Genomic DNA, 57,671 nt, shown 5'->3' with positions numbered 1-57,671 from the left:
CTGGATTACGACCGAGCGTTATATTATACGCACAGATCCGAATGGGACAATTTATTAATTTTAATGGTTCGGACAAAGGACCAATTCTTATCGAAAAAGATTGAACAATTCCTGCACGCATATAATTTTGAACGTGACTACACCGTGATTGAGACAAAATTATATAATCTTCTCCGTTACATTGACCATGCAAATGAATCACTTGATCCTGATGAAAATGGCTTACCGATGTATAGTCTTTCCTGAAAAATAAAGTGGATACCAAATTGTTGAGAAAAATTTTCTACCGGGAAAATAGAATTCCACCAAAAAAAAAAACGGCTTCCTAAAAGGAGGCCGTTTTATTCTTGATAAAATCAGCACCGATAAATTAAATAGTTTGAACCATTTTTACTTTCTTATCTACTAACTCCATAAAGTCATTTTCAATGGTCTGCAGCTTTTGTTTGCTTTCTGCAAGACTTGCGCTATTGACACCAAAATAAAATTTAACTTTTGGCTCTGTTCCAGACGGACGTAAGCATACCCATGATCCATCTTCAAAGATATATTTCAAAACATTAGATTTAGGTAATTGAATGGATTCTTCGCCATCTTTTGTTGCTCTAATACGAGTCAAATAATCCTCGCTAGCAAGAGTCTTAAGTGAACCCAAACTTGTTAATGGCTCATTACGGAAAGATGCTAACAGGCGTTGAATCATCTCTGCCCCTTCTTTTCCTTTCAGTGTTAAAGAACGAAGTCCTTCTTGATAGAAACCGTATTTTTCGAATACGCGGAGCATTCCTTCATAAAGGGTTAATCCTTGTTTTTTATAATGGGCACAAACCTCTGTAGCGAGCAGCGCTGCTTGAACAGCATCCTTATCACGTGCAAAGTCCCCAATTAAATAGCCGTAAGACTCTTCGTAGCCAAATAAGAAGGTATGCTCTCCTGTTGTTTCATATTCCTTGATTTTTTCTGCAATGAATTTAAATCCTGTTAAAACATCAACTGTTTCTAAATTGAATGCAGCAGCAATTCTCCGGCCTAACTCAGATGTAACAATGGTTTTTAATACAACCCCATTTTGCGGCAATTTTCCTTTTTCTTGTTTCTGAGAAAGAAGATAGTCCACTAATAAAGCACCGGTCTGATTACCTGTTAATACAATATATTCTCCCTCTTCATTAGGAACCGCAATTCCAAGTCGGTCTGCATCAGGGTCAGTTGCAATTAAAATATCCGCTCCGACCTTCTTTCCATCGCGAATCGCTAATTCAAATGCAGCGTGCTCTTCAGGATTAGGGCTTTTTACAGTTGAAAATTCAGGATCAGGCAATTCCTGTTCTTTTACAACCGATACATTACGATAGCCTAATGCCGCAAGGCCAGCTCGGACTAATTTATTGGCTGTCCCATGTAATGGAGTAAATACAATCTTAATATCGGTCTCTTCAGCAAGAGTTGGATTTTCAGATATGGTTTTTAACTTTTCAATATAGACTTGGTCAATTTCAGAACCGATTGTTTTGATTAAACCAGCATTACGTAATTCTTCCTCACTGCTAACTTCAATTAATAATTCATTTTCAATTTCATTAACCTTGGCAATTACGATATCGGCCGCTTCAGGTGGCAGCTGGCCGCCATCTGAGCCATAAACTTTATAACCATTATATTCAGGTGGATTATGGCTCGCTGTAACCACAATCCCAGAAAAAGCATTCAAATGTCTTAACGCAAATGAAAGTTCTGGTGTAGGTCGTAACTCATCAAATACATATGTTTGAATTCCTTTAGAAGCAAGAGTTTTAGCAGCTTCCAACGCAAAATCTGGCGATTTATGACGTGAATCATAGGCAATCACTACTCCGCGTTTTTTCGCCTCTTCACCATGCTCTTCTATGTATGCTGCTAATCCTGCAGAAGCTTTACGGACTGTATATGTGTTCATGCGATTTGTTCCTGCACCAATTTCTCCGCGCATTCCACCCGTACCGAACTCAAGATTTTTATAAAATATTTCTTCGAGTTGTTTTTCATTTCCCTTTAATGTTTCTAATTCATTTTTTAACTCATTGTCTAGCCCTTCAAAATCGAGCCAACTTTTCGCAATCGCTTTCCATTCCATAGATGTAATCCCTCCTATTTTTGTCCATACAATAATTCGAAGTTTAACTTCCGTTTTCCTCTAAAAATGACAGGATAAAAACCGACATTTTTCGCAAAGTACAGGAAAAGCCACTTATACTATAATCTCAAAAATATCACAATAAGAGCAAGAAATAAATAAAGCCTGTAAAAAATTACAGGCTTTTGCTTTACTACTTTTATATAATCAGTTCATTGTCTGCTTTGCTATAAATACTCAGCATTGAACTTTTTAGGCATTTTCCTTCCATAAACTGCTCAAAATCGAAAGGGAAAAACAGTCCAAATTCTTTAAGTGTAGCAACATTTTTGTTAAACACCATTTCGTATTGTTCATCCAGCGGTGACGACTCTAAAATTGAAATAACTGTTTGTATGCTTGTCATAACTTGAAATGCATCTTTTAATGTATTAAAATCCAAAGACGTATCCAAGACCTTTAATTCCTCAAATTGACTAATTTCTTCATCACTAAAATAATGAGGAAAAATATTAGAGTAAACGTACCTCACCAGTTCATTAATCTCTTCTTCTTGACTTGGTGTCGAGGCAAAAACTATTTTCACTTATCTAACCCACCTTTGCCATCGCTTATTTCTGTCGTAATATATATCATAAGAATAACATAATTCGTAGTGAATTTTGGGTGGTAATTATCACCACAGTTTAAGAAAAGCGGAAAGCGACTTGAACAGTGGCTTATGACCCCGAGCCACAAATCGCTGGACCTAGACAATTGATAAAAGGAGAAAATAATGTACATAACCAAACGAACTGGCGAATGGCTGCAAATCATTATTCCAAAGGAGTGGGAAGGTATTACCGTTGAACACCTTTTCCGACAAGTTTGGGAGGCTCCAAAAAAATTAACGCATCAATTCCGATCTGAAAATAAGGTCCTTATGGAAGGAAATCGAGTTAACTGGAACTTACCATTTACAGCAGGTGCAAAACTTCAACTCCATCTTTTTGAAGAGGACGATCCTCATGTGACCCCGAACTATCATGAGTTAAATATATTGTTTGAAGATGACCATGTTTTAATTGTCAATAAACCGCCTTTTATGAATACACACCCAAATGACCCGGTTAAAGAAACGGATTCATTAATGAATGCTGTAGCTTTTTATTTGCTATCAAAAGGTGAATCCGGTAATGTTCGCCAAATCCATCGATTAGACCGGGATACATCGGGGGCAATTCTTTTTGCAAAACACGCACTAGCAGGTGCGATCTTAGATAAAATGCTCGAAAAACGCCACATCAAAAGAACTTACATTGCCGCTGTGCACGGTCAAATTAAACAGAGGAAAGGCACCTTAAACATGCCGATTGGGCGGGACCGTCATCATGCGACTAGACGCAGAGTCTCACCTAATGGACAGGCTGCGATTACACATTATCAGGTCTTAGATATTAATAAACAAAAGAATTTTACTTTCCTAAAATGTTGGCTGGAAACGGGGAGAACTCATCAAATTAGAGTTCATTTTAGTCATTTGGGTCATCCCTTGATTGGTGATACTTTATATGGAGGTGAACCGATCACGAACAGGCAGGCTCTCCATGCCGTAAAGCTTGAATTCACAAATCCATTTACCCAAGAATCCATTATATGTCATGCCCCATTTACCGATTTGTCTGAAGTATTTCATGCAATTGATATAAATAAAATATAGAAAAAGGATGCCTCGAATAGGGAGACATCCTTTTCCTTTGTTAATTTTGTTTTAGTCTGCTTTTCTAAAGGCACGCATAATGAAGCTTAAAAGAAGCACTAAAACTGCGGCGCCAATGATAGCAGGTATTATGGCGAAATCAGCCACATTTGGTCCCCAGTCACCTAATATTGCCGTTCCTAACCATGCACCAACAAAACCTGCGATGATATTACCAATAATGCCCCCCGGAATATTTCTTCCGACTATTAAACCTGCTAACCAGCCGATTATACCACCAACAATTAATGACCAAATGAAACTCATTTAGAACACTCCTTTTTAGTATTCTTCATTTCACTTTTTTGTTTATTCCTCAGACAGTTTTGTTTAATTCATTTAACCATTGTTTTCTGCCTGTACCTATAAAGTACCCTTTTTTGTTATTTATACTCATAAAAAAATAAATAATGGATTAAAAAAAAATACAGATCCTCAGGACATAAATTTATAATACAAGGCAAAAGTAATAAAGGACTTCTTAGGTATATAGTCAGCAAGAAAAATTCAGAAAATTCTAATGTTAAGTTTTTGTAAATTTAACGTAAATTCTTTCTCATTCCGACATATTTCAGATAAAATGATTTGGGTGCGAAAGAAAACATACATTGTTTAAATTATTGGAGGTATAATCTTATGGCTAAAAAGGTAGATAAATTCTCGGCATTACTAAGTAATATTTCATCCAATCTTGATGAAAGTGTAGATTTTTTTACTGAATATAAATTAAAAAATATCAGTGATTTAAAAATCTTTTCTGAGAAAATGAAAGAGTATGAATCCAAAGGTGATACCTTCGTTCATGAAGTCATTAAAGAACTAAACGATGCCTTCATAACTCCAATTGAACGTGAGGACATTCTCCAGCTTGCGATGAGCATGGACGATGTACTAGACGGACTTGAAGCATGTGCGGCCCTTTTTGAAATGTACTCCATTACAGAAGCCGATGAATTTATGTTACAGTTTGTTGATGCGATTCAAGGCAGTGTTCACGAAATTCAGAAGGCTGTTGAATTACTATCCAACAAGAAGCTAGCTCAAATACGAGAACATGCCATTAAAATTAAGGATTTTGAATCAAAATGCGATAATATTTTAAGACAGTCAATTAAACATCTATTCACTGTGGAAAAAGATCCAATCCGTATTATTCAATATAAGGAAATTTACGAAGATCTCGAGGATATCGCAGACTTCTGTCAGACTGTAGCTAATACCCTTGAATCCATTATTATGAAAAATGCATAAGGAGCAAAAAGATGAGTCTTGTCCTAATTTTAACAATCTTAATTGTCATTGGTGCCCTTGCATTTGATTTTATTAATGGTTTTCACGATACAGCAAATGCAATCGCCACATCCGTTTCCACTAAAGCGTTAAAACCGCGTCAAGCCATACTATTAGCAGCGGTAATGAATTTTGTTGGAGCGTTAACGTTTACAGGGGTTGCTAAAACTGTATCTAAGGATATAGTTGATCCATTTACATTGCACAATGGGTCAGTGGTAATTTTAGCAGCATTACTTTCAGCTATCTTTTGGAACTTACTCACTTGGTATTTTGGAATTCCAAGCAGTTCTTCCCACGCAATTATTGGTTCTATTGCTGGCGCCGCAATTGCAGCAGAAGGATTTAATGCCTTAAACTACACTGGTTTTATCAAAATCATTGAAGCGCTAATTTTATCACCAATTTTAGCTTTTATTGTGGGATATATTGTTTATAGTATCTTTAAAGTGGCATTTAGAAATTTTAATTTAGCAAAAACGAACAAAAGATTCCGTTATATCCAAATCGCAACCGCTGCATTACAATCTTATTCACACGGAACAAATGATGCCCAAAAATCAATGGGGATCATCACCTTAGCACTTGTATCTAGTAAATATCTTTCACCCGATGCAGGAATCCCTTTCTGGGTACAAGCTTCCTGTGCAGTTGCGATGGGATTAGGAACCTCAATTGGCGGCTGGAAGATTATCAAAACTGTTGGCGGAAAAATTATGAAAATACGTCCAATTAATGGAGTAGCTGCAGATTTAACTGGTGCTGCTATTATCTTTGGTGCTACGTATATCCATTTACCAGTTAGTACAACTCATGTAATTTCTTCTGGTATCCTAGGAGTAGGTTCTGCTCATCGTTTAAAGGGCGTTAAATGGGATACAGCTCAACGGATGTTAATTACTTGGGTCATCACCCTTCCAATTACGGCATTGATTGCAGCCATTGTTTACTTTATTTTGAATTTGTTCTTTTAACTTTAAACCAGAGAACCTTCTCTGGTTTTTTTGTTGCGATTTTACAATTTAGAAGAGACCTTTAACACCTTAAAACCACCGAAGCTAAGCACCGGTGGTTTTAAGGTTGTTTATTTAGTTTGATTAATTTCCATGGTACCAAATGTTTTTTGAATGATTTCATAAGATGTTTTCAACCGTTCATAGAATGCAGGCTGGTCCCATGGTTTCCAATTATAAAATAGTGAACCCTTTTGTTTGAGCTGCCCATTCAGCGTCTTAGGAATGGTTTGTTGTACACTGCCTTTCGCTGTTGTTACAACCGCAGCCCTAATTCCACTAGTCTCCACAGAGCTTGATAATCCCTGTTTCCAAATATCCCCCATTACTTCTTTTAAGCTGGGATCTTTAACATTTAATAGCTGCCAAGCAATTCTTCCTTCTATCACCTTTTTATCCTTGCTCATACTTATATCTGTTAAAGAATCAAAATCTTTGCTGGCTGGATTAGCATTACCGTATTGTAAAACCCCTGTTTCATAATCCTGAAACGGAATGACTTTCTTTGTTGAAGGGATTGTTTGTTGTTTATTTAATGCCAGCCGAATAGGATTAAACACCCCATTATCCTTCCTTTGAGCATATGGCTCTTCAGGAATCATTTTCAAACGTTTTCCATACTGATAATAGAAGGTATCATAATAGCTATCAACCAAGATTCGTGAATCTTTTGGACCCTGGAGCTTGATAAGGAAGTCAATTCCGTAATCTGTTTTAATCTTTGCCCGCTGGTTAATCGAAATCGTTGTTTGCCCTTGATTTCCAATGGTATCAAGCAATAGATATGTGCCACCGCTATTAAAATCTATAGGTTGATTATATTTTAGTAAGAAATACAAGTAACCGCTGTCAGATGCGAAACGCACCTCTTTTACCCGTTGATTCCCCTTAGATTGGTAACCTAATTTTGTACCGGCGATTTCCCAATCTTCTGAAGTACCATCGACAACTATAGATGTTTCCTTCTTCCCTGGTTCGAATCCAAGCAAACCAAAATGCTGTTCATTTGTTTGCTGATTATTCCAATAAGGGCGGCGGTCCGGATTATCAAAGTCCATTGTGTTCCATGTCCGCTTAAACCATTCATCCTGCCAAGTAAATACAAGTCCGCCCGCATATTTCTCTGATACAATCGATTGATATAAATGCTGATCAATCTGTCCTTGTTCTTCTTCTGAATGAAATCCCTGATTCATACCGTAAGGATTTCTATGAGTTAATCCTCTTGAAGAAGGTACACCAAATTCCGCCACCAAAATTGGCATATGATGTGCTGAACGCAGATCATTCAGATACCCAGCGTAATTATTTTTCTTTCCAGCAGCATCCGTATAATCCAGATACTTCTTTTCGTAATTAAGAAAATCCGGGTAGTATGGATAGATATGATAAGAAGCAAAAAGCCCGGCTTTAAAAGACCCTGATGCCTTTACATGATTGGGATCAACAGAAACCATATCTTCTGTTTCTAGTGGTTCTGACGGGTGTTTGAGCAAATCCGTTGTAACCCAATTCGTAAAGCTCATCGAATGCTGCCAGTTATATTGCTTTGACTCATACTCTGCTGCATAATCCATCAATTCGGCCAGCCAAATTTCAAACGGACTGGCATGGACTGTTTCAAAATAGTCCCCTTTAAATTGAGCCATTCCAGAATGCTTGGTATTGGTGTTCTCTACCATTGCCGGGTCCCATTCTGTTCCTATAATCGTGCCGATGACAAACTTTGAGATATCATGTTTATAAACACCTGATGCATGACCTGGCCGTTTGGCAAGATTAGCATTTCCATGAATAATATCAACCATATTCTTTATCTCCAGCTTGGCATCATCCACATTTACCTTAGCAAATGCATCCTGTGTCTTGATCAGATTTTCTTCATTAACCCACGTTCCATGAAATAGATATAACGGTCTTTTCGCAATTTGGTTGTATTCGTAAAAAGCCTCATAAAACTGAGGAGGATGCAGAGTATAAACCCTAATGGCATTGGCATTCATTGCTCCAATTTCTTGAAACCATCGAAAATATTCTTCTTTTGTAATGCCCGCTTCTCCAGGAAAGTAGCCAGGTCTGCCAATCCCCATATTCACTCCCTTAATTAAGAAGTTCTCCCATTTTCCATTCTTTTGAATTTGGATATAGGAAGCATTGGTTTTACTATTAGTCTTTACTCCATTCTCTTCAACCAGTTCGATTTTCTCTTGCTTCTCAACGTGTTTTAACCCATTTTTGAGTATATCTTTCATCATCGGAACATAGGCTGTCCAATAAAAAGAATGATTTGACCCGAATGTCTTTTTCCACTTATCCAAACCTTGTGTTTGATAAATCCCCGGCACATCTGCATCATCAGCATAGTCGCCGGAAAAATAATAGGAGGAGTATCTCGCATTTTTGTGATATATGACAGCAGGAAACTGATTGGGTATTCCGTACCCCTTCAATTTCTCACTGGCCTTTTTCGAAACAGGCAGCTGATAATTCGCTAAGATCTCATTATTATTTTTCGCATCAATAATATCGAACCAATACTGATACGTCCCGTCTATTTGTTGCGAAAAGTGTTTTTGTCCTAGACTGGTTAATTTAAAGTTGAGTCCTGAATGGTGGACGTCATCTTCCCCTATTACAACCACATAATTATTTTTACTTACAAATACAAATCCCTCTCCATTGAAAGCCCATTTTTCTCTTTGTTTTTGATAATTCTGTTTTACCCATTGAGGTACTTCATTACTATTCAAATCAGAAAAATATCTGCCAATCCATCCAGACCACTCCACATTAAGCAAATTTGAAATTTCCGCCCTGGCCGGTTCGGATGTTGGACTAGCAAATGTATTGAATTCTGCAATTAAAGTTTTTGATTTTGATTGAATAAGTGCCTTTTTCATTTGGTTAACTTCACTTAGTGTCAGACCTCCATAAATCTTGCCTGACCTGCGACCAGTGGGATTCTGTCCATAAAATTCGTTTTTATAGACACCGTACTGATCTGTCAAATAGAAAACATCATATTTTTTTAAATCCTTGGGTAAAGGGACAATGGTATATTGCTGATTCTTTTTCGGCGCAAAGCCTTTATAATCATTTTTTGCTGAATAGGGTTCTTGCCCATTCTTAAAATACTTGGCATTGTTTAAAACCCACACCAATCCCTTATGTTCCCGGTATGTCGTATTAGGTACGGTTTTATCTACAATTAGCACATTCAATTTTTTTTCTGGCTGTAATTTCCATAACCAAAAAGGGCTTGTTAGAACTACCAAAAAAATCATAGTATAGACAAATAGGTGGATTGATTTTTTCATTTTGATACACCTTTTCTTTTCATTTCTCCCCAGCTTGTATCTCCTTTTATGATTTGCAAGATCCCCTCACAGCGCCATAAAACGGTCATAGGCCGATACCAGATCGTTTCTGTTAATGAATATAGAAAAAGCTTAAGGATATCTGTTACCTTTGGATATTTGGTTAAGCTCCACTCCTCTAAAAGGACGGCAGCCATTGAAAAAATCGACCCATACAAGCAAGAAAGTAAAAACAGCAAAATGGAAAATTCGATGTAGGTTCCCCCGAGAAGCAAGCATAATATCATAAAAATATAGCCAGATAGCTCAATAATCGGGCCGAAAAACTCTACAATCCAAAAATAAGGAAATGCAAGAAGACCAATTGATCCATATTTAGGATTAAAGGTTAATTTACGATGGGTCCATAAACTTTCAAATAGCCCTCTATGCCATCTTCTTCGCTGTCTCCGCAAAAATGTCATGTCCTCAGGCACTTCTGTCCAACAAACGGGATCTGGGACGTATACAATCTTCTTTTTCAGGCCCTTTTCTTTTAATAAACGATGTATTCGCACCACAAGTTCCATATCTTCACCAACCGTATCGGTTCGATAGCCTCCTGCGGCAATTACCCAATGCTTAGAAAAAACACCAAAGGCACCAGAGATAATAAGGAGGAGATTGTGTCTGCTGAGACCAATTCTCCCCATTAAGAATGCTCGTAAGTATTCAATTATCTGCATCACTACCAATGGCTTATTGGATAGGCCAACACTCTGAAGATGACCATGTTGAATTTCACAGCCATTGGCAATCCTCACACTGCCTCCGGAAGCAATTACTTCTTCAGCCGAGTCCACAATTGGTTTCATTACCTTCAAAAAAGCATCTTCTTCAAGAACCGAATCACCATCCAAAGAGCAAAAATAAGGATAATGAGAGAAGTTAAGTCCGACATTAAGGGCATCTGCTTTTCCTCCGTTTTCCTTGTCAATCAGGAAAAGGTTGGATAGAATCGATGATTGATATATCTTTTTGATAGGTTTAGTATTGACTTGAATTCTAACCACTTTTTTGATTTCCTTCATATCATAGAATTCAATCATCTTTTCCAAGGTGTGATCCTTGGAACCATCATTTACTACAATTATTTCAAAGCTTGGATAGTTTACACTTAATAGTGAGCGAACACTTTGAATAATACCAGCTTCTTCATTGTAAGCAGGAACAATAATTGAAACAGGTTTGGTATAAATTTCGTCTAAATAATCTTCGTAAGCCTGTATTCGATCAAGCTGGTATTCTTTTCGAAGTTGAAAACAGGAGATAATAAGAATTACCGAATAAAAAATAATGACTATTACCATATAAACTGCAATAAACCAGGCAAAAGCCGTTACAATATTTCCCCAATGAATAAATGGCATCCGTTTATACCCCTTTATGCAGCCATTCCCAGGCCATATCTTTTGCAAATGTATCTTTTGACGAATCTAAAACAGTTCGAAGGATCTCTTTACCGTGGCTAAATTGACTGATGGCCTGTCCAGCCTGTGACCGAACCCACCAAGTCCTGTCATGCATTAGCTCAATCAACCTCGGTATTGCTTTTTCTTCTTTCAATGAACCAATTAATTTGATTGCAACCATTCGTTCTTCCCATTTATCTGAATAGAGAAGTTCTAAGTATGGATCACTATTCTTTACATATCCAATTTCGGCCAATGCCTTTAAGGCCCTTAACCTTATTTCTCCAGAATAGCTCGAGAAAGTTTTCTCTAAGAAATGGTTATAGCTGACCTCTCGCTTACTTGCAATCACATCCATTATTGCTTTTTGAAGCGGCAAGCCTGCTTGATGAAAATGGAGTACATATTGGTCAAATTTCTTCTGTTCTAATGGCATTAGGATATGGCGATAATCAAATTCGGTTAGGTCTTGATATTTAGTGGTCAACAGGTCAAATAGCTTAGAAAATTGAAATAAAGCCAATATTCTCAAGATATGAATCTTCTCTTGGTGTGTAAGTTGTTTCCTGTTTAATAACCTGAAAACATCTTCCATAAGGTTTATCATATTAAAATCCTCAATATGATAAAGAGTATTCATTCTAGTACTCCATTTGTGGCTTTGAAGCCGCTTTTGATAATAATCCGATAAGTACATCGATGCTAGTTTTGATAAACGATTCTTTTCCTCATCCCCTTCGATTACCTTTGTGTACCTGCTTAGCAATTGTTCAAGGGCCTTTTGTTGTATAACCGTTTCTGGAGTTAGTTTCCTTGAAAAACTACCCTCAATTAAGATCGAAGAAATAAGAGGATTATAGATTTCACGATAATGTTCAATCTTTTTCCTTTTCTGAATCTCAATTATTTTTCTGATTGTTAAGTACCCAAGCAAAAACACAAGAATCCCTACTAAGGATAGGGTTAAAACGGAAAGGAACAGCAACTCATCTGTAAACAAATTAATTCATCCTTTTAATTAACCTTTGTATTCTAGCCTGCAGCTCCTTAATGCTAAAGGGTTTAGTGACATAATCATCAGCGCCAAGCGCTAAGGCCTTTTCAATATCTGCTTCGCTTTTTCTCCCGGTCAGCATAAGGACATGAACTTTATGACTACTTTTTATCTTTTGGACCTTTTGTAAAACTTCAATCCCATCCATTATTGGCATCACACCGTCAATTATTAAAAAATGGTCTCCTTTTTCCTCTAATCTATTTGATTTGAAAAACTGTACCCCATCTCCAAATTCCGCTAAACTTACATCAAAATTAGAAAAATCCATTACATTAAGAATTCGCATCAGCATGGTCCTAATAATAGGATCATCATCAATGATAGAAACAAATAATTTTCTTTTGGTTATGTCGTCCGTCCAGTCATTTACGATTTCCTCATGTGGATCGCTGTCTGCTTTTGCTGCTGATAGGGCTTGATTAAATAATTCTTTTCTTTTTAAATGACGGACAATCCGAACAGTCAATTCTTCTACATCAATCGGTTTTTCAATAAAATCATCGGCACCAAGTTTGAATGCCTTGATTCTTGTTTCCCGGTCATTCATCAAACTAATCATAATTTTCGATACAAAGTGTTGATGTGTATGATGCTCAATCTCCTCCAGTAACTTGAGTCCACTGATTCCATGTAAATTTATATCGATAATTACACAGTCAGGATTTAAATCGTAGTATTGCGAAATTGCCTTAGCAGGGTCTGTATTTACAACTACTATCCAACCCTTTTCCTCCAAGGCAGCTTTGAGAAGAATGAGCATCGAAATATCATCATCGATGATTTGAATGAGTGGAACATTTTCGTCATGGCGGCGCACAATATGTTTCACCGCTTCCTTATTAGAGAGAATTTCATATTCATTTGTCAGATTAAATAATCCATCTAAAAACGTTCGTAATTCTTCTTTTTCCCAAAGTCTTTCCTCTTCTGCTTTGATTTGCTCTAATAAAAATCCAATTAGCTGGTGGAGACCGACTAACTGTAACGTCCCTGCACTGCTGTAAAGGGAATGTAGAAATCGATAAACTTCTAAATTGCTGATTTCGGACTTGGTGTAAAACCACATAGACAACTGACTGTTTACCTTTAGAACAAGTGAATACTTATATTTATTTAAGTCCATTAACTGCCTGCACCTCAATTTAATTAGGGGAAACTGATCACTTTGGTACTACTCTTTAGTGATAAGTCTGTGTTTATCTTGAGTGTATTATGAATTGATAAGAAATACTACGGAAAGGGTCGAAAAAGGTCGAATTTTTTAAAAAAATATAAAAAAAGGATTCCTATTATGGAATCCAAGATAATATCATGCTAAATTTTTCACCTTACTGGTACAGCTCTCCATTGCTGCAATGATTGCTCCCCGAAATTGTTTACTTTCAAGAGTTGCAACTGCTTCAATTGTTGCTCCCCCGGGTGTACAAACTTGATCTTTCAACTCTCCGGGGTGTCTGCCTGTTTCCAGAACCATCTTGGCAGCCCCAAGTACAGCTTGTGCCGCCAGCCGATAGGCCTTATCTCGTGGAATTCCTTGTCGTACTCCCCCATCCGCCATTGCTTCTATTAACATATAGACATAGGCCGGTGATGAACCACTGATAGACGGTACCGCATCCATTAGGTTCTCCTCCAAACGCTCCGTTTGACCAAAGGATTGAAACAATTGTTCTACCGCCATTAGCTCTTCCTCAGTGATATATTTATTTGGACAAAGGGCACTCATTCCTTCCCCCACTAACGAAGGGGTATTAGGCATAGTCCGTACGGATTTAACCTGTAAACCAAATAAACGTTCAATGTCTCCTAAAGTAATCCCCGCTGCGATCGTAACAATAATAGTATCTTGATTTATTTCATTCTTAATTTCATTGATAATTCCTGCGTGCTGGTCAGGTTTCACTGCTAGAATGAGAATGTCAGCAAACCTTGCCACATCCTTATTGTTTAATGATCCAAGAATACCATATTTTTCAGAAACGGCCTTTAGTGTCCTTTCAGTTGCAGCACTAGCCATTATATTGTCTTTAGTAACCCCATTTGCTTTTACTATTCCCTCTATCATAGCTTGAGCCATTTTTCCTGCCCCGATGAAACCGATCCTTTTTAACATAATTCTCATTCCTTAATTTTTATATTTACTCTTCTTCCGATAAATAAAAAAAAGAGAAGTTATTCAATAAAAATAGCTTCTCTTTTTTTATTTGGCCATTCAGCTAAAAATTAATGACGTACTAACTTCATTATCCAATCTAGAACAACACCGCCAAAATAAACACCAAATACACCTATTACGGCAGAAAATACAGGCGGTGCTGGTAAAGGTAATTTTAAGAACCTAAATAACATTCCTACAATTAATCCAGCAATTAAGGCCAATATAACTTCTTTCATAAATGTTACCCTCACATTTAATTAATAGTTGTTATTAGAAAGTTCCCCCTTAGCAATGGAAACACCTGAACTAGCACCAATGCGGGTAGCTCCAGCTTCCACCATCGCCAACGCATCTTCACGGCTTCTAACACCGCCTGAAGCCTTGACTCCAACGTTAGCCCCTACTGTTTGACGCATTAAACGGATATCCGGGGCAGTTGCTCCGCCTGTCGAGAATCCAGTTGAAGTTTTAACAAAGTCAGCCCCTGCTTTAACAGCAAGTTCACAAGCCCTAATCTTTTCTGCGTCTGTCAGTAAGCATGTTTCAATAATTACCTTAACTAGTGCTTTACCCTTTGCCGCCTCAACGACAGCACGAATATCTTTTTCAACTATTTCATCCTGTTGGTCCTTTAGCGCAGAAATGTTGATGACCATATCCACCTCATCCGCACCGTTTTCGATCGCATTTTTCGTTTCAAATGCCTTTGTTTCTGTTGTTGATGCTCCTAATGGAAATCCAATCACTGTACATACCTTTACTTCAGGAGTATCAGCAAGCAGTTCAGCTGCTGTTTTAACCCATGTTGGATTAACACATACAGATGCAAATAAATACTCTTTCGCCTCATTGATAATTTTAAGGATTTCTTCTTTCGTTGCATCTGCTTTTAATAATGTATGATCTATCATTTTGACAATATTTTGAGTCATCTTAATTTCCCCCTGATATTTTTTTGTTATACAGATTCTATATCCATTTTTATAACAACATAACTATAACAAACGACATGAACATTTGTAAACATCTATATGAACAAATGTAAAATCAACATCTTCATATATAACAATAAATGTATTACTATTTATCAATCAGGAATTTTGCCGTAAATTGATCGGTAATGAGAACATTTGCATATTTTCCGATTAAGGCACCATAAATTCCATCTATTTTGTTGGGTCCCCCAGCTACAACAATGGAATATTCTTTCTTACTTAGCTCATCAAGATTCACACCCAAGGTCCTTTCATTTAAGCTCTCATTACAAATTTGTCCATCCTTATCAAAGAATCGCGAACAAATATCACCAACTGCCTTGCCAGAAAGTGATTCCAAATCACTGTCAGTAAAATATCCTAATTGAAACAATAAAGAGTCTGTCTTAATCGATCCTATTGTAAACAGAGCAATATTAGCCTGTTTTCCCATTTCTAAAATTCTTCGGATATGGCGGTCTGCCTCCATTGCTTGTTTTACAACTACATGATCGACTATGGCAGGCAAGGGAAGATTTAGTGGTGTCGTATTGAATGCCTTACCAAATAGATATAGAATCTCTGATGCATATGTATTGGTTTCCGCATGACTTACACCGCCTTTTAATTGGACAACTTTGACGTTTTTTACAAATTTCTGTCTTAGTTCAATTGCAATATGATAGAGAGTCGTCCCCCATGTAACTCCGATAATGTCCTCATCTTTAACAATGCCCTCCAAGTAATTCGCAGCCATTTCACCAAGATAATTTTTAATTATATGTTCTTCATATTGTGGTATAGAAGCGACAATCGCTTTTTTTAAATGGAACTTTTTTTCTAATTGGGAAGCTAAATTTTCAACATTCTCAGTCGGGTCCATTATAGAAATTTTGACTATGCCCTCACTCTTTGCCTGCTGTAACAAACGTGATACAGTTGGACGGGAAACACCCAAAATCTTAGCAATGTCATTTTGGTTATAATCCAATAAATAATATAACTTCGCCGCTTCAATAACTTTGTTCAATTTATCTTGTTCCATTTTATCACCTATACAGTTTTTGATTTTCTTTATTGTAACAAATAACTGGGATGTAATTCACTGATCTTTTACATTTGTGATACTTACTTTGAACATTTTTTCATATTAATTATCTAGTGAATTTTCAAATTGAATTAGGGAAAAAATTACGAAAAGCGGAAGCACCTTTTTCAAATCCTGATTTAGAACAAAAAGGGATGATTCTTTAAAGGAGGCCAACACATTGGATAAATTAGGAAGTTTTATCTACAGGAATCGCAAATGGGTACTGCTCATTTGGATAGCAGTTATTCTTTTTTTCGGCCTTTTTGCCCTTAAATTACCTACTGTTTTAAGCGGGAATGGCTTTGAATACAAGGGAGAATATAATCAAACAAGAAAAATCCTCGAAAAAGACTTTGGGCATCCTAAATCCTCCATTATCCTGATTTTCGAGAGAGAAAAAACAATCAAAGATAAGGAATTTCATCAGTTTATCCAAAATACATTTAGTAGGCTTTCTAACTTTGACTCTGCCAGAGATATCACCTCTCCCTTTGATAGTGATGGAATGATTAAAGACAATTATGCCTATGGGCTGCTTACTTTTGACAAAAAGGCCGAGAATCTTGGAGAGGAAATCGCAAAATTAAAAAGGATTCTTAAAAACCAACATGGTTTAAAGGTTACGATGACTGGAGAACCAATAATCGTTCAGGACTTAAATGTTGCCAGCCAAGAAGATTTACGAAAGGCAGAGATGATTGGTCTGCCGATCGCATTAGTAGTGCTTATCTTTGCATTTGGAGGCCTTGTCGCTGCCGCCCTTCCAATTGTTATTGGAGTGGTTTCCATCTTAATCACGATGGGCACCGTCTACTTCTTTAGTTATCAATTTGATTTAACGATCTTTATTCTTAACATTGTTCCTATGATTGGTCTTGCCTTAAGTATTGATTTTGCCTTATTGTTCATTAACCGCTACAAGGAGGAATTGCAAACCAAATCCATTCATGAAGCAATTGAAGTAACTGTTAGAACAGCTGGACGATCGATTATCTTCTCGGGACTTTGTGTTTTTATAGGCCTTTCTGGGCTCTGGTTTATTAAAATCGACATCTTTCAAAATGTTGCCCTAGGGGGGATGCTGGTAGTCCTAATTTCTGCGTTTTCAGCCTTAACCTTTCTACCAGCATTACTTTCACTGTTAGGGAAAAGTATAAATAAATTTAGTGTGCTTCGAGTTATGGAACAGGAAAATAGCATTTGGTACCGATTTGCCCAAATGGTGATGAATCATCCGATTATCATGGTTGTTCTCTCACTCGCCATTCTCTTAGCTGGACTAGCACCAGTAAAGCAATTGGTTTTGGCCATTCCTGGTACGGATTCTCTGCCAGCCAATTACCCTTCTCGGTTAGCACTTGAAACATTCCAGGAGCATTTTATTGCAAGTGAGAAACGAGACGAAAAAAAAGTAACGATTGTGCTTAAAACAAATGGGCCGGTTACAAAAAGGAATAATTTTAAAAAAATAAGTACAATTATCCGCTCAATTGAAAAGGATAAGCTCGTTAATACCGTGAATTCCCCTTATTCTGCAACAGGAATAAGGGATGAAGAAAAGCTATATCAGTTTTTCCAACATGGGGACACAGCGCAGCTTGCTCCATTAAAAGAATACTTTATCAGAAACAATGAAATACTTTTGGAAGTTTATTTAAACACTGAAGAGCATTCTGCAAAAGCTAGGGATTGGGTAAAGGATTGGTCACAAAGAAAACTTGGCGTCCAAGCCTTTTTTGGTGGTCCTATCAAATTTGAACAAGAGATTTTTGCCGAGATCTATCAAAAGGCACCCTATGGATTACTGTTAATTGTGTTATCAACCATTGTAATATTAATGGCTGCGTTTCGTTCCATTTTGATTCCTCTTAAGGCGATCTTTATGAATGTATTGAGCTTGAGCTGTACTTTCGGGATTGTAGTTTGGATCTTCCAACAGGGTCATTTTGGAATGAGACCTGTTGATATTGCCTTAATTCTACCTGTATTTGTATTCACTCTCGTCTTCGGACTTTCTATGGACTATGAGGTCTTTCTTATCTCTAGGATTCAGGAATTTTACCTTCAAACAGGTAACAATACCTTAGCCACTATTTCCGGGCTAACCTTTACTAGTAAAATCATCACCTCTGCGGCTGCTATCATGATTGTCGTAACTGGGGCGTTTGCTTTTACAGGGGTTATGCCGGTAAAGCAGCTTGGGGTGGGTATAGCAATTGCCATTTTTATTGATGCAACCATTATCAGAATGGTCTTAGTTCCAGCTTTAATGAGGCTTTTGGGTGATTGGAATTGGTGGTTCTTTGGCCATCATTTAAAACGTCAGCAGAATCGGAGTAAAAAGCCAGCCAATTAGTTGGCTGGCTTTTGTTTGGATTTAAATATTTTTAGCGAAATCACTTTCTAGAGTTTCATGCATGCATATGCAACTGACGTGGATAAATTGAAAAGAAAAACCAATACTAAGATTACTCTACACCAAGACATGTAGGAGGTAATTATTATGAAAAGAAGAATAATAATTTTACTTTCTCTTCCGATTATTTTCTTTACTTATACATCTAATACTTTTGCAGCCGAGACAGGAATAACTAGTCAGACATTGGTCGATTTGCGGATTTTAGAAACGACTGATATACATGCGGATTTGATAAATTATGATTACTATCAAACAAAAGTAGACAATCGAATAGGTCTGGTTAAAACGTCAACACTTATCAGGGAAGCACGTAAGGAAAGTAAAAACACTTTGTTATTTGATGATGGAGACCATTTAAAGGGAAATCCACTAGGCGAGTATTTGGCCAGAATCAGAGGAATGCATAAAGGAAAAACACATCCCGTTTACCGGGCATTTAATTATTTAAAATATGATGCAATTGCGATTGGAAATCATGAATTTAACTACGGATTAGGCTTTTTAAAGACTGCTTTAAAGGGGGCAAAGATGCCTGTCCTTAATGCAAATGTGTTTTCGGTAAAAACAAATAAACCCTACTTTAAACCATATACCATTTTAAAAAGAAAAATAGTTGATCAGAGCGGTAAACCACATGAACTGAAAATTGGCGTTATCGCCTTGATGCCTACCCATATAATGAAGTGGGACAAGGCAAATCTTGAAGGAAAAGTGTTTGCGAAACCAATGGTTGAAACAGCTAAGGAGTTTGTACCAATTATAAAGGCTCAAGGTGCTGATATTATTATCGCACTAGCCCATACAGGGATTAGTAGTGAACCATATCAAGATGATACGGAAAACGCCGTTTACTACTTAACTCAAATCCCTGAAATCGATGTTGTTTTAGCAGGTCATTCACATAGCGTATTCCCAGGTCCTGTCTATAAAAATCTGCCAAATACTAATTTGGAGACAGGAGAAATCAACGGTAAACCTGTCGTAATGGCTGCTGCCTTTGGTAGCAGACTTGGAATCATTGATCTTAAATTAAGCCACCGAAACGGAAAATGGCAGATAGTTGCCCAAAAATCATACACAAAATCAATTGCCGACGAAAATGGAAAATCTCTAGTCAAAACAGATAAAGGATTATATAGACTAGTAAAAGAGGAGCATGAGGAGATGGTTGATTTTATTAAGAAATTAGGTTTGTAAATACCTTAGAACTTTAGGAATAGACCCTTTACATCCTATGTATAGTTTAATACAATAAAACATATAATACATATGTTGATTTGTGGTGGAGTCTGTCAAAACAGGCTCCTTTTTGCATTTTTCAATGAATGTAAAAATACAAAGGGAGAAGTGATTCATACGTGTCAACACAAGCAATCATTGCAATAGGAGTATTTTTATTTACCTACGCCTTTATTGTCACTGAAAGGATTCACCGGACAATTATCGCCATGGCTAGTGGAATTATAATGGTCCTGTTAGGGATTGTTGGTCAAGAAAAGGCCTTACATCACATTGATTTTAATACACTCGGATTGTTGACGGGGATGATGATTATTGTCGCCATTACATCTGAGACAGGCTTGTTCAAGTATATCGCCATATGGGCAGCTAAAAAGGTTAAAGGCGATCCGTTGAAGATATTACTAGCCCTTGGGATTATTACAGCATTAGGCTCAGCTTTTTTAGATAATGTCACTACCGTCCTGCTAATGGTTCCCGTGACATTTAGTATCACAAGGCAATTACGGGTAAATCCGATTCCGTTTTTAATTACCGAGATTATCGCTTCCAACATTGGCGGAACCTCTACCTTAATTGGCGACCCGCCAAATATCATGCTTGGAAGCGCAGTGAAAGAATTAACGTTTATGGCATTTATCAACAACCTTACTGCTATTTCTTTTTTCATTTTATTTGTAAATGTAGGTATTCTAGCCTTTATCTATCGTAAACAGCTCCGAACATCACCAGAATTGAAAGCTAGTTTAATGGACTTAGACGAAAAGGAAGAAATTACGGATAAAACACTATTAATCAAGTCATTAACAGCATTACTTTTAACAATTTTTGGGTTTTTCCTGCATCAACTGCTTCATATTGAATCGGCGACCGTTGCGTTAGCAGGTGCCTTTCTTTTACTTCTATTAACAGGGGAAGAATACTTGGATAAGTCTTTTTTAAAAGTAGAGTGGACAACCATTTTCTTCTTTATCGGGTTGTTCGTTCTTGTCTCAGGATTGATCGAGACAGGAGTTATTTCTCTACTAGCTGATTACTCCGTTCATTTGACGGGCGGAGATGTGGCATCCACCTCGATTCTAATTCTTTGGGTTAGTGCGATTGCCTCCGCCTTTATCGATAACATTCCATTCGTAGCCACGATGATTCCGATGATCAAGGATATGGGAGAATTGGGCATTCAAAATTTGGAACCACTCTGGTGGAGCCTGTCTCTAGGAGCATGTCTTGGGGGAAATGGTACATTGATCGGTGCAAGCGCCAACGTTATAGTAGCCGGTCTTGCCGCAAAGGAAGGATACCCGATTACGTTTGGAAAGTTTCTGCTAATTGCTTTTCCATTAATGATCCTTTCTATTGTGATTTGTACAATTTACATTTATTTAAGATACTTAATATAGGAGGATTTTGATGAAAGTCGAGTATACGTATGACAAAAAGCTTATTGAACTAAATGAAACGACAAATGGTAATGATATTGAGTTTTTTATTACGCTATTTGATAGTGAGTTAAAGAAAAAACTTATGAAAGTACGTCAATATTTTGATGATAATCGAGTTTTAACCGATATCCATTATTACATACATCCGAATAACAACTATCAGGTAATTGTGAGAAATGATTTTTACAATGAATTTATCATTCAATTATTTAGGCAGCAACTATTAAAAGAGATCAAATGGGCTTAAAGAAAGCTGCCAAAAATATGGCAGCTTTTATTTTAATTACCGATAATTATTCGAAGTACGTTGGGATGCTGTTTAAAGGTTTTTGTTCCTGCCCCATAGCCAATTGAAGAAATTTTCATTGAAGGGATGGGCCCGAATTCCTCAGCGAGTACAGCAATAATGGCCGCTCCAGTTGGCGTGGTTAACTCTGCCCTTATGTCTGACTGCTCAATTGGAACTCCTTTTAGAATTTCTAGTGTTGCAGGAGCCGGAACAGGATAAACTCCATGGTCAATATGGATTCTTCCCGTTCCCACTGGGATAGGGGATGACTTTATTGAATCAACGTTTAATTGATGGATTAATATCGCTGCGCCTATTATATCGATAATGGAATCAATAGCACCAACTTCATGGAAATGAACCTTTTCTAAAGGAATCCCGTGGATATGTCCTTCCGCTTCTCCGATTCTTTTAAATATCTTTAGAGCCGTTTCTTTTACTGGAATAGAGAAATCAGCTGCTTCAATTAACTCTACAATATCTTTATATGCACGATGTGTATGGTGATGGTGATCATGGTGTTCATGAGCATGGGTATGTTTATGTTCGTGATCATGGGTATGCTCATGTTGGTGATCATGACTGTGCTCATGTACGTGATCATGACTGTGCTCATGTTGGTGATCATGACTGTGCTCATGTTCGTGATCATGACTGTGCTCATGTTCGTGTTCATGGCTGTGCTCGTGGTGATTATGAGCCTGATTAGAGCTATTTAGTAAGATCACATCAAACTTCGTACTGGTGATTCCATTCTTAACAATTCTTTTCCATTTCAAATCATATTCATCTTCTATTTGCAGCTTCTTCAATTCTGACACTAAAAGATTCGGGTCTGCTCCTGCATCGATTAGCGCACCGAGGACCATATCCCCGCTTATTCCTGAAAAACAATCAAAGTATAGTGTCTTCATTTTTTACGGTTTCCCCTTTTTGTGCAAGTTGGTGAATTAAGACTGCATTGTAGCCGCCGCCAAATCCATTATCAATATTGACAACACTTATTCCTGAAGCACATGAGTTTAGCATTGTTAGCAGGGCCGATAACCCATGAAAATTTGCTCCGTAACCAATGCTTGTTGGTACTGCAATTACTGGATGTGAGACAAGACCGCCAACTACACTTGGAAGGGCTCCTTCCATTCCCGCAACCACAACGGATACAGTTGCTTGTTGAATTTCCTCAGCATGGTTCAATAGACGATGTATTCCTGCAACTCCTACATCATAAATGCGATGAACATGACTGCCTAAAACTTCTGCAGTAACCGCTGCTTCCTCAGCCACCCTTAAATCCGAGGTACCTGCGGCTATTACAGCAATGTATCCTTCTTTATTTTTTATTGGCCCCGTTTCATCTTTCCAAAAAAGAATATTTGCTGTTTCATTATAAGTAAGTTCCGGACAAGTCTGCAGGATAACTTCTGCCTTTTCTTTAGAAACTCTTGTGACAAGGATTTCGTTATTCCGTGCCCTTAAAGCTTGAACAATCGAGATGATCTGATCAACTGTTTTTCCTTCGCCATAAATGACCTCAGCAAAGCCTTGACGTTTCTTACGATGATGGTCCACTTTAGCAAAGCCTAAATTTTCAAAGGTCGCTAATCTTTCTTTAGCCTCTGTAATACTAAGGGTTCCTGTTTGAACTTGTTTTAATATCTCATCAAGCATAAGCTTCCCCCTAAATTTCCTATCTAAAATACTTTTTCATATCTTTAGCCAATTCGATGTAATTCTGATAAATCCTCTTGTAGATTTCACTAGTATCCTTATTTGGTAAGGTCGCTTTCCCCATCGGTATATTCTTTTTAATATCTTCAAAAGATTCTACTTTATGAATCGCGACAAGGGCTGTCCATGCAGCGCCCCAGGCAGCACTGTGGTGGCTTTCCGAAACATAAATCTCTGCTTCAAAAATATCCGCCATCATTTGCAGCCACAATGGAGATCTGGCTAAACCGCCATTAACATAAATCTTTTGCGGCTCCCCTGCTAAACTTTCCAAGGTTTTTCCTATTTGATAGAGATTAAAAGTAATCCCTTCTAGCACGGCTCGAATAAAATGTTCTTTTTTATGAGTTATGGAAACTCCATAGAAATTCCCTTTTGCTCGTTGATTCCAGATAGGAGCTCGTTCACCATTTAGATAAGGAAGAAAGAGAATTCCATCTGCCCCCGGCGCAGCCTTTTTTGCATCGGCTAAAAAATCTGTAAAACTTCGATCGTCTTCTAAAAGGTCCTTTAGCCATTGCAGGACTACTCCGCCATTGTTAGTTGGACCGCCAATAATAGAGGTATCCTCTGTAAAGGAATAACAGAAAGTTTCTTGATTTTCACTAATCCTTACTCCTTTTGTAAGCTGCCTGATTGCACCACTCGTACCTACAGATACAGCCACTTCTCCAGGTAGAATGGCTCCTATGCCGAGATTTGCTAATTGGCCGTCTGCAGCGCCAACAACAAAGGGCATTTGCGGGTTTATTCCCATTTCTTCAGCCTTCGCTTGATTAATGCCTGTTAGGGTTTTCGTCGGAGGAACAATTTCTGAAAGCTGCTTTTCTTTTATACCAGCAAGTTCTAATAATTCTTGTTCCCATTTATGTGTTTCCGGGTTGAATAATCCTGTTGCTGATGCCATGGAATAGTCAATCACCCTTTTACCAAACCAGCATTGCAGTAAGTATTCCTTAATGGACATAAAGTATTGGGCTCTTTTGTAAGGTTCATATTCTGTTTCTTTCATCCAGACTAGCTTTACAAAAGGTGTCATCGGGTGAATCGGAGTTCCGGTCCGGGAATAAACCTTATCTCCCCTTGTTTTTATTATCTTTTCAGCTTGTTCATAACTCCTGCCATCCGCCCAAATAAGTGCTGGAGAAATAGGTGTTCCCTCTTCACCGATACAAACTAATGAGTGCATAGCAGCAGAAAAACCTATTGTAACTAAATCATTTCTGTCGATGGCTGCTTTTTCTATGACTTCTCTAATTGCTAGGATTGCAGATTGTTCAATTTCAATAGGGTCTTGCTCCACCCAGCCTTGATGAGGATAAAAGGATGTGTTCATTTTCTCTACATCGGCTACTAATTTTCCGTATAAAGTAAACACACACGCTTTTACACTTGTTGTTCCAATATCAAGCCCCATAACAAATTCACTTGACATAAATTTCATCTTCCTTTATTTATAATTATCCATTTTTTAAAAGAAAAGGCTTTGGATTCTTCCAAAGCCTTTTCTCTTTTACTCTTATCACAACCCGAGGCAAATACTATTTAGATAGAACTTTGTTCATACTTCCGCTCTGATAACCAACTAAGTCTAGGGTAATGTATTTGTATCCAAAGTCTTGAAGTTGTTTAACTATTTGTTCATGCTGATTTAAAACAATAGCCATATCGCTTGGTTCTACCTCTATCCTTGCAATATCCTGGTGTGTTCTTACCCGTACTTGGCGAATTTGAAGTGATCTTAGATAATCCTCAGCCTTTTCAACCTTGGTTAATTTCTCTTTTGTAATAAACTCACCATAGGCTATTCTCGATGAAAGACAGGCTAAAGATGGTTTATTCCATGTTGGCAAATTAAATGCTTTGGAAAGTTCTCTAATTTCTTTTTTATAGAGGTCCGCTTCTTGCAGCGGACCCCGAATCCCCTTTTCTTTAGCTGCCTTCATGCCAGGGCGAAATTCATTCATATCGTCAGCGATGACACCATAAATCACATTTTGAAACCCCTTTTCATCCATCACAGGGATTAAGTGATCGAATAAACTGCTCTTACAAAAATAGCATCGATTTTTATTATTCTCTGCATATCCTGGGATTGCTAGTTCTGATGTTTCGATAACTTGGTGTTTAGCACCAATTTTTTCTGCTAGTTTCTTTGCCTCTTCCAATTCACTTGAGGGATAGCTTTCAGAGTCTGCTGTAACAGCAAGTACCTGCTCAGTACCTAATGTTTCAACCGCAGCTTTTAACAAAAACGTACTATCTACCCCTCCTGAAAATGCAACAACAACTGATTTCATCTCACGGAGAATGGATTGTAATTTTTTATACTTCTCTGTCAGCATTTCCCCAACTCCCCCAATTTTCTATTGATGACCATTATCTTTAACATATTTAGAAAAAAGCGATTTTATGTGAACTCTAAACTAAATGGTCATGCTTCCAAATCCGCCATCTACTCTTATCAAAGCACCGGTCACAAAGCTCGAAGCTTTTTCTGATGCAAGCCAAACTGTTGCACCTTGAAGTTCCTCCGCTTCCCCAAAACGGTTCATTGGTGTATGTCTCATAATATTTTCAATTCTTTCTGCATCTAATATTTTTCGATTTTGCTCGGCAGGGAAAAACCCAGGAATAATGGCATTTACGCGAATCCCATTTGGTGCAAACTCACGAGCTAAATATTGGGTCACACTATTAAGGCCTGCTTTTGATACAGAATACGTAAATACCCGAGAAAGCGGTGTGGTTGAAGATACAGAGGAAATATTAATAATACTTCCCTTTCTATCCTGTTCAATCATCCTTTTCGCAAAGATTTGACAAGCTAACACAATTCCTTTAAGGTTAATTTCCATAATTTTATCATACTCATCCATTTCAAGTTCAAGAAATGGTGTTGAACTATTCGTTCCCGGTGCATTTAAGAGAATATCACAACCGCCTGACCATTGGTCAATTTCATCTGCTACTTTCATTAAGGAGTCACGAGAACTAACATCTGCTTGAAACGCCTTTGCTTCTCCGCCATTTGCGGTAATTTCCTTAACAACAGCTTCAGCCTTTTCTAAATTACGGCCGACAATGGCTACTCTTGCTCCATGTTCCGCTAATCCTTTTGCCATCGCTGATCCTAATACACCATTTCCCCCGATTGCAACTGCTGTTTTCCCTGTTAAATCAAATAAATTTGACATATCTATCTCTCCTCTTGTTTAAAATAAATTTCCTTTATCATCAAATTGGAATTCATATACATCTGAGATTTGCTCCATATTCGGATGCTCGGCAATGTATGGAAGTAAAGGCTCAGAGACTTCAATCTGACTAAGCTCTAATGTATTTTTGATCCTTACTAATTTAACTTTTGTAAAATCTAAGATATTGCAGGTTTTAACAGCTGCCTGAATCGCCATTTTATCATTTGGCAAGGTGGTAGCAATTTTTGTAGGTGCACAAACGGTTGAAGTCAAACCATTCGCATAAGTGCCCTCTTTATCCATCTTATCTACCAGCCGCTGGGTAGTAAAATCCGCCGTCCCTACTCCATTCGCATTTCCCTCTGATTGAACGGTTACGTCAAGCACGACCATTTTGTTTACATCAGGTCCGCCAGATGCATACGGGGTTGGATAGCGCCCAGTAATGTTTGGATCCATGCCATCTCCGCTAATATTTTTACCAATCTCATCAATCAAAAGGACATCCAGCTGATCAAAGAAAAGCTTCGGTAATAACGCCTTGGCTTGCTTTTGCAACGCAGGTTCTTTTTCCACAATTTCCTCGGGAGTAAGTACTTCGAGCACTGCCACTTTATCAAAGGCATTTTCGATTGTGGCTACTCCAAACAGGAATGGGGTTTTTTCCATAATCACCTTTGCCATTGCCGGCACATTTTCAGCCATATATTTAAAGCCCATTTGGTGACATGCTTCCGCGCCTTTTTGCTTCCCTAGACCAATACTAATCATCTTCATGATGCCACTTTCGACCGGTCCCCGGAAGGCTGTATGTGGTTTTACCCGATTAATGACCACAATGCCATCTGCTTTTGACGCAAACTTATCAACATAGATAGGTAATCCATTAGGCAATTCCCCAACTTTCACCACTTCCATCGATGAGCGGATTTCACAACCAACAGTAGCTTCTGTTACGCCAAGGTGGGCTAATACCTCACGTTGTCCCTCGGCAGTTGCACCGCCGTGGCTACCCATACTAGGAACGATGAATGGTTTAGCACCCAGCTCCTTTAGGAATTGCACCGTTACCGCTGTTAATTCTACGAGCCGGTCAAGCCCCCTGCTCCCAACAGCAATCGCAATTTCCATCCCAGGCTGAATTTTTTCTTGAATATGTACCCGGTTTAATTTCAACTTTAATTCTTGCCCAAGGTCGTCAATCTTATTGTTTTCAAACTTTACTTTCACTTTAGCCATTTTGGGTACCGGAATATCCTTTAATAGTTCTTGAAGAATTCCCATAGTTTATATCCTCCTTTGTTTAATTTAAGTTTACCTCTTTGTAATCTATTCAATGTATGAACAGGGAGCATGAATGCTTAACTGTAATCCCTTTCAAATTGACATTTTTAAAATAATCTAAAATCTCTCAATTAATTTGTTTACCAAACAAACTAATTACCTGTATAATATATCATTATGGCTTGCTTACGTCAATAAATAAATGTGTGATATTTTCTTTTAAAAAGACAAGGAGGTTTTTTATGCTCACTGGTGATGCATCACTAATCAAAAAAATGAATAGATCGTTAATCTTAAGTACAATTATTGAGCATAAATCAATTTCAAGGGCAGAGATCGCTAAAGTTACCGGACTTAATAAAGCAACTATTTCTGTGCAGGTTTCAGAGCTATTGGATCATGCATTTATAGTCGAATCACAATTAGAACACAAAAGTCTAGGCAGAAGACCGATTATGTTATCAATTAACGAAAAAGCCGGTTTCGCCTTGGGAATTGATCTTGATAAGACTACGATTACCTTTACTCTGGCTGATCTGGGTGGTTGTCCCGTTCACACGGATGTTATCAACCTGCCAGTCTCTAATTACGAAGTCATTTTTGATATACTAAGCCAGCAGATTAAAGATTACCAATCCAAATGTGAACAAACTCATTACGGCCTTATTGGAGTCGTCATTGGAATTCATGGAATTGTGGATACCAATGAAATAATTTATTTTGTTCCTCAACATGGATGGAAAAACAAAAACTTAAAAAAAGACCTAGAAAATGAACTTGGAATCTATATTTACATTGAAAATAATGCAAATTTATGTTCATTAGCGGAAAAGGTCTACAAACACCATCATAGTAATAACTTACTATCTGTAAGCCTATATTCAGGTATTGGACTTGGATTTATGATAAATGGTGAATTGTTAAAGGGCTATCATGGATATGCAGGAGAAATTGGCCATATGATTATTGTGCCTAATGGTGTGCCTTGCAGCTGCGGAAATTCAGGCTGTTGGGAACAGTATGCCTCAGAAAATAGCCTTACTCGTCGTGTATGCCAAGACCAACAAAAACTTGATTTTAGTTTCGAGGATATCCTGACTGGATTAAAGGAGCAAGAACCAACAATTCTTAAAGAAATGGAGCATTTTATAGAATATCTTGCCATCGGATTAAATAATCTTATTAATCTGTATAACCCAGAAATTTTGGTCGTGAATAGTGAATTGCTTCGTTTGTATCCTAATGCTGCTGAAGAACTTAAAGCCCATCTTACTTCTACTATAAGTCATTACTCTGAGCTGTTAGTATCTGAGTTCGGAAAAAAAGCGTGTATCATGGGAGCATGTGCATTAGGAATTCAAAAGTTTTTAGGGGTTTCTGAGCTTAGTTTAACTATATAAGGATCACTCAATTAGCCCTTGTCACTGAGGGCCTTTTTTAATTAACGTCCACTGGTTTATGTCTAAAACTCTATCCAAAGAAAAGTGCCAGACACCTTGTGCCTGACACCTGCCTTTTTTATACCTGATTGAATTTAAAACCAATCTCCATAACCTAACTCTCTTAAATAGTCCCCTGAATCTTTTAACGTATCAAATGGATCGCGGCCATAAGTATCATCTTGCTCAATTAGGAAATATTGTACACCGCTTTCAATACCAGCTTCTATTATACCCTTTATGTCTAAGTTACCTTGACCAAGTTCCGCAAACTCGATTATATTTGTGAACTTTTGCATGAACTTAGACATATCTTTAAAATCTTCTTCACTTACATTCATATTTCCAATTCGATAATCTTTTAAGTGGATTAATGAGACTCGTCCTGCAAATCTATTAATTACATTAATCGGATTCTCGCCACCTCGTTGAACCCAGTGAACATCTAATTCGAAGCCCAGTTTAGAAGTGTTGTCTTTCATAAGGTCCAATAAACATTTTCCATCATATTTCTCAAATTCAATATGGTGGTTATGATAATATAATTCTATTCCATGCTCCGCTAGTCTTTCTGCCATCGCTTCTGCATTCCTAATATACTCCATAACTTGGTCCTTATGACCCATTAATTGGATCGGCATCATGCCAATTCGGATAAAATTGCAATCTAAAAGCCTGCAATCATTCACAATTTTATCAAAGTTCTTTGTCAATGATTCACCAGGCATGCCTGGCATGGTATCTAAAGGAGCTGAAATGGAAGCGATTTTGATCCCAAAATCAACACTAGCTCTTCTTAATTCAGCTACATTTTCTTCAGTCATTTGAATTTGAGTTACCTCGACATAATGATAGCCAAGCTCACTTAACTTTCTTAATGTTTCATATGCACCTAGCTCCACGATTTTTTCTTTAAGGTTAAACATTTGAACGCCAATTTTAGCTGTTTGCATACTGTAATTCCTCCATTTTTATTATCCTTTTTTCTTCTGAGGATTGGCGAATTGCGTCAATCATTTTAATCGATGTAAGGGCATCTTTAACCTTTACATAATTCTGAGAGTTGTTTATTATTGCGGTATAAAATTGATTGATTAGTTTAATATGGCTTGCCCCGTAATAGAATTTTGTCCCTGGCATCTTGGCATCTTCAATCAATTTTTCCTTTTTTCCTTCTCCATTGATCTTTGTTAAAACACTATCTTTGATGATGAATTTTCCTTTTTCAAGGGATACCTCTAGCTCGACACTTGAATTTTCTGCATTGGCATTTGTGGCAAAAAATAATCCCTTTGCGCCATTTTTAAATTGAATATGAGCTGAAGCTGTATCTTCAACCTCAATCCCGTAATCCAATAATTGATCGATGGACCCTCTAATCGAATCAATCTCACCACCAAGCAGCTGCATTAAATCGATTGTATGGAGGGCTTGGTTAATCATCACTCCACCGCCGGCAAGCTCCATTTTTCCCCGCCAAGGTTTCACATCGTAATATTCTTTTGGTCGATACCAAGTAACTAATCCTTTTATCCCGGTTATCTTGCCCAATTGACCGCTAGCGATAATTTCTTGCAGCAATTCAAAGGACTCATTGCAGCGATTTTGAAAGCAGACACAAATTTTAGTCTGATGCATATCCTCTAGCTTTGCTAAAGTCAAACCTTCTTTTGTATTTAAAGACAAGGGCTTTTCCTGAAAAACATGAACACCATTTTCAACACAGACTTTTGTTACTGGATAATGAAGATAGTGCGGCAAACATACATGCACACAATCCAATGATTCTCTTTTGAGCATTTCTTGATAGTCAGTATAGAAGTTTACATCAGGTACGGTATTCCTTAATGATTCATCAAGATCACATACTGCCGCTAACTCGGCATTAGGGTTTGCTTGTATAGCTGGAATATGAATTTTTGATATATCGCCAAGTCCTATAACTCCTATTTTGAGCATCAGCTATTCCCCTTTAAAATGAGCTCGGAGAGGAAACAAGACTCCCCGAGTTCGTTTAGATTTATAGATTAATAAAATTGATTATTTAATTGGATTCCCTTTTTCTTCTTCCACTTTTTTACTCAACTCTGCAAAGTATAACTCCTCATCAATTGGAAGTTCTACTTCTTTACCTAGCCAGCTCGATAGGTGGATTGCATTTGCCAGGGCGACGCCATTGATTCCGTCACTGCCAGGTGCAAGTAGTGGAGTTCCTTCCACAATATTCGCTGCAAAGTTTTCCATTACAGCAATATGCTGACCGCCCCAAACACTTTCAAATTCAATTACTTCTTCTGTATATATTTCAGATAAGCCCTGACCCATGAAAATTTTTGTTACATCTGCCCAGCTCATTGTTGCGCTCATTTCAGATTCAGATTTTTTTAGACGTTTAACGGTTATTTTTTTGCTATCATCGACAACAATTTTTCCTTTATCCCCCAAAATTTCAAAGCGGTCAGTCCCCATAACATCGTGCGTACACGTAATAAATACTCCTGTTGCGCCATTACCATAGTCTAAGATTGTCGTTACTTCATCTTCTACAGCGATATTTCTTTGGTAGCCGTATTTTACATTAGAATAGACCTTTTTAGGCATACCACAAATCCACTGAAGCAAATCAATTTGGTGTGGTGCCTGATTGACAAGGACACCGCCGCCTTCGCCGCCCCATGTTGCTCTCCATGCGCTTTGGTCATAATAGCCTTGTGGTCTCCACCAAGTCGTAATGATCCAGTTTGTACGGCGAATTTGGCCAATTTCACCATTATCAATAATCTCTTTCACCTTTTGATAGAGTGGATTTGTCCGTTGATTAAACATAATTCCGAAGGTTAATTCTGGTTTTGTTGCAGCAAATTCATTTAATTCTCTTACTTGTTTTGTATAAACACCTGCTGGTTTTTCTACCAATGCATGGATATCTCTTTTTAGTGCTTCAATTCCCATTTCAGGGTGCAGGTAATGTGGAACACAAGTTACTACAGCGTCAACTTTACCGCTTTCAAGCATATCGATATAGTCATCATAAAAAGGAACTTCAGGATATTTTTCTGCTGCCAATTCCTTTTTGGCTGGGTCATTGTCACAGATTGCCCCAAGAACCATGTTTTTCACTTTTCCATCTGCTAGAAATCCTGCGTAAGCCCCACCTTGTGCTCCTAAGCCAATAATTCCTAATCTAACATTTGCCATTTTATTTTTCCCCGCTTTCTATTTTTTCAAGAATATTTAATAGCGACTCATATTGAAGTTTGTATCCACCTGCACCATCAAGGCCTTTGTTATCTTTAATAATCTCTGCAGCATCTTCCAGTTCCAAGTCCTTTAAAGAATCAAAGCGAACAAGATGAGGTTCAAGGGTTAGGAAGCCTTTGTAACCGCTTTGAATTGCTTGTGCCAAAATTTCAGGTATTTTACCTTCCCCCGTACCGCAGACCACGTTTTGACTATCTGTTGTGACAGCGTCTTTGATGTGTATATAGACGATTTCATCTTTTAATAAATCGAAGCACTCCTGGGTATCCTCACCACATTGAACAAAGTTAGCAAAATCAAAGATAGCCTTAAAATGGTCAGAGCCAACCTCTTTTAAAATCTCATGACAGCGTCTAGCAATGTCCCCATAAATGTCCTTTTCATTTTCGTGTAATAGGATAACATCAAATTTTTCTGCAATAGCTGCAAACTCTTTTATTTTGCCAATTACTTCATCTCTGTAATTGTCAGCTTCTTCACCTTTTGGAATATAAAAGCTAAAAATACGAATGTATTTACAATCTAATAAGTTAGCAATCTGGCAAAGTGTATTTAACATGGTCTTTTGTTTGGCAAATCCCTCTTCATCATTGATGAACACCTTTCCGATTGGCGATCCAATCGAAGATACACCAATCCCTGCTCTTTGAAGCCGTGGCTGGACACTTTCTTTTATCCCTTCCACAGTAAAATCACCAATATTTTTTCCATCTACACCCCGTAAGGATATATAACGCATCCCTAATTTTGATACCACTTCAAGCTGTGTATCAAAATCAGAAGAGATTTCATCCGAAAAACCGGAAATCAATAAATCATTATCCATTTTCCCTATTCCTCCTTCTTTTACGTGGATTTTTACTTTAGTTTTTCCTTCCGGTATTGTGACGGTGTTTTACCCATTTTTTCTTTAAAATATCGACTAAAATGAGCAACGCTCTCAAATCCAGCTGACTGCGAGACCTCTGTTAGAGTGAGATTGGGTTCCATCTCCAATAGATACTTCACCTGGTTGAGACGGCACCCCATTACATATTCCATTACCGTAAAACCTGTAACTTCCTTAAAGACATGTGAGGTATAATACTTACTGAGATTTAATTCTGCCGCTATACGCTCCAAACTAACCTTTTCGATATAGTGTGCATTAATCCAGGATGCAATTGACTCAGCATGAGCTTCCTTATCCGTCTTATTACTCGTTATTTGAGATAATTCCTTTTGACTCATCTTATAGATTCTTAACAATAATTGAATTAGCTCAAGTTTGACCTCGGCTTCTAATAGCTCATTTTTCTTACCGGTCCTTTGCAGGTCTACATCAATTAGTTCCAACGAAGCTGCTATTTCCTTAATCTTTCCATCAACAATTTGCCCTGATTCATCATAACCTGTTCGCAGTAAGCAATTGTTAAGTTTTTTAAAGGGATCTAATAAATTAGGAATTCCAAGAGTACCCAACAATTCACGGAGCCAAGTAGGTGAAAAATGAAGCATACTTCTTGTGTAGGTGCTGCCTATACCTGGATTTGGTTTATGCAATGTCATCCCATCCAACAATATAATATCACCAGGCTGTAATTCATAAATTCGATTGTTAATTAAGTACTTACAATCTCCTGAATGAAAAAAATAAATCTCATATTCCTGGTGTGAGTGAAAATTAAATGAGTTGTCTAAACCTTGTACCCGATAAAAAGCAGTTATCCATTCATCCATTACTTTTCTTCTATAACTAGATGAACTCAACTTATCCATTAGTTCCACGCCCCTATAAGTAAGCGTTAACAACTGATTTGTCAACGAACCATACTTTTATTTTATTGCACTCTGTAGTAAAAATCATTCTCTAAAAATGCTCAAAAATCCCTCTTTTTTGTCTTATATTGCTTTTTATAAAAAAATTCCAGTCAAAAACAAAACGTACAAAAAAAGAGACCAACCAACCCTTATGGGCCAGTTTAGTCTCTATAAATCACTTTAACAAAGGAAGTATTTACTCCATCCAGTTTGTATGGAATACGCCTTCTTTATCAACACGTTGATACGTGTGAGCACCAAAGTAGTCACGCTGAGCTTGCAAAAGATTTGCAGGAAGTGTTTCAGTGCGGTAGCTGTCATAGTAAGCAATTGCACTTGCAAATGATGGTACAGGAATACCACGCTCAATCGCCACTGCAATTACTTGACGTAACGCCTGTTGATAGTTCTCCACAATGTCCTTGAAGTATGGATCTAATAAAAGGTTCGCTAGTTCCGAATCACGATCGTATGCATCTTTGATCTTTTGTAAGAATTGAGCACGGATGATACAGCCTCCGCGGAAAATCATCGCAATATCCCCGTAACGAAGGTTCCAGTCATATTCTTCAGATGCAACACGCATTTGGGCGAAACCTTGAGCATACGAGCAAATTTTACTCATGTACAAAGCTTTACGAACAGCTTCAATTAATTCTTCTTTGCTTCCCTCAAATGGCTTAACCTCTGGTCCAGTTAATACTTTACTCGCTTTTACACGCTCTTCTTTCATTGCAGAGATAAAGCGAGCGAATACTGATTCTGTGATAATTGGAAGTGGCACTCCTAAATCTAGGGCATTCTGGCTTGTCCACTTACCAGTACCTTTTTGGCCTGCAGTATCTAGGATTACATCCACCATTGGTTTACCTGTGTCTTCGTCTACCTTTGTAAAGATATCTGCAGTAATTTCGATTAAGTAGCTATCTAATTCGCCTTTATTCCATTCAGAAAATACATTATGAAGCTCTTCTGCACTTAGGCCAAGAACATTTTTCAAAATAAAATAGGCTTCTGAAATTAATTGCATATCTCCATATTCAATTCCATTATGAACCATTTTCACATAATGACCTGCACCGTTTGGTCCAATGTAGGTACAGCATGGATCGCCCCCAACCTTTGCTGAAATAGCTTCTAAAATAGGCTGTACTAATTCATATGCTTCTTTATTCCCGCCAGGCATAATGGATGGTCCCTTAAGTGCCCCTTCTTCTCCTCCGGAAACACCTGTACCAATAAAATGGAAGCCAGCATTCGCTAATTCCTTGTTACGTCTAATTGTATCTTGGAAGAATGTGTTTCCTCCATCAATCAGGATATCGCCTTCTTCAAGGTATGGTTTTAAAGAATCAATTGTTGCATCAGTAGCGGTACCAGCTTTAACCATTAATAAAATTTTGCGCGGCTTTTCTAAGGAATTCACAAATTCCTCTACTGTATGAGCACCAACAAAGTTTTTTCCTTCAGCTTCATTCTTTAAGAATGCTTCTGTTTTATCGTATGAGCGGTTAAAAACAGCTACTGAATATCCACGGCTTTCAATATTTAAGGCCAAGTTCTTTCCCATTACTGCTAAACCAATTACACCGATTTGTTGCTTTGACATACTATCCCTCTTTCCATGTTGTTATTCTTTATAGATAACCATATTCTTACCCTTATGACAATAAAAAAGTTCTTATTTTTCTAATTATAATCAGGAACTTCCAATTAACTTCGAAACCAGTAACTTTTTTAGAGAAACACCATTTAGCTTAACCATAAAATTCTGATGTAAGCCAATAGCTGATACCTCATTAATAATTAAGAAAAGCGCAAGGCGGCTGGAGCTGGACGATTCTCGAAGTCGAAATTTATACTTTGTTATCTTAAAAAAACATTCCACCGTCATTAGATTAATAAGAGGTCCCCTATGCAGGACCTCCATCACTCCTACACGTTTAGCGTTTCAAAAAGAACTGTTCGGCATTATCATAGCAAATATTCCGAACCATTTTCTCCATGTGATTCATATCGTTTGGTGCTAGCCCTTTTTCCACCCAATCTCCAAGGATGTTACATAAAATTCTACGGAAATAGTCATGACGTGCATATGAAAGGAAACTGCGAGAATCTGTCAGCATACCAATAAAATGGCTTAGTACACCCACATTTGCAAAATCTTTCATTTGTCTTTCCATACCATCGATATGGTCAACAAACCACCAGCCAGAACCTAATTGGACCTTTCCAGGAACACCTTCTTCATAGAAATTCCCCATCATTCCCGCTAACACGACATTATCTTTTTGGTTCAAGTTAAATAAAACAGTTCTTGGAAGTGCCTTTTCTTGATCAAGGGCATCAAGGAATCGAGATAAGCCCTCCGCCATATTAGCTTCTCCAACTGAATCAAATCCTACATCTGTTCCAAGCAGTTCTTTCATTCTTGTGTTATTGTTCCGCATGGCTCCCATGTGAAGCTGCATAACCCACTGCTTTTCTGCATACATTTTCCCAAGTTCTTTTAAGAGGAAAATACGATAAGCAGTCAATTCTTTATTTGAAAGTTGTTCACCGCTTACACGTTTATTGAAAATGGCTTCAACCTCTTGCTTAGTAGTTTCTACATACTCCATTTTTTGAATATCATGGTCAGAGGCACGGCCCCCATTTTCATGAAAATACTCAATTCGTTGTTCCAATGCTGATAAAAACCCACCTAAGGAATCTGTTTTTATGCCTGAAACATCCGCCAATTTTTCAAGCCAGCTTGTGAAAGTTGGACGTTCAATAAAAAGCGCACCATCCGGACGGAATGTTGGAGCAATCATTGTGTTAAAAGTTTCATCATTTTTCAATAATTGATGGTATTCTAAAGTAGAAATTGGATCATCAGTTGTTCCGATAAACTTTACGTTTGATCTCTCAATTAGCCCTCTTGCACTGAATTCAGGATTTTGTAATTTTTCATTACATTCTTCCCAAATTTCACGAGCAGTTTCTGGACTTAATACCTTATCAATTCCGAAGAATATTTTTAATTCTAAGTGAGTCCAATGATACACAGGGTTGCCAATTAAATGCGGAACCGTTTCTGCCCACTTTTCAAACTTTTCCCAATCACTGGCATCACCTGTAATGTAGCGCTCGCCAATGCCATGCATCCGCATAGTTCTCCACTTATAATGGTCTCCACCCAGCCAGATCTGAGTTATATTTTCATATGTCTTGTTTTCCCATACTTCTTTAGGATCCAAGTGACAATGGAAATCAAAAATAGGTGCCTCAGCTGCGGCTTTATCATAAAGCTTAATCGCCGTCTTTGTATCTAGCAAAAAGTGCTGATCCATAAAATTTTTCATTGAAATTCTCTCCTTTTACTTTAAATTCATATCATTAGCTTACCCACTGTAAACCCTTACAGAATTGTTAATATATCCTTTTTTAAAAACTAAAGTTCATCAACTTCTTTAATTTGTTTATTAAACAAATTAATTACATAGATAATTTAACACGTTTAATATGTTTAGTCAATTAACTATTTAGTAATAAATTGAATTATAACGGTCATTTGTTAAAAAGAACTGATATAATAGGAATATACACAAACATAAAAGGAAATGCCCGAAATGGAGGATATAAATGGTTACCGGTGATGCGGCATACATAAAGAAAATTAATCGCTCTCTCATTATTAGGGAAATTGTTAAAGAAGGCATGATATCAAGAGCCGATCTATCCAAAGCCACTAACCTGACGAGAGCCACCATCTCAGCCCAGGTAGCAGATCTATTAGAAGAAGGGCTTATTATAGAGACCCATCTTGAGCATTATACAGTTGGAAGAAAACCGATTATGCTTTCGTTAAATGGACATGCTGGCTACGCACTTGGAATTGATCTTGATTATGGAGAAATTTCATTTACAATATCAGATCTTCTTGGTTGTCCTATCTCATCAAATAGTGTCAAAATAAATACTACTGACTATAAAGACATTCTTCTGCTGCTGGTTGAACAAATCAAAAAATTCAAAGCAGATTTTAATGAAAGCCGCTATGGGATTGTTGGTATTGTTATCGCGATCCATGGTTTAGTATCAAAAGAAGAGATTATTCACTATGTTCCGCGGCTGAAATGGCATGAAATGAACTTAAAAAGTGATTTAGAAAAAGAAATCGATATCCCGATTCATCTTGAAAACAATGCCAATCTCAGCTCTTTTGCAGAGCGTGTATTTCTACATCATGAAACAGACAATTTATTATGTACTACCCTTTATTCAGGAATCGGTCTTGGCATGATGATGAATAATGATTTTTTTCGAGGTCACGAAGGGTATGCAGGAGAAATTGGTCATATGATTGTCGTTCCTGGAGGTAAGCCGTGTAATTGCGGAAATAAAGGATGCTGGGAAAAATATGCATCAGAATCAAGTATTTTTGAATATCTGTCCGAAAAAAGACAGATTGAGAATTTGACTTATGAACAAATCCAAGAATGGCTAAATGAAGGCGATGAAGAAGTACGCGAAGTAATGGAGCAATTTATTTTCTATTTATCAATTGGTTTGAATAATATGATTAACATGTATAACCCAGATGTAATTGTGCTTGATAGTAAACTTCTACGTATGTATCCAGATTCTCTCAAGAAAATAAGAGAAAATCTGAACTCATCTATCAGCCATTACCGTGAATTGAGGATCTCATCAATTGGCAGGAAATCAAGCATTCTTGGAGCCTGCGCCCTTGCGATCAAGCAATTTCTTGATGTTCCCATGTTAAATTTACCTTTTCATTTGAAAACAGATAAAGATGGAAGCGCCACCATTTAAGGGGATTCCTCGAGAAAAACCCCCCCTTCCGCTATTGCTGGAAGGGGGGTTTTTCATGTCAATTAAGCGCTTAAACTATCATTAGTTTTTGGTTTATTTTTTAGTTCATCAATAATCTTTATATAAAGATCCTCTGTTAAATTATAAACAAGAATTAAAATAACTGCTGCAATTAAGTTTAGTCCGGCTGGAACGAGGAACATTAACCCTTTGATTCCAAGGAGTGTTCCGGCAGTTTGCTCTGCATTTGGAATATAACCGATTAACCCAAGGGCAACGCCAGGAATAAAACCAGCTAGTGCCTGTGCTAACTTACGGAAAAAACTGTAACTTGAGTATACAATCCCTTCTGTCCGTTGTCCTGTTTTCCATTCGTGATAGTCGACTGCATCTGCCACCATAACCCATGGTAACCCCATCGCGAAGCTTAGACCTAGACTTCCAATTGAAAGTAATGTAAGGAAAGCCGGTACACTTGCTGGTAAAAGAAAGTTCAAGGCATCTGCAACAATTCCAATTAAAAGGCCCATGATGAATGTATTCTTTTTTCCTAATCTTTTAACAAGTGCTGGAATAAAAAACGAACCAATGACAGCGATTCCAATACTAGTAAAAGAAAGCAATGTCATAAGACCTGTATTCTTTAAATTATACTGCAAGTAATATAACTGAACAGCTGTACGCAGGTTACTTGCAGCTACCATAAACAAGCAAACAAAACAAAGAGCAATAAGCGGTCTGTTACTAAGCAATAATTTGAAAAGTTTTGACATCGGAACTTTTTCTTTTTCTACTTTAGGCTCCCTAATTACATTTTCATTTGTATTACGGTAGCAAATATAATGGAAGATAACCCCTATTAATGCCATGGTACCAATTCCCACGGTATATCCTAATTTTTGGTTTGGAAAATATAAAACAATTGGGATTACGACCATCCCAGAAATGAGCATTGCAAATTGGCTGCCAATGGCTCTAAAAGATCCAAGAGAGGCACGATCAACAGAATCTTGGGTCATAGAAGCCGCGAGTGATCCGTAAGGAATATTCACAATCGAATAGGCCAACCCAAATGCCATATAAGTTACAAACGCAAATACAATTTTTCCGGTGCCTGAAAAGTCAGGTGCCATGAAAGAGATGACTGTCATAATGGCAAGCGGGATTGATCCAAATAAGATGAACGGCCGGAACTTGCCTCTTTTACCTATCTTCCGTTTATCCACAAAGGCACCGACAGTAGAATCTGCAAACGCATCAAAAATTTTCGAAACTAAAAATACTAGTCCTCCCCAATAAGCCGAAATTCCTAAAACATCGGTATAAAACTTAAGCAAATAAATTTGCCCCATATCAAACATAAATCCATTACCGACGTCACCTAAACCGTATGAAACTTTCTCTTTTAAGGTTAATTTCTTTGAGCCACTATTATCCATCGTGTTCATCTTCCCCTCTTGTGAAGTAATTTACTCTTACCTGTAACCCTTTACAAAACTACCAATAATAGAAGGCAGATTTTTTAAGGAAAACGGTTTAATTAATTTGTTTATTAAACTAATTAATTAGCTGCATTGTTAGAATAACACCACTCGACATAATTCGTCAATACCAATTTGGAAGCGTTTATCAACATTTTTTTCTTTCTGGTAGTTTATTGATTTAATCAAAAGATCATTATTAACGATAAGCAAAAAAAAGATAGCTAAAGTATCTTAGCTATCTTCAGGATGATCTATGAATTAATTTTTGCCTTTTCTTTTTTCAGCTAAATCAATTGTAAGTTGTGCTGTACGCTTCTTGTTCAATGGATAACAGAACACAATGATTAGGAACACAATAGCTAGTGTTATTGCAGGTACTAAAGTTCCAAGTGTGTGAATTCCTTGAAGAGTACCAGATGATTGTGCTTGAAGAGTTGAATTATATCCTACTGCCGCAATCACAGCACCACCTAAGCCTCCAGCAACTGCCTGACCAATTTTACGAGCCATTGAGTAGATAGAGTAAACGGTTCCATCTTCACGCAAACCAGTTAAATACTCATGATAATCGATAACGTCTGTAACGAAGGCCCAAATGACAAGGTTGAAGATACCATAACCAAACATGGCAATTGTTAAGACTCCGATAAATTGTGTTGCTGTTAAATTTGGAAGGAAATATAAGAGACCATATACAATAGCCGCAAGTAATAAACCGCCTGAAGCCACTTCTTTTTTACCGAATTTTGCAACTAATGGTCTTACCATTGGCATACCAACAAATACTGCCACTGATTGTAGAAGTCCAACCATACTTAATGCTTTAGCGTTTCCAAAATAATCTTTAAATAAGTAAACGTTTACAGTTCCGATTAACATGAAACAAATCATGAACATTAAGGAAGCAATAAGGAACCAGATTAACGGTCTGTTTTTGACAAGACCTTTCATTGTTTGTCCAAATCTCATCTCTGGTTTTGTTGATTCATCCATCACAATACGTTCAATTGATAATTTATAGCAAGCGATATAACAAGCGAGTGCAAGTACACCAAAAATAATTGCACCTAGTAAGAAATGATTAGCATCTGCTTTATTGTTAACAAACAATATCATAGGACCAACTACGTTAATGATTAAACCTGCTAAGTTTCCACCCATTGTTCTCCAGCTTGATAAAGTTGTACGTTCAACCGGATCTCCTGTGATAACAGATGCCATTGATCCATAAGGAATATTAACTGTACTATACAATGTTCCCCATAAAATATACGTTACATATGCATAAGCCAGATAAAATCCATTAGACATACCAGGAATGTGAACAAACATTAACACACCAACAATAACGAGTGGAAATGACATTCTTAAAATCCATGGCTTAAATTTCCCATTTATTCCTGCTTTTCTTGTATCAATAAAGCGTCCCCAAGAAACGTCTGCTACTGCATCCCACAAACGTGCGATTAGGAATAGCCCGCCTACTGCAGCTGGATTTAAATGATAAACATCCGTATAGAAAACCATTAAGAATGATGCTACTAGAATAAAGAAGAAATCATTTCCCCAGTCACCAAACATATAACCCAGTTTATCTTTCATACCAAACTTTCTGAATTCAGCAGTTGGATTTGTCTCTACTTTTTGTGCCGATTGACCCATTTTTTTCCCCTCCATAATCTTCTTAAGTGTTTGATTTGTGAATTTGGAAACCTTTTCAAAAATACTGAAATAAATAATATAAATTGCATCTCGAGATTCCATTAATTAGTTTAGTAAACTAACTAATTAATGTACTCTTATCTTATCATCCGCTATATAGGGAGTCAACAATTTTTTGTAAGCGTTTGAATAATAAATTTTGCCAATCTTTAAAATGTCTTTTCACTTTCTCAAGCATCTCAATGTCACTTAATATTCATGAACTTCACCAATTGTTCAATATTGACGAACTGTATTTTTTCTATAATTGAAGTAATAAGTATTATTAACTATGAAGGCTGGGACTTAATATGAAAAAATTACTATATGTTACTGCAAACCCAAAAGGTTTAGAGAAATCAAAAGGGCTAAAAATTGGGGAAGCGTTTCTAGAAGTATTTAAGGAAGAACGTCCAGATGTGGAGATTAACAGAATAGATTTGTTTACGTTTGAATTTCCGCAAATGGATGCCGATTTGGTTTCGGCTAGAGGAAAGTTAGCCGGTTATGGATATACACTTGATCAACTTTTAGAATCGGAAAGAGAAAAAATTTTAAAGATGCATGCTCTTGCAGATGAGTTTATTACGTATGACTATTGTGTATTTGTTTCCCCTATGTGGAATTTGAATTCACCTGCAATTTTAAAGGCTTATATAGATAATTTATTTATTTCTGGAAAAACTTTTGTTCATACTGCTAATGGCCCTAAAGGTCTCTTATCTAATAAGAAGGCGATTCATATTCAAACAAGAGGCGGCCAGTATACCGGAACACCAATGCAGGAATTGGAGTCGGGGGATCGATACTTAAAAATTGCTCTCCGCTTCTTAGGAATGGAAGTAAGTGATACTATTGTGGCAGAAGGTTTTGATTTAAATCCGCAAAGAGTACCTGAACTACTGGAAAAAGGTAAAAGAAATGCACAAATAGCAGCAAAAGTATTTGCGAAAGAATTGGTTCAAGTGTAGTACGGAGTCAAGAAAAGCGCAAGCGCCTTGGTCAGCCCCGACAAGCATAAGNNNNAAACTTTTATACTTTCTTATATAAGATAGCTTCCTTTTTGAAGGAAGCTATCTTATTTCACTTTGTTTTCCTAACTGCTTTGTTAAAAATATCAAAATTATAGTATAATTTGAATGCTTTGTCATTATTCGACAAAAATATGGTACCATAACATTCACTTCTATTCTATTTCAGGAGAAATTACATGCTCAAAGATTTCGTCTCAAATGCAGCACTCCTAATTGCTTCTTTTTCTATAATGGGTGTGTTATTTAAAGACAAGCCATTATATCCAACCTCACCCTTATCCTCTAAGCTTTATTGGGGGATATGTTTTGGAATTCTTGGAAATGTTTTAATGTCGTTTTCTATACAAGTTAGTCCGAACATTTATGCAGATTTACGCCACTTGGCGATAGTGATTGCAGGAGCGTTCGGTGGGTATATTCCGGCAATTATTGCAGCCATACTAATCGCTATCGGAAGAATTATACTATTTGGTTTCAACAGTTCTGCTATTCTTCCTGCTAGTGGGGCATTTTTGACAGGAATTGTTTGCGGTTTTATTTCAGCATTAAACATTCATCGCACCGCAAAAGCTTTTATAATGAATCTATGCGGTTTAGTGATCATATCAATTATCTTCATGATCCGTATTGATAATTCAGAAATCCTTAGAAATGTTTTAACCATGCATAATCTTATCTCATTGGCAGGCGGCTTGTTTGGATATCATTTTTTTGTATTTGTCGTCGATTCCAATGAGACTCAGAGTCAATTAAAACATAGCCTTATCAGGGTAAAAGAAACCGAAGAACGCTTTCGTTTACTTGCGGAGTATTCCAGTGACATGATTACCATGCACAATGATCAAGCAGAATATATTTACATATCACCAGCAGTAAGAGAGGTCATTCAATTTGAATATCCCGAGCTTTTAGGAAAAAAATTGGAGACCTTTATTCATCCTGACGATGTTGAACGAACAAATAACATGTTCGAGAGAGCACTGCAAAAAGGTTCAGCCGAATCTACTTATCGCTACCGTTCCAAGTTTGGTGACTATGTTTGGATAGAATCAACTTTAAAAAGTGTTCCTTATCAAGAAGAAGGCGAGAAAAAAGTCATCATCGTTTCAAGAAATATTACAAAAAGAAAACTAACTGAACAAAAGCTCCAAGAAGCGAATGAACTGCTAAACCGATTATCCTATATGGATGGGTTAACAGGAATCGCTAATCGCCGTTTTTTCGATGAAACCCTTCTTAGCGAATGGTCTAATGCACTGGACCATCTTGCACCAATTACGTTAGTTATGTTTGATATTGATTACTTTAAAAAATACAATGATACATATGGTCATTTAAAAGGAGACTGGTGTTTACAGACGATTGCTCAAGCAGTTAATCAATTGTTTCCAGAACATTCACGAGGTGCATTTTGTCGATATGGCGGTGAAGAATTTGCACTGATTCTGCCTTCTGCAAACAGAGAGAATGGGTTGCAAGCAGCACAGCAGATAAAAGATACGGTTCGTTCACTTAAAGTACCTCATAAAAGTTCAGAAATAGCGGATATCATTACTTTAAGCATTGGAATTGCCACCATGTATCCTACCAAATCAATCCTTCCCGATTCATTAATTAAAGAAGCTGATTCTGCTTTATACCTTTCTAAAACAAGAGGCAGAAATACCATTTCTATAAACGAAAAACCTGGTAGGATTCCAACGTGAATCGCTTCCAGGTTTATTTTTTTATATTAACTATGGATATGTCACCTTTTCAAAATATTTTGCGAATTTTGTTGTAACTTGCCAAAATTAAATGTAAAATTTTCCTATGAGCTCATTATGGATGGTGAGAAAATGGAAATCACGAAACACCTTTTCTTCAATCTTTCTCTTATGATTATTTTACTATTTGTTGGTTTATTATATCTTGAAAAAAGTAAAAAATTCTCCCTATCAAAGCCCTCTTACATAGGATTGTTTATTTTAACGATATGGTTATGCATTCAATTTTCCTACGCACCTGTTTCATACGCCAGATTTGATTTACGAATGATTCCTTTAGTTCTTGGCGGTTTATATGTCGGTATCGGGCCTATACTGATCGGAGCCATGGTTGCTATAAGAGGATTTTATGGAATCAATATTGGCTTTTGGCAAACCCTGGCTCTTTATATTCCACTTGCATTTATCCTATGGCGCTTCCACCCTTGGTTTTTTAAACAAGCTCCCGCCCGGCGAATTTTATGTACCATATGCATGGGAATGATCCTTGGTATACTGACAGTGCTGGGTATGAGTTTTGATGTTGCACCGCTCAACCTTGTTGATGCATGGTTTGCTTATCTTGTAATCCCGTCTCTAGGTATTGGCATCATTTCCTATGGAATCGAATTTATAAGAAAGACTAACGAGATGCAGCAAGAGCTTATTAAGGCGGAGAAATTAAAGGCGGTCGAGCAAATGGGGGCTGCTATCTCCCATGAAATTAGAAATCCACTAACAGCGGCAAGTGGATTTGTTCAACTGTTGCAAGACGATTATTTATCAAGACAAAAAAGGAAGGAATATCTAGCAATCGTTAAGGAAGAATTATTCTCGGCTGAGAGGGTTATTCAGGATTACTTGACATTTGCAAAACCCGCACTCGAATCTCTTGAAGAACTAAATGTAAAAAGCGAACTCCGGCAAATTATCAGTATTCTTCAGCCTTTAGCAAACCAAAATTCAGTTGAAATTATCACTGACTTTTCAATAATAGGATTTATTAAAGGAGATGGACAAAAGTTTAGACAATGCTTTGTAAACGTTCTGAAAAATGCGATAGAATCAATGCCACATGGCGGATATTTACATGTTTTTACCGAATATAGTCAAAACGATGTAACCATTAAGGTGAAGGATACCGGGATTGGAATGTCTCCCCAGCAGCTTGAACGGTTAGGGGAACCATTTTATTCTACCAAAGGAAAAAATGGCACTGGCTTGGGCATGATGGTGGTTTATAGCATTGTCAGAGCCATGGATGGATCCATATGGGTGGAAAGTGATGTTGGAAAAGGAACCACTTTTCACTTTCAATTCCCAACCATTCCGATTAAAGGAAATAAACAAACCGGCAGAGTTTAGAATCTGTCGGTTTGTTTTTTGTTTCTTACTTACCAATAAACATCTGGGACCAGTTTTTCCCCGTTTGTTCGAATCCTACCCCAATATGTGTAAAGTTAGAACTTAAAATATTTTTACGGTGGCCTTCACTATTCATCCAAGCGGTTACTACCTCTTGTGGTGTTCGTTGTCCTTGAGCAATATTTTCACCTGCAGACTTATAAGTGACGCCAAAGTCTCTCATCATGTCAAATGGAGATCCGTAGGTCGGACTGGTATGTGAAAAATAATGATTTTGCTGCATATCCACTGCCTTCTTTTGAGCCACACCACTAAGCTGTGTATCGGCTTTTAAGGCTGGCAAACCATTTTTAGTTCTTTGTTGATTGGTAAGATCTATGACCTGTTGGACATATTGACTCACAGTTCCTGACGTAACCGTATTATTTTGATTTTGTGCAGCACCACTTGGTGCTTGGGTCTGCTGCTGTCTAGGTACAGGTGTTGCCTGTTGGGCAGGTGCTTGGTTCGGTGCCTGCCGTGTTGTTTGCTGTTGAGCTGGTGCCTGTGCTGCAGGTCTTTGCTGCTGTGTATTCGTTTGTCCTGGTTGAATAAAGCCAAATTGGAACCAGTTTTTTTGTCTAGGATCCACCGTAATATACTGATATTTCGCATCTCTAATTAAAACGGCTTGAGTGTGTGGATATTGACTGCTATTTAAGTTTGTATAATAGGCAGAAATCGTATCATCGTTATTCCTTTTGACTTTTCGCTTATCATTAAAGAGATTTGTATCTAAATCAGGTTCATTATTGTTACGGTTTGAATAATCCTCTGTAAGTGGTCCGTTATGATCGATGCCATTATCTCGATTATTACGAACATTTACAACACGATTATTTCTGTCATTTGTATCAAATCCGACACGATTGTCTGTACGGTCATTTATATCATTACGGTTATCATTATTACAAGCAGCGAGTCCCATCGTAAGGACTGCTGTTAATAGTAATCCAACTGGTTTTTTTATCAATGGTAATACCCCCTCATTTCAAAAATGTTCTTGCCTTTTTATTGTTGATCTTTTTAGGGAAAGTATTATTGGTAATGTCTGAAAAACCGAAAAGCTTAGGCGCCTTGATCAGGGAAAAAAATAGTTCATACTTTCCTTGGCGCTGTAGCTAGACAATTCTTAAAGCCATTTTTACCATATTTTATCTATCGCACAAGACAAAAAAATTGACAGGAGTATTCTCCTGTCAATTTTTTCAAGCGTATAATTTTGATTCTTCTTTTTGGAAAAAGCTTTTCATCGCATGGAAAACATCTGCTTTTTGCTTGAGTATATAATATCGGAACTGTTCATCCTTGATGTTTTTATAGGCTGACATTAATGTGGAATGGCGATTATATTGATTTACTTCTCCGTAGCCGAACATGTTGGATACTTTCATTAATTCCTCTACGAGCTTCACGCATCTGGCATTGTCGGATGTTAAGTTATCACCGTCAGAAAAGTGGAATGGATAAATGTTGAACTTCCGTGGATTATATTTAGCGTCAATGATTTCTAAGGCTTTTCTATAGGCGGATGAACAAATGGTTCCACCGCTTTCCCCTTTAGAGAAAAAGTCTTCTTCTGTAACTACTTTTGCCTCAGTATGATGAGCAATAAATTCAATTTCTACTGTTTCGTATTTTGTTCGTAAAAAGCGTGTCATCCAGAAGAAAAAGCTTCGGGCCATATATTTTTCCCATATTCCCATACTACCGCTTGTATCCATCATCGCAATCACAACCGCTTTTGAATCAGGTTTCACTACTTCATTCCAAGTTTTAAACTTTAAATCATCCTTGTAAATTGGGTGGAAGGCAGGCTTGCCACTCATCGCATTTCGCTTAAAAGCAGACATCATCGTACGTTTTTTATCGATGTTTCCCATTAATCCGGTTTTCCGGATATCATTGAACTCAATATTTTCTACTAGATGTTCTTGTTCCTCTTTTTTCTTTAAGTTTGGCAGCTCTAATTGCTTAAATAGTGCTTCCTCTAGTTCCATTAAAGATACTTCTGCTTCAAAATAGTCTTCTCCTGCTTGATCACCTGCACCTTGACCCTTTCCTGGCCCCTTTTGCCCGCTCGAACCGTCTCTTGCTACTACGTCACCGACTTGACTCTCACCGTCACCTTGGCCCACGTGTTTGTTTTTGTCATAATTATAGCGAATTTTATATTCGTCCAATGAACGAATTGGAATTTTTACCATATCGCGACCATTAGACATAATAATACTCTCTTCTGTAATTAATTCTGGAAGATTGTTGCGGATTGCCTCCTGGACTTTTTCTTGATGGCGCTGTTGGTCATCGTGGCCTTTACGGTGGAGGGACCAATCTTCTCTAGAAATCACAAATTGATGGTTATCGACAGTCACTATAAACCCCTCCTTATTAAATTAAAAATTTACTCCATACTGCACAATTTTTTAACAAATACATAAAATAACGCGAATGAAAAAAATCAATTAAATGATGGATTACTTTATCCTATGCAGAAGTAGCGAATAATTTACAAATAATTTTGACAATTGGTTGTTTGCCTATTACTTGGACAAGATAAACACAAAGAGAAATTTTTGTCTAAAAGATTGGATTAATAGAAATTTATTTATTGGAAAAAAAGAGACTGACAGTGTTTTATCTGCCAGTCCGTACTATTTTAAACCCAAATTATCTGTTTAGTAAGCTTCCTACATAGCGAAGTAATTCATTTGCTGATGTCGAATTATAGCCATGTTCATCAATTAAGCGAGCGACAACATCATTAATTTTCTTCAATTGCTGCTCATCTGGTGTCTTAGATGAGGTGGTAATCTTAACAACGTCCTTAAGATCAGCAAATAATTTCTTTTGAATCGCTTCCCTGAGCCTATCATGGGAATTGTAATCAAACCGCTTGCCTTTTCTGGCAAAAGCAGAAATCCTGATTAAAATTTCTTCCCTGAAGGCTTTTTTAGCATTTTCAGAGATACCGATTTGCTCCTCAATCGAACGCATTAGCTTTTCATCCGGATTTATTTCTTCCCCTGTTAACTGATCACGCAGCTTTGCTTTATTGCAGTAAGCCTCAACGTTATCAAGGTAATTATCCATTAATGTTTTAGCTGATTCTTCATAGGAGTATACAAACGCCTTTTGCACTTCGTTTTTGGCAATATTGTCATATTCCTTCCGCGCTAATGAGATGTAATTCATATACCGATCTCGCAGCTCAGCCGTAATCGATGGATGCTGGTCAAGTCCGTCTTTTAACGATCTTAATACATCTAAGGCATTTATGGACGGTACTTCTTTACGAATGATGGTCGATGAAATGCGATTAATAACATAACGAGGATCTATACCACTCATCCCTTCATCTGGATATTCGCGTTTCAGTTCTTCCACATCTGCCAAATTAAATCCTTCTACATTCTCACCATCGTAGAGACGCATTTTTTTAAGCAGGTCAATATCGCCCTTTTTCGGTTCCTTTAAGCGGGTTAAGATTGTAAACATCGCAGCAACCTTTAACGTATGCGGTGCAATGTGCACATCCGAAACATCACTCTCATTAATCATTTTTTCATAAATTCTTTCTTCCTGCGACGCCTTTAAATTGTAAGGAATCGGCATCACAATAATCCTAGAATGAAGTGCTTCATTTTTCTTATTAGAAATAAAGGAACGGTATTCTGTTTCGTTCGTGTGAGCAACAATTAGCTCATCAGCACTAATTAAGGCAAATCTGCCTGCTTTAAAATTCCCCTCTTGAGTTAGTGATAATAAATGCCAGAGGAATTTCTCGTCACACTTTAACATCTCTTGAAATTCCATCATACCTCGGTTCGCCTTATTTAGTTCACCATCAAAGCGATAGGCCCTTGGGTCTGATTCTGAGCCATATTCTGCAATGGTCGAGAAATCAATACTTCCTGTTAAATCAGCAATATCCTGAGATTTTGGATCAGATGGACTAAAGGTTCCAATACCAGTCCGCTTATCTTCTGAGAAGAATATTCTTTCCACTAAAACATCTTCAATTCTACCTCCATATTCCTGCTCTAAGCGCATCATGTTCAATGGAGATAAGTTTCCTTCAATCCGAATCCCATATTCCTCAAAGAAATCTGCCCGCAAATGATGCGGAATTAAGTGCAAGGGATCTTCATGCATCGGGCATCCTTTGATGGCAAAAACGGAACCTCTATCCGTATGTGAGTAGTTTTCTAACCCTCTTTTTAACATGGTAACAAGGGTAGATTTACCTCCACTCACCGGACCCATTAATAGTAAAATCCGCTTTCTTACGTCCAGCCTTTTGGCAGCAGGATGGAAGTATTCTTCAACAAGCCTTTCTAGCGACTCTTCTAAGCCAAATAATTGATTACTAAAGAAATTGTACTGCTTCGTCCCTTTAACTTCTTCAATTCCTGCATCTCTGATCATATTATAAACTCGAGAATGTGCAGATTGTGCTACCCACGGCTTTTCCTTCAACAACAATAAATAGTCAGCGAATGTTCCTTCCCAGCGAAGTTTTTCCTCTTCTTCACGGTACCTCTCGATTTTTTTTAAAATGTCCATATGGCCCTCCCCCTGTAGGTTATCAGAGACGATTAATATACTCTATGCACTAAAAGACTTGAACATGCGTAACCATTTCGAGATATTGTCTATCTTTTTTATTTCATTAAAAGGAATATTGCTCTTTTCATTTTAAAATCTTAGGCTATAATAAAATTGTATGTGTCAGAAAAGCGTCCGTTTAGCGGGTTCCACTTATCAAGTAGTCCTTTAGCTAAACAATCTTATTTAAAAACGGGACAAAGGGGGCAGTACATAACATGAATACTTTCATCGTTATTTTAGTAATGGTTACGTTTTTGGCAGCTATCTTCACAGCGGGGTATAACGACAAACCTGGTACTAATAAATAAGAAGAACGTAAAAAATGACTGCCACTTGCTGGCAGTCATTTTTTAGTGTAAATCGAGCTTGTTTTTTTGAATAAACTCTTTCATATACATTCTATTTTGTTTCGAAAGCATATTGGCGATTTGTTGGGTCCAGCGATCCTTTCTTTGCCCGTTTGTTCTTGTCTCATAATAATCTGAAATCAACTGGTCATATTCATCTAGTTGACCATTATATCTCTCCATATCCTGTTCATATTGATCCACATGAAAAACATGTTTAAGCGGAAGTCTTGGCTTTTTATCTGTAATATGAGACGGATAGCCCACTGCAAGCCCAAACAATGGAATCACGCGGTCCGGTAGGTGTAAAAGTTTTTTCACTTCTTCCAAGTTATTGCGAATTCCACCAATGTAACAGATTCCTAACCCTAAAGATTCTGCAGCAATCGCAGCATTTTGTGCCGCCAAGGAAGTATCAATCAGTGCTACCATAAATTTTTCTGTGCTCTCAAGCGATGGGGCCACGTTTTTATGCTCCTTTTCCCCAATTATCGTATGTCGGTAAAGATCTGCACAAAAAACAAAGAAGCAGCCATTTTTCTCTACATATTCTTGGTTTCCTGTTAATTCAGCCAATTTTTTCTTCTTTTCTTTATCATTCACACCAATAATGGAGTATGCCTGAATAAAACTCGATGTTGCTGCTGCCTGGGCACAGGATACGATCGTGTGAATTTGCTCGTCCGTTAAAGGCTTATCCTCAAAATGGCGAATCGAGCGATGGTTGAGAATGGTTGAGATTACATCATTCATAGCAAAAATCCTTTCTTTTTAGCAGATGGAGGCCTTATCTGTTGGCCTCCCGTACTAATTTAATTTAGATTTGGATAATCCTGTTGACGTAATGCTTCGTAAATAAGAATTGCGGCTGTATTTGAAAGATTTAAAGAACGGATATTTTCAATCATTGGAATTCTTAGTGCGGTATCAAGATTATTTTGAAAAATGTCCTTTGGAAGGCCTGTGGTTTCACGCCCAAAAATGAAATAATAATCCTTAGCCGTATCACTATAATCAAAACTGGTAAATTGTTTTTGTCCAAATTTCGTTATATAAAAAAAGGCACCACCAGCATTTTTTTCATAAAATTCATCTAGGGAATCGTAATAAGTGATATTTACATGTTCCCAATAGTCTAAACCTGCCCTTTTTAACATCTTATCGTCTGTAGAAAATCCTAAAGGGCGAATCAAATGTAATTGAGTATTCGTTCCTGCACAAGTCCGAGCAATATTACCAGTATTAGAAGGGATTTGTGGTTGATATAAAACTACGTGTATAGCCAAAAGATTCACCTCATATTAAAACTCTAAAAGCAATTATACCACTCTGTCCCGTGCTTTCAAGAATCATTCATCGATGATGGAATAAAACTTGTATTTGATATTTGGAGTATAGGCCGATGAATCCTCATAGGCCCAGTATCGCATCCGGCTATTATAGGTATGGGCATTCACTAAAGGCATCCCTTTAGCATCCTTACCAGTAACAATAGTGTTATGGTTGAACCTTCCATCCCCTTCAAAATCATAACAAATGACATCTCCCAATATTAACTGGTCCGGGCTGCTGACTTCTTTTGCCCGAAGGCCGCTTCTTGAATTTGATAAATATAGCCTTAAAGAATGAGCTACGGCCCAGCTATAGCTCCAGTTACTATGTTGCAGCCACCAGCCTGCATCCCGCTTTGGATAGCCTCGCATCGGAGCTCCCCCAGCCTGAAGGCATTGAGAGATGAAGTTGGTACAATCATTCTGAAACTTTTTATAAGCAGGATTATAGCTATTCCACCAGCGTTCTGCATATTGAACTGCTTTTAATCGGTTATATTCATAGCTTAGCCGTTCGTCTTGGCTCTCATAAGCCAAGATTCTAGTATCTGTTGTTGGAATATCATCTTGCTCTAGGTTCGGCTTAATTTCCTCATCCATTACTAAGCTATTTTTGTAAAACTTGGCTAACCTTTCTTCCATTTCCTCTTCCATATAAAGAATTCCATTTTGTTTAATTAAATATTGGTAGTGGGCTTGATATTTGACTGTTTGGAACTCATCCTCCTTAGACTCTTCGATGATTTTCCCTGCCGCTTTCACTTTTACAATCTCTGCTGATCGTTTAGCTGCCGAATCCTGTTTTATTTCAGCCTTTGGAAAAAATATTTTATGACTTCGCTTATTAGAAACAAATTGATTTACCCGTTTTTCAAATAAGTCTTGAAGTAAATGCCGCAAGACAATCCACCCCTTTCCCTTCATACATATGAAAGAAGGTTGGATTTAACTATTAAAAAAGAGCAAAACCAATTGGTTTGCCCTTTAATTGTTATAAAAATTTAAGCCTTTTTCTATTTCTGATTGGACCTCGATATCTGTTTCTAGTTCTTTTGCTTTTCTTAAGGCCGCATAAGCTGTTTCACCGCCGATTTTCCCAAGCGCCCAAGCCGCCGTCCCTCTAGTGACCGGACTAGCTTCGGTTTCTAAGACGTCAATTAAATCGGGAACGGCACTTTCATCTTTAAAATGAGCTAGTGCGATAATAGCATTCCTCTGGATTGGCTTCTTTCCTCTCCAAGCTCCTGATATAGAGCCGAACCTTTTTTTAAATTCACGATTGCTTAATTTAAGGATTGGTTTTAATAAGGGTTTTGCCACTACAGGATCGGGTTCCATTTCTTCATGAAAATGAAAGTTTATCCCCTTATTTATCGGACATGCTGTTTGACATGAGTCACATCCATAAACACGGTTCCCTATTTTTTCTCGGAATTCATCGGGAATAAGCTCTTTTGTTTGTGTTAAAAAGGAAATGCAGCGATTGGCATTAATCTGACCTCCCTGTATTAAAGCACCAGTTGGACAAGCATCCAAACACTTAGTACAAGAGCCACAATTGTCTTCAATCGGTGTATCCGGTTCGAAAGGTATATTGGTAATCATTTCTCCTAGATAAACGTAAGAGCCAAATTCCGGGGTTATAATGGAACAATTCTTACCGCTCCAGCCGATCCCTGCTCGTTCTGCTACAGCACGGTCAGAGAGTTCTCCTGTATCGACCATTGATTTTAACTTGGCATTAGGTATTTTAGTTATGATAAATTCTTCAAGTTTAGTGAGCCGATCTCGAAGAATATGATGATAGTCAAGCCCCCATGAAGCTCTACTAAAGATTCCTCTTCTTTCTCCCTTTTTGCTTTCAACCCGCATTGTCATTTTCGCGGGGTAAGCAAGAGCAATGGAAATAATCGACTGAGCACCTTCCAGCAGCATTGCAGGGGTTACTCGCTTATCTATATCAGGCTCTTCGAAACCCGATTGATAGCCTAGTTCCTGTTGTCTCAACAAACGGTTCTTTAATTGGGAAAATGGAGACGCTGTCGTGAACCCAATTTTATCAATACCGATTTCTTTACTATAGGCAATAAGTTCTTTTTTTAATTCATGAATATCCACTGTTATCTCCTCCTTCCGTCTTTGACTTTTATCTATTTAGGTTGTTGAATTATTAGTTTCACATCTATTTATGATAAACTATTTTCATTAAATTTTGGAGGTGGAATGGTTGGAAATTCGTATTTCTACGGAAATCTGCGAACTAATACCCGATTTTAAAATTGGGGTAATTGAATATAGAAATATAACGGTAGGCGATTCTCCACAAATGGTGAAAGGCCGGCTCCAGCTTTTCCAAGAATCAATCTTTTTTGATTTGGAAAACAAGCAGCTAACAGACCTTCCCGGCATAAAGGAATGGAGAAATATTTTTAAAAAAGCAGGGAAGGATCCTAACCGATATCGTCATTCAGCTGAGGCATTATTTAGAAGGATACAAAAGCAAAATTATCTTTCTTCTATCCATAGTGCGATTGATATTAATAATTTTTTCTCCTTACAATATCAAGTTCCCATCGGTGTTTACGACTATGATCTGTTAAAAGCTCCTGTGGTGATTCGGATTGGGAAGGAGGGCGAGGCATACAACGGCTTGAACGGCAGGAGCAACTCCTTGGAGCATTTAATTCTGTCTTCCGATGCAACTGGACCATTTGGAAGTCCGTTTGTTGATTCTGATAAGGCCCCTGTTACGGTAAATACAAGGAATGCCTTGCAAATAATTTATCTGCGTCCGTCATCCAGTGATGAGGATGCTGCCAAGTTAACTGAATCCTTAATGAACATGTTTACACAGGTACATGGAGGAGAAGCTTCATATCAAATTGTTGGATGCCAGTAATATCGGCATCTTTTTGTTTAGGTTGGCTACCGCCAGTAATTCATTCTTAGGCTCTTACGCCAGTTAACGACGTTCATCCGCAGTTTATGTTTGCTGTAAATATAAAAAAACGCAATGCATCGTTCTCTTAATGTAACGATACACTGCGTTAGTTAATATGTATGGAGCGGGTGATGGGAATCGAACCCACTACATCAGCTTGGAAGGCTGAGGTTTTACCAGTAAACTACACCCGCATATATGACAAAATATTGAACGAACTGACTTAATAAATATTACACAAATTGATTTAAGGAGTCAAGTGATTTTCGCAAATTTTGTCGATTTCCCTCAAACTTAATATTTTGAAGGGTCTTTTTTAGAAATAATTTTTTTCTGCTAATCTATTTATCTAATTATTATTCTTAATTTAATAAAAAATACATTCAAACCTAATTTGAGTTAAAACAAAAAAACGTTTCCCACTAGGAAACGTTTTTTCAAACCAACTGATACCGGTGGTCGGGGTCGAACCGACACTCCAGAGGAACACGATTTTGAGTCGTGCGCGTCTGCCAATTCCGCCACACCGGCGTATTATGTTGTTTAAAGCAATGCCGAGGACCGGAATCGAACCGGTACGGTAGTCACCTACCGCAGGATTTTAAGTCCTGTGCGTCTGCCAGTTCCGCCACCCCGGCAAAATATAATGGCTATTGCTTATTTAAAAATTTTGGAGGCGGCAACCGGATTCGAACCGGTGGTAAAGGTTTTGCAGACCTCTGCCTTACCACTTGGCTATGCCGCCGGATATTATGGAGCGGAAGACGGGATTCGAACCCGCGACCCCCACCTTGGCAAGGTGGTGTTCTACCACTGAACTACTTCCGCAAAATGGCTGGGCTAGCTGGATTTGAACCAACGCATGTCGCAGTCAAAGTGCGATGCCTTACCGCTTGGCTATAGCCCAATGCTTATAAGAATTGGTTATATTATGGGGCGACTGATGGGAATCGAACCCACGAATGTCGGAACCACAATCCGATGCGTTAACCACTTCGCCACAATCGCCACAATATAATTGGCAGGGGTAGTAGGAATCGAACCCACACCAAAGGTTTTGGAGACCTTCGTTCTACCTTTAAACTATACCCCTATAAATGGTGGAGGGGGACGGATTCGAACCGCCGAACCCGGAGGGAGCGGATTTACAGTCCGCCGCGTTTAGCCACTTCGCTACCCCTCCACTATAAAAACTAACTTGCCAGCTTCAGGTGCCGGCGAGAGGACTTGAACCCCCAACCTACTGATTACGATTCAGTTGCTCTACCAGTTGAGCTACACCGGCAAAACCTTATAAATGGTGGCTCAGGACGGAATCGAACCGCCGACACAAGGATTTTCAGTCCTTTGCTCTACCGACTGAGCTACTGAGCCATCATATGGCGGTCTGGACGGGACTCGAACCCGCGACCTCCTGCGTGACAGGCAGGCATTCTAACCAACTGAACTACCAGACCGAATTGCGGGGACAGGATTTGAACCTGCGACCTTCGGGTTATGAGCCCGACGAGCTACCGGACTGCTCCACCCCGCGACAATAGAAACTTATGGTGGAGGATGACGGGATCGAACCGCCGACCCTCTGCTTGTAAGGCAGATGCTCTCCCAGCTGAGCTAATCCTCCATTTAATGAAAGTTTTTTTCTATTACGGAAAAATTTGGTGACCCCTACGGGATTCGAACCCGTGTTACCGCCGTGAAAGGGCGGTGTCTTAACCGCTTGACCAAGGGGCCCAATATATTATGGCGGAGAGCAAGGGATTTGAACCCTTGAGACAGGGTTACCCGCCTACACGATTTCCAATCGTGCTCCTTCGGCCACTCGGACAGCTCTCCATAAAATGGCTCCGCAGGTAGGACTCGAACCTACGACCGATCGGTTAACAGCCGATAGCTCTACCACTGAGCTACTGCGGAATAATATTACAGCCTGGCAACGTCCTACTC

The 57,671-nt window shown here is 37.8% G+C and carries 47 protein-coding genes and 17 tRNA genes (1 of these 64 running past the window's edge); 14 read left to right on the top strand and 50 right to left on the bottom strand.

What is annotated here, in order from left to right; translation table 11 throughout:
* Positions 1-246 carry the 3' portion of a YhdB family protein gene (locus COD92_RS12125; protein WP_098529714.1) on the top strand. 9 nt of this gene lie to the left of the window's left edge, so only the last 246 of its 255 coding nucleotides appear in the window; the start codon falls outside the window, past its left edge; it ends in the stop codon at positions 244-246.
* Between the two features lie 124 nt (positions 247-370).
* On the opposite strand, the gene COD92_RS12120 is transcribed toward COD92_RS12125, so the two are convergent.
* On the bottom strand, positions 371-2,113 hold the full coding sequence (locus tag COD92_RS12120; protein WP_098529713.1) for a phospho-sugar mutase: 1,743 nt from the start codon (positions 2,111-2,113) through the stop codon (positions 371-373).
* 199 nt (positions 2,114-2,312) lie between these two features.
* Positions 2,313-2,699, bottom strand: coding sequence for a YhcU family protein (locus tag COD92_RS12115; RefSeq protein ID WP_098996356.1), 387 nt, complete (start codon positions 2,697-2,699; stop codon positions 2,313-2,315).
* A gap of 189 nt (positions 2,700-2,888) precedes the next feature.
* Here COD92_RS12115 and COD92_RS12110 point away from each other — a divergent pair, with 189 nt between their 5' ends.
* On the top strand, positions 2,889-3,812 hold the full coding sequence (locus COD92_RS12110; RefSeq protein WP_098996355.1) for an RluA family pseudouridine synthase: 924 nt from the start codon (positions 2,889-2,891) through the stop codon (positions 3,810-3,812).
* 51 nt (positions 3,813-3,863) lie between these two features.
* On the opposite strand, the gene COD92_RS12105 is transcribed toward COD92_RS12110, so the two are convergent.
* A complete protein-coding gene (locus tag COD92_RS12105) occupies positions 3,864-4,118 on the bottom strand; it encodes a GlsB/YeaQ/YmgE family stress response membrane protein (protein WP_098529710.1) in 255 nt (84 codons plus the stop codon).
* 369 nt (positions 4,119-4,487) lie between these two features.
* On the opposite strand from COD92_RS12105, the gene COD92_RS12100 reads away from it, so the two are divergent.
* Entirely contained in the window at positions 4,488-5,102 is a 615-nt protein-coding gene (locus tag COD92_RS12100) for a DUF47 domain-containing protein (protein ID WP_098529709.1), read from the top strand.
* A gap of 11 nt (positions 5,103-5,113) precedes the next feature.
* A complete protein-coding gene (locus COD92_RS12095) occupies positions 5,114-6,115 on the top strand; it encodes an inorganic phosphate transporter (protein ID WP_098529708.1) in 1,002 nt (333 codons plus the stop codon).
* A gap of 110 nt (positions 6,116-6,225) precedes the next feature.
* Here COD92_RS12095 and COD92_RS12090 read toward each other — a convergent pair whose 3' ends face one another.
* The 8 genes from COD92_RS12090 to COD92_RS12055 form a co-directional block, all read right to left on the bottom strand.
* Complete coding sequence (locus tag COD92_RS12090; protein ID WP_098996354.1) at positions 6,226-9,471, bottom strand: hypothetical protein; 3,246 nt, start codon at positions 9,469-9,471, stop codon at positions 6,226-6,228.
* Positions 9,468-10,880 carry a glycosyltransferase family 2 protein gene (locus COD92_RS12085; RefSeq protein ID WP_098996353.1) on the bottom strand — a complete coding sequence of 471 codons (1,413 nt, stop codon included), beginning with the start codon at positions 10,878-10,880 and terminating at the stop codon, positions 9,468-9,470. The genes COD92_RS12090 and COD92_RS12085 overlap by 4 nt, the downstream gene beginning before the upstream one ends.
* Before the next feature lie 4 nt (positions 10,881-10,884).
* Positions 10,885-11,922 (bottom strand): HEAT repeat domain-containing protein, encoded by a 1,038-nt coding sequence (locus COD92_RS12080; protein ID WP_098529705.1) that lies wholly within the window; start codon positions 11,920-11,922, stop codon positions 10,885-10,887.
* Between the two features lies 1 nt (position 11,923).
* On the bottom strand, positions 11,924-13,102 hold the full coding sequence (locus COD92_RS12075; RefSeq protein ID WP_098996352.1) for a response regulator: 1,179 nt from the start codon (positions 13,100-13,102) through the stop codon (positions 11,924-11,926).
* Positions 13,103-13,288: 186 nt separating this feature from the next.
* Entirely contained in the window at positions 13,289-14,092 is an 804-nt protein-coding gene (gene proC / locus COD92_RS12070; RefSeq protein WP_098529703.1) for a pyrroline-5-carboxylate reductase, read from the bottom strand.
* A 110-nt stretch (positions 14,093-14,202) separates the two neighbouring features.
* Positions 14,203-14,373: a XapX domain-containing protein gene (locus COD92_RS12065; RefSeq protein WP_098529702.1), complete on the bottom strand. Its 171-nt coding sequence runs from the start codon at positions 14,371-14,373 to the stop codon at positions 14,203-14,205.
* 21 nt (positions 14,374-14,394) lie between these two features.
* On the bottom strand, positions 14,395-15,069 hold the full coding sequence (deoC, locus tag COD92_RS12060) for a deoxyribose-phosphate aldolase (protein WP_098529701.1): 675 nt from the start codon (positions 15,067-15,069) through the stop codon (positions 14,395-14,397).
* 148 nt (positions 15,070-15,217) lie between these two features.
* Positions 15,218-16,156 (bottom strand): DNA-binding transcriptional repressor DeoR, encoded by a 939-nt coding sequence (locus COD92_RS12055; protein WP_098529700.1) that lies wholly within the window; start codon positions 16,154-16,156, stop codon positions 15,218-15,220.
* A gap of 223 nt (positions 16,157-16,379) precedes the next feature.
* On the opposite strand from COD92_RS12055, the gene COD92_RS12050 reads away from it, so the two are divergent.
* The 4 genes from COD92_RS12050 to COD92_RS12035 all read left to right on the top strand — a co-directional run bounded on the left by COD92_RS12050 (position 16,380) and on the right by COD92_RS12035 (position 21,548).
* The gene (locus COD92_RS12050) at positions 16,380-18,557 is read left to right on the top strand and encodes an MMPL family transporter (RefSeq protein WP_098996351.1); all 2,178 of its coding nucleotides are present in this window, start codon (positions 16,380-16,382) and stop codon (positions 18,555-18,557) included.
* Positions 18,558-18,704: 147 nt separating this feature from the next.
* Positions 18,705-19,817 (top strand): metallophosphoesterase, encoded by a 1,113-nt coding sequence (locus COD92_RS12045; protein ID WP_098529698.1) that lies wholly within the window; start codon positions 18,705-18,707, stop codon positions 19,815-19,817.
* A 161-nt stretch (positions 19,818-19,978) separates the two neighbouring features.
* The gene (locus COD92_RS12040; protein ID WP_098996350.1) at positions 19,979-21,259 is read left to right on the top strand and encodes an ArsB/NhaD family transporter; all 1,281 of its coding nucleotides are present in this window, start codon (positions 19,979-19,981) and stop codon (positions 21,257-21,259) included.
* A gap of 10 nt (positions 21,260-21,269) precedes the next feature.
* A complete protein-coding gene (locus COD92_RS12035) occupies positions 21,270-21,548 on the top strand; it encodes a hypothetical protein (RefSeq protein ID WP_098529696.1) in 279 nt (92 codons plus the stop codon).
* A 32-nt stretch (positions 21,549-21,580) separates the two neighbouring features.
* Here the strand turns inward: COD92_RS12035 and larC are convergent, their stop codons facing one another.
* The 6 genes from larC to COD92_RS12005 all read right to left on the bottom strand — a co-directional run bounded on the left by larC (position 21,581) and on the right by COD92_RS12005 (position 27,805).
* Positions 21,581-22,504 (bottom strand): nickel pincer cofactor biosynthesis protein LarC, encoded by a 924-nt coding sequence (gene larC / locus COD92_RS12030; protein WP_098996349.1) that lies wholly within the window; start codon positions 22,502-22,504, stop codon positions 21,581-21,583.
* Positions 22,485-23,261, bottom strand: a complete 777-nt coding sequence (larB, locus tag COD92_RS12025; RefSeq protein ID WP_098996348.1) for a nickel pincer cofactor biosynthesis protein LarB — start codon at positions 23,259-23,261, stop codon at positions 22,485-22,487. The genes larC and larB overlap by 20 nt, the downstream gene beginning before the upstream one ends.
* A 19-nt stretch (positions 23,262-23,280) precedes the next feature.
* Complete coding sequence (locus COD92_RS12020) at positions 23,281-24,756, bottom strand: gluconokinase (protein WP_098529693.1); 1,476 nt, start codon at positions 24,754-24,756, stop codon at positions 23,281-23,283.
* A gap of 106 nt (positions 24,757-24,862) precedes the next feature.
* Complete coding sequence (gene larE, locus COD92_RS12015) at positions 24,863-25,666, bottom strand: ATP-dependent sacrificial sulfur transferase LarE (RefSeq protein ID WP_098529692.1); 804 nt, start codon at positions 25,664-25,666, stop codon at positions 24,863-24,865.
* Positions 25,667-25,747: 81 nt separating this feature from the next.
* The gene (locus COD92_RS12010) at positions 25,748-26,518 is read right to left on the bottom strand and encodes an SDR family oxidoreductase (RefSeq protein WP_098529691.1); all 771 of its coding nucleotides are present in this window, start codon (positions 26,516-26,518) and stop codon (positions 25,748-25,750) included.
* A gap of 18 nt (positions 26,519-26,536) precedes the next feature.
* Positions 26,537-27,805, bottom strand: a complete 1,269-nt coding sequence (locus tag COD92_RS12005; RefSeq protein ID WP_098529690.1) for a nickel pincer cofactor-dependent isomerase, group 22 — start codon at positions 27,803-27,805, stop codon at positions 26,537-26,539.
* Positions 27,806-28,047: 242 nt separating this feature from the next.
* Here COD92_RS12005 and COD92_RS12000 point away from each other — a divergent pair, with 242 nt between their 5' ends.
* Complete coding sequence (locus COD92_RS12000; protein ID WP_098996347.1) at positions 28,048-29,205, top strand: ROK family transcriptional regulator; 1,158 nt, start codon at positions 28,048-28,050, stop codon at positions 29,203-29,205.
* A 134-nt stretch (positions 29,206-29,339) separates the two neighbouring features.
* On the opposite strand, the gene COD92_RS11995 is transcribed toward COD92_RS12000, so the two are convergent.
* The 7 genes from COD92_RS11995 to uxaC all read right to left on the bottom strand — a co-directional run bounded on the left by COD92_RS11995 (position 29,340) and on the right by uxaC (position 37,652).
* Entirely contained in the window at positions 29,340-30,197 is an 858-nt protein-coding gene (locus COD92_RS11995) for a sugar phosphate isomerase/epimerase family protein (RefSeq protein ID WP_098529686.1), read from the bottom strand.
* Positions 30,184-31,203 (bottom strand): Gfo/Idh/MocA family protein, encoded by a 1,020-nt coding sequence (locus COD92_RS11990; protein ID WP_098529684.1) that lies wholly within the window; start codon positions 31,201-31,203, stop codon positions 30,184-30,186. Before COD92_RS11990 ends, COD92_RS11995 begins: the two co-directional genes overlap by 14 nt.
* Positions 31,204-31,284: 81 nt before the next feature.
* Positions 31,285-32,442, bottom strand: coding sequence for a Gfo/Idh/MocA family protein (locus tag COD92_RS11985; protein ID WP_098529682.1), 1,158 nt, complete (start codon positions 32,440-32,442; stop codon positions 31,285-31,287).
* Position 32,443: 1 nt separating this feature from the next.
* Entirely contained in the window at positions 32,444-33,331 is an 888-nt protein-coding gene (locus COD92_RS11980; protein ID WP_098996346.1) for a sugar phosphate isomerase/epimerase family protein, read from the bottom strand.
* Positions 33,332-33,363: 32 nt separating this feature from the next.
* Positions 33,364-34,263 carry an AraC family transcriptional regulator gene (locus COD92_RS11975; protein ID WP_098996345.1) on the bottom strand — a complete coding sequence of 300 codons (900 nt, stop codon included), beginning with the start codon at positions 34,261-34,263 and terminating at the stop codon, positions 33,364-33,366.
* A gap of 238 nt (positions 34,264-34,501) precedes the next feature.
* Positions 34,502-35,914, bottom strand: a complete 1,413-nt coding sequence (gene gndA / locus COD92_RS11970; protein WP_098529677.1) for an NADP-dependent phosphogluconate dehydrogenase — start codon at positions 35,912-35,914, stop codon at positions 34,502-34,504.
* A gap of 334 nt (positions 35,915-36,248) precedes the next feature.
* Positions 36,249-37,652, bottom strand: coding sequence for a glucuronate isomerase (uxaC, locus tag COD92_RS11960; RefSeq protein WP_098996344.1), 1,404 nt, complete (start codon positions 37,650-37,652; stop codon positions 36,249-36,251).
* A gap of 280 nt (positions 37,653-37,932) precedes the next feature.
* On the opposite strand from uxaC, the gene COD92_RS11955 reads away from it, so the two are divergent.
* Positions 37,933-39,126 carry an ROK family transcriptional regulator gene (locus COD92_RS11955; protein ID WP_098529671.1) on the top strand — a complete coding sequence of 398 codons (1,194 nt, stop codon included), beginning with the start codon at positions 37,933-37,935 and terminating at the stop codon, positions 39,124-39,126.
* A gap of 62 nt (positions 39,127-39,188) precedes the next feature.
* Here the strand turns inward: COD92_RS11955 and COD92_RS11950 are convergent, their stop codons facing one another.
* Positions 39,189-40,574 carry a glycoside-pentoside-hexuronide (GPH):cation symporter gene (locus COD92_RS11950; RefSeq protein ID WP_098529669.1) on the bottom strand — a complete coding sequence of 462 codons (1,386 nt, stop codon included), beginning with the start codon at positions 40,572-40,574 and terminating at the stop codon, positions 39,189-39,191.
* A gap of 294 nt (positions 40,575-40,868) precedes the next feature.
* Positions 40,869-42,272, bottom strand: a complete 1,404-nt coding sequence (locus COD92_RS11945) for an MFS transporter (protein WP_098996373.1) — start codon at positions 42,270-42,272, stop codon at positions 40,869-40,871.
* 350 nt (positions 42,273-42,622) lie between these two features.
* Here COD92_RS11945 and COD92_RS11940 point away from each other — a divergent pair, with 350 nt between their 5' ends.
* From COD92_RS11940 to COD92_RS11930, 3 genes are all read left to right on the top strand, one after another.
* Positions 42,623-43,282, top strand: a complete 660-nt coding sequence (locus COD92_RS11940; protein ID WP_098996343.1) for an FMN-dependent NADH-azoreductase — start codon at positions 42,623-42,625, stop codon at positions 43,280-43,282.
* A 239-nt stretch (positions 43,283-43,521) separates the two neighbouring features.
* Positions 43,522-45,051, top strand: a complete 1,530-nt coding sequence (locus COD92_RS11935; RefSeq protein ID WP_098529665.1) for a diguanylate cyclase domain-containing protein — start codon at positions 43,522-43,524, stop codon at positions 45,049-45,051.
* Between the two features lie 132 nt (positions 45,052-45,183).
* Positions 45,184-46,455, top strand: coding sequence for a sensor histidine kinase (locus tag COD92_RS11930; protein ID WP_098996342.1), 1,272 nt, complete (start codon positions 45,184-45,186; stop codon positions 46,453-46,455).
* A gap of 25 nt (positions 46,456-46,480) precedes the next feature.
* On the opposite strand, the gene COD92_RS11925 is transcribed toward COD92_RS11930, so the two are convergent.
* The 7 genes from COD92_RS11925 to queG form a co-directional block, all read right to left on the bottom strand.
* Positions 46,481-47,467, bottom strand: coding sequence for a CAP domain-containing protein (locus COD92_RS11925; RefSeq protein ID WP_306418543.1), 987 nt, complete (start codon positions 47,465-47,467; stop codon positions 46,481-46,483).
* A gap of 235 nt (positions 47,468-47,702) precedes the next feature.
* A complete protein-coding gene (yhbH, locus tag COD92_RS11920; RefSeq protein WP_098529663.1) occupies positions 47,703-48,872 on the bottom strand; it encodes a sporulation protein YhbH in 1,170 nt (389 codons plus the stop codon).
* Positions 48,873-49,164: 292 nt separating this feature from the next.
* The gene (locus COD92_RS11915) at positions 49,165-51,060 is read right to left on the bottom strand and encodes a PrkA family serine protein kinase (RefSeq protein ID WP_098529661.1); all 1,896 of its coding nucleotides are present in this window, start codon (positions 51,058-51,060) and stop codon (positions 49,165-49,167) included.
* A gap of 395 nt (positions 51,061-51,455) precedes the next feature.
* Entirely contained in the window at positions 51,456-52,205 is a 750-nt protein-coding gene (gene nfsA / locus COD92_RS11910; RefSeq protein ID WP_098529659.1) for an oxygen-insensitive NADPH nitroreductase, read from the bottom strand.
* A gap of 59 nt (positions 52,206-52,264) precedes the next feature.
* Positions 52,265-52,738, bottom strand: coding sequence for a tRNA (uridine(34)/cytosine(34)/5-carboxymethylaminomethyluridine(34)-2'-O)-methyltransferase TrmL (gene trmL, locus COD92_RS11905; protein WP_098996341.1), 474 nt, complete (start codon positions 52,736-52,738; stop codon positions 52,265-52,267).
* A 63-nt stretch (positions 52,739-52,801) separates the two neighbouring features.
* Positions 52,802-53,683 (bottom strand): amidase domain-containing protein, encoded by an 882-nt coding sequence (locus COD92_RS11900; protein ID WP_098529655.1) that lies wholly within the window; start codon positions 53,681-53,683, stop codon positions 52,802-52,804.
* A gap of 84 nt (positions 53,684-53,767) precedes the next feature.
* Positions 53,768-54,901 (bottom strand): tRNA epoxyqueuosine(34) reductase QueG, encoded by a 1,134-nt coding sequence (queG, locus tag COD92_RS11895; protein ID WP_098529653.1) that lies wholly within the window; start codon positions 54,899-54,901, stop codon positions 53,768-53,770.
* Between the two features lie 109 nt (positions 54,902-55,010).
* Between queG and COD92_RS11890 the strand changes: the two genes are divergently transcribed.
* Entirely contained in the window at positions 55,011-55,682 is a 672-nt protein-coding gene (locus COD92_RS11890; protein WP_098996340.1) for a B3/B4 domain-containing protein, read from the top strand.
* Positions 55,683-55,844: 162 nt separating this feature from the next.
* Here the strand turns inward: COD92_RS11890 and COD92_RS11885 are convergent.
* The 17 genes from COD92_RS11885 to COD92_RS11805 all read right to left on the bottom strand — a co-directional run bounded on the left by COD92_RS11885 (position 55,845) and on the right by COD92_RS11805 (position 57,641).
* Positions 55,845-55,918: transfer RNA gene (locus COD92_RS11885), tRNA-Gly, on the bottom strand.
* Positions 55,919-56,174: 256 nt separating this feature from the next.
* Positions 56,175-56,255 (bottom strand) — tRNA-Leu (locus COD92_RS11880).
* A gap of 21 nt (positions 56,256-56,276) precedes the next feature.
* A tRNA-Leu gene (locus COD92_RS11875) sits at positions 56,277-56,362 on the bottom strand.
* 33 nt (positions 56,363-56,395) lie between these two features.
* A tRNA-Cys gene (locus COD92_RS11870) sits at positions 56,396-56,469 on the bottom strand.
* An 8-nt stretch (positions 56,470-56,477) separates the two neighbouring features.
* Positions 56,478-56,552, bottom strand: a tRNA-Gly gene (locus COD92_RS11865).
* A 4-nt stretch (positions 56,553-56,556) separates the two neighbouring features.
* Positions 56,557-56,631, bottom strand: a tRNA-Gln gene (locus tag COD92_RS11860).
* A 25-nt stretch (positions 56,632-56,656) separates the two neighbouring features.
* Positions 56,657-56,732: transfer RNA gene (locus COD92_RS11855), tRNA-His, on the bottom strand.
* An 11-nt stretch (positions 56,733-56,743) separates the two neighbouring features.
* Positions 56,744-56,817, bottom strand: a tRNA-Trp gene (locus COD92_RS11850).
* Between the two features lie 5 nt (positions 56,818-56,822).
* A tRNA-Tyr gene (locus COD92_RS11845) sits at positions 56,823-56,907 on the bottom strand.
* A gap of 29 nt (positions 56,908-56,936) precedes the next feature.
* Positions 56,937-57,009 (bottom strand) — tRNA-Thr (locus COD92_RS11840).
* Positions 57,010-57,022: 13 nt separating this feature from the next.
* Positions 57,023-57,098: transfer RNA gene (locus COD92_RS11835), tRNA-Phe, on the bottom strand.
* Between the two features lie 6 nt (positions 57,099-57,104).
* A tRNA-Asp gene (locus COD92_RS11830) sits at positions 57,105-57,181 on the bottom strand.
* A gap of 3 nt (positions 57,182-57,184) precedes the next feature.
* A tRNA-Met gene (locus tag COD92_RS11825) sits at positions 57,185-57,258 on the bottom strand.
* A gap of 14 nt (positions 57,259-57,272) precedes the next feature.
* Positions 57,273-57,348, bottom strand: a tRNA-Val gene (locus tag COD92_RS11820).
* Between the two features lie 35 nt (positions 57,349-57,383).
* Positions 57,384-57,458, bottom strand: a tRNA-Glu gene (locus COD92_RS11815).
* 10 nt (positions 57,459-57,468) lie between these two features.
* A tRNA-Ser gene (locus COD92_RS11810) sits at positions 57,469-57,560 on the bottom strand.
* Between the two features lie 6 nt (positions 57,561-57,566).
* Positions 57,567-57,641 (bottom strand) — tRNA-Asn (locus COD92_RS11805).
* Between the last annotated feature and the right edge of the window lie 30 nt (positions 57,642-57,671).

Source organism: Bacillus sp. AFS037270, assembly GCF_002585305.1.
This window is presented reverse-complemented; position numbering and strand designations above follow the sequence as displayed.

Coding starts and splice junctions, on each gene's coding strand:
- COD92_RS12120 (WP_098529713.1), bottom strand. CDS start 2,113: ATGGAATGGAAAGCGATTGCGAAAAGTTGGCTCGATTTTGAAGGGCTA.
- COD92_RS12110 (WP_098996355.1), top strand. CDS start 2,889: ATGTACATAACCAAACGAACTGGCGAATGGCTGCAAATCATTATTCCA.
- COD92_RS12105 (WP_098529710.1), bottom strand. CDS start 4,118: ATGAGTTTCATTTGGTCATTAATTGTTGGTGGTATAATCGGCTGGTTA.
- COD92_RS12100 (WP_098529709.1), top strand. CDS start 4,488: ATGGCTAAAAAGGTAGATAAATTCTCGGCATTACTAAGTAATATTTCA.
- COD92_RS12095 (WP_098529708.1), top strand. CDS start 5,114: ATGAGTCTTGTCCTAATTTTAACAATCTTAATTGTCATTGGTGCCCTT.
- COD92_RS12090 (WP_098996354.1), bottom strand. CDS start 9,471: ATGAAAAAATCAATCCACCTATTTGTCTATACTATGATTTTTTTGGTA.
- COD92_RS12085 (WP_098996353.1), bottom strand. CDS start 10,880: ATGCCATTTATTCATTGGGGAAATATTGTAACGGCTTTTGCCTGGTTT.
- COD92_RS12075 (WP_098996352.1), bottom strand. CDS start 13,102: ATGGACTTAAATAAATATAAGTATTCACTTGTTCTAAAGGTAAACAGT.
- proC (WP_098529703.1), bottom strand. CDS start 14,092: ATGTTAAAAAGGATCGGTTTCATCGGGGCAGGAAAAATGGCTCAAGCT.
- COD92_RS12065 (WP_098529702.1), bottom strand. CDS start 14,373: ATGAAAGAAGTTATATTGGCCTTAATTGCTGGATTAATTGTAGGAATG.
- deoC (WP_098529701.1), bottom strand. CDS start 15,069: ATGACTCAAAATATTGTCAAAATGATAGATCATACATTATTAAAAGCA.
- COD92_RS12055 (WP_098529700.1), bottom strand. CDS start 16,156: ATGGAACAAGATAAATTGAACAAAGTTATTGAAGCGGCGAAGTTATAT.
- COD92_RS12045 (WP_098529698.1), top strand. CDS start 18,705: ATGAAAAGAAGAATAATAATTTTACTTTCTCTTCCGATTATTTTCTTT.
- COD92_RS12035 (WP_098529696.1), top strand. CDS start 21,270: ATGAAAGTCGAGTATACGTATGACAAAAAGCTTATTGAACTAAATGAA.
- larC (WP_098996349.1), bottom strand. CDS start 22,504: ATGAAGACACTATACTTTGATTGTTTTTCAGGAATAAGCGGGGATATG.
- larB (WP_098996348.1), bottom strand. CDS start 23,261: ATGCTTGATGAGATATTAAAACAAGTTCAAACAGGAACCCTTAGTATT.
- COD92_RS12020 (WP_098529693.1), bottom strand. CDS start 24,756: ATGTCAAGTGAATTTGTTATGGGGCTTGATATTGGAACAACAAGTGTA.
- larE (WP_098529692.1), bottom strand. CDS start 25,666: ATGCTGACAGAGAAGTATAAAAAATTACAATCCATTCTCCGTGAGATG.
- COD92_RS12010 (WP_098529691.1), bottom strand. CDS start 26,518: ATGTCAAATTTATTTGATTTAACAGGGAAAACAGCAGTTGCAATCGGG.
- COD92_RS12005 (WP_098529690.1), bottom strand. CDS start 27,805: ATGGGAATTCTTCAAGAACTATTAAAGGATATTCCGGTACCCAAAATG.
- COD92_RS12000 (WP_098996347.1), top strand. CDS start 28,048: ATGCTCACTGGTGATGCATCACTAATCAAAAAAATGAATAGATCGTTA.
- COD92_RS11995 (WP_098529686.1), bottom strand. CDS start 30,197: ATGCAAACAGCTAAAATTGGCGTTCAAATGTTTAACCTTAAAGAAAAA.
- COD92_RS11990 (WP_098529684.1), bottom strand. CDS start 31,203: ATGCTCAAAATAGGAGTTATAGGACTTGGCGATATATCAAAAATTCAT.
- COD92_RS11985 (WP_098529682.1), bottom strand. CDS start 32,442: ATGGCAAATGTTAGATTAGGAATTATTGGCTTAGGAGCACAAGGTGGG.
- COD92_RS11980 (WP_098996346.1), bottom strand. CDS start 33,331: ATGGATAATGATTTATTGATTTCCGGTTTTTCGGATGAAATCTCTTCT.
- COD92_RS11975 (WP_098996345.1), bottom strand. CDS start 34,263: ATGGATAAGTTGAGTTCATCTAGTTATAGAAGAAAAGTAATGGATGAA.
- gndA (WP_098529677.1), bottom strand. CDS start 35,914: ATGTCAAAGCAACAAATCGGTGTAATTGGTTTAGCAGTAATGGGAAAG.
- uxaC (WP_098996344.1), bottom strand. CDS start 37,652: ATGAAAAATTTTATGGATCAGCACTTTTTGCTAGATACAAAGACGGCG.
- COD92_RS11955 (WP_098529671.1), top strand. CDS start 37,933: ATGGTTACCGGTGATGCGGCATACATAAAGAAAATTAATCGCTCTCTC.
- COD92_RS11950 (WP_098529669.1), bottom strand. CDS start 40,574: ATGAACACGATGGATAATAGTGGCTCAAAGAAATTAACCTTAAAAGAG.
- COD92_RS11945 (WP_098996373.1), bottom strand. CDS start 42,272: ATGGGTCAATCGGCACAAAAAGTAGAGACAAATCCAACTGCTGAATTC.
- COD92_RS11940 (WP_098996343.1), top strand. CDS start 42,623: ATGAAAAAATTACTATATGTTACTGCAAACCCAAAAGGTTTAGAGAAA.
- COD92_RS11935 (WP_098529665.1), top strand. CDS start 43,522: ATGCTCAAAGATTTCGTCTCAAATGCAGCACTCCTAATTGCTTCTTTT.
- COD92_RS11930 (WP_098996342.1), top strand. CDS start 45,184: ATGGAAATCACGAAACACCTTTTCTTCAATCTTTCTCTTATGATTATT.
- COD92_RS11915 (WP_098529661.1), bottom strand. CDS start 51,060: ATGGACATTTTAAAAAAAATCGAGAGGTACCGTGAAGAAGAGGAAAAA.
- nfsA (WP_098529659.1), bottom strand. CDS start 52,205: ATGAATGATGTAATCTCAACCATTCTCAACCATCGCTCGATTCGCCAT.